67 protein-coding genes and 1 pseudogene (1 of these 68 running past the window's edge) are annotated in these 54,192 nt (G+C 70.1%); 25 read left to right on the top strand and 43 right to left on the bottom strand.

All coding sequences use genetic code 11. The features are described from left to right. Positions 1–26: 26 nt before the first annotated feature. Together EIY87_RS28375 and EIY87_RS28370 are read left to right on the top strand one after the other, a co-directional pair. Positions 27–386 (top strand): hypothetical protein, encoded by a 360-nt coding sequence (locus tag EIY87_RS28375; RefSeq protein ID WP_125312904.1) that lies wholly within the window; start codon positions 27–29, stop codon positions 384–386. Between the two features lie 209 nt (positions 387–595). After that, positions 596–841, top strand: a complete 246-nt coding sequence (locus EIY87_RS28370; RefSeq protein ID WP_125312903.1) for a sigma-70 RNA polymerase sigma factor region 4 domain-containing protein — start codon at positions 596–598, stop codon at positions 839–841. Between the two features lie 22 nt (positions 842–863). On the opposite strand, the gene EIY87_RS28365 is transcribed toward EIY87_RS28370, so the two are convergent. The 3 genes from EIY87_RS28365 to sigK form a co-directional block, all read right to left on the bottom strand. Continuing rightward, positions 864–1,235, bottom strand: coding sequence for an STAS domain-containing protein (locus EIY87_RS28365; protein ID WP_225440078.1), 372 nt, complete (start codon positions 1,233–1,235; stop codon positions 864–866). Positions 1,236–1,328: 93 nt separating this feature from the next. Further along, positions 1,329–2,048 (bottom strand): anti-sigma factor, encoded by a 720-nt coding sequence (locus EIY87_RS28360; protein WP_125312901.1) that lies wholly within the window; start codon positions 2,046–2,048, stop codon positions 1,329–1,331. Beyond that, positions 2,045–2,638: an ECF RNA polymerase sigma factor SigK gene (gene sigK, locus EIY87_RS28355; RefSeq protein WP_125312900.1), complete on the bottom strand. Its 594-nt coding sequence runs from the start codon at positions 2,636–2,638 to the stop codon at positions 2,045–2,047. The genes EIY87_RS28360 and sigK overlap by 4 nt, the downstream gene beginning before the upstream one ends. A gap of 160 nt (positions 2,639–2,798) precedes the next feature. Here sigK and EIY87_RS28350 point away from each other — a divergent pair, with 160 nt between their 5' ends. The 3 genes from EIY87_RS28350 (at position 2,799) to EIY87_RS28340 (ending at position 6,197) form a co-directional block, all read left to right on the top strand. After that, positions 2,799–3,779 (top strand): beta-ketoacyl-ACP synthase 3, encoded by a 981-nt coding sequence (locus tag EIY87_RS28350; protein ID WP_125312899.1) that lies wholly within the window; start codon positions 2,799–2,801, stop codon positions 3,777–3,779. A 49-nt stretch (positions 3,780–3,828) separates the two neighbouring features. Beyond that, positions 3,829–5,412 (top strand): molybdopterin-dependent oxidoreductase, encoded by a 1,584-nt coding sequence (locus EIY87_RS28345; RefSeq protein ID WP_225440077.1) that lies wholly within the window; start codon positions 3,829–3,831, stop codon positions 5,410–5,412. Positions 5,413–5,525: 113 nt separating this feature from the next. Next, a complete protein-coding gene (locus EIY87_RS28340; RefSeq protein ID WP_125312898.1) occupies positions 5,526–6,197 on the top strand; it encodes a fasciclin domain-containing protein in 672 nt (223 codons plus the stop codon). Between the two features lie 216 nt (positions 6,198–6,413). On the opposite strand, the gene EIY87_RS28335 is transcribed toward EIY87_RS28340, so the two are convergent. The 3 genes from EIY87_RS28335 to EIY87_RS28325 all read right to left on the bottom strand — a co-directional run bounded on the left by EIY87_RS28335 (position 6,414) and on the right by EIY87_RS28325 (position 7,805). Further along, complete coding sequence (locus EIY87_RS28335) at positions 6,414–6,725, bottom strand: hypothetical protein (protein ID WP_125312897.1); 312 nt, start codon at positions 6,723–6,725, stop codon at positions 6,414–6,416. Between the two features lie 128 nt (positions 6,726–6,853). Continuing rightward, the gene (locus EIY87_RS28330) at positions 6,854–7,378 is read right to left on the bottom strand and encodes an ATP-binding protein (RefSeq protein ID WP_225440076.1); all 525 of its coding nucleotides are present in this window, start codon (positions 7,376–7,378) and stop codon (positions 6,854–6,856) included. A gap of 154 nt (positions 7,379–7,532) precedes the next feature. Beyond that, positions 7,533–7,805: a hypothetical protein gene (locus tag EIY87_RS28325; protein WP_125312896.1), complete on the bottom strand. Its 273-nt coding sequence runs from the start codon at positions 7,803–7,805 to the stop codon at positions 7,533–7,535. 360 nt (positions 7,806–8,165) lie between these two features. On the opposite strand from EIY87_RS28325, the pseudogene EIY87_RS28320 reads away from it, so the two are divergent. Beyond that, positions 8,166–8,827 (top strand): annotated as a pseudogene (locus EIY87_RS28320) (fasciclin domain-containing protein). Between the two features lie 93 nt (positions 8,828–8,920). Here EIY87_RS28320 and EIY87_RS28315 read toward each other — a convergent pair. The 7 genes from EIY87_RS28315 to EIY87_RS28285 form a co-directional block, all read right to left on the bottom strand. After that, the gene (locus EIY87_RS28315) at positions 8,921–9,181 is read right to left on the bottom strand and encodes a hypothetical protein (protein ID WP_125312895.1); all 261 of its coding nucleotides are present in this window, start codon (positions 9,179–9,181) and stop codon (positions 8,921–8,923) included. 72 nt (positions 9,182–9,253) lie between these two features. Further along, positions 9,254–9,736, bottom strand: coding sequence for a DoxX family protein (locus EIY87_RS28310; protein WP_191984293.1), 483 nt, complete (start codon positions 9,734–9,736; stop codon positions 9,254–9,256). A 396-nt stretch (positions 9,737–10,132) separates the two neighbouring features. After that, the gene (locus EIY87_RS28305; RefSeq protein ID WP_125312894.1) at positions 10,133–11,365 is read right to left on the bottom strand and encodes a hypothetical protein; all 1,233 of its coding nucleotides are present in this window, start codon (positions 11,363–11,365) and stop codon (positions 10,133–10,135) included. Then, positions 11,283–11,816 (bottom strand): RNA polymerase sigma factor, encoded by a 534-nt coding sequence (locus EIY87_RS49290; RefSeq protein WP_404800112.1) that lies wholly within the window; start codon positions 11,814–11,816, stop codon positions 11,283–11,285. Before EIY87_RS49290 ends, EIY87_RS28305 begins: the two co-directional genes overlap by 83 nt. Positions 11,817–11,964: 148 nt before the next feature. Continuing rightward, on the bottom strand, positions 11,965–12,261 hold the full coding sequence (locus EIY87_RS28295; RefSeq protein WP_125312892.1) for a putative quinol monooxygenase: 297 nt from the start codon (positions 12,259–12,261) through the stop codon (positions 11,965–11,967). A 21-nt stretch (positions 12,262–12,282) separates the two neighbouring features. Then, a complete protein-coding gene (locus EIY87_RS28290) occupies positions 12,283–12,606 on the bottom strand; it encodes a Sec-independent protein translocase family protein (protein ID WP_125312891.1) in 324 nt (107 codons plus the stop codon). A 63-nt stretch (positions 12,607–12,669) separates the two neighbouring features. Beyond that, complete coding sequence (locus tag EIY87_RS28285) at positions 12,670–13,671, bottom strand: ferritin-like domain-containing protein (protein WP_125312890.1); 1,002 nt, start codon at positions 13,669–13,671, stop codon at positions 12,670–12,672. Positions 13,672–14,045: 374 nt separating this feature from the next. Between EIY87_RS28285 and EIY87_RS28280 the strand changes: the two genes are divergently transcribed. Both EIY87_RS28280 and EIY87_RS47765 read left to right on the top strand, forming a co-directional pair. Then, complete coding sequence (locus EIY87_RS28280) at positions 14,046–14,942, top strand: hypothetical protein (RefSeq protein ID WP_125312889.1); 897 nt, start codon at positions 14,046–14,048, stop codon at positions 14,940–14,942. A gap of 55 nt (positions 14,943–14,997) precedes the next feature. Continuing rightward, positions 14,998–16,734 (top strand): autotransporter outer membrane beta-barrel domain-containing protein, encoded by a 1,737-nt coding sequence (locus EIY87_RS47765; RefSeq protein WP_158641372.1) that lies wholly within the window; start codon positions 14,998–15,000, stop codon positions 16,732–16,734. A gap of 58 nt (positions 16,735–16,792) precedes the next feature. On the opposite strand, the gene EIY87_RS28265 is transcribed toward EIY87_RS47765, so the two are convergent. Both EIY87_RS28265 and EIY87_RS28260 read right to left on the bottom strand, forming a co-directional pair. Further along, positions 16,793–16,996 (bottom strand): PP2C family serine/threonine-protein phosphatase, encoded by a 204-nt coding sequence (locus EIY87_RS28265; RefSeq protein WP_158641371.1) that lies wholly within the window; start codon positions 16,994–16,996, stop codon positions 16,793–16,795. 190 nt (positions 16,997–17,186) lie between these two features. Next, a complete protein-coding gene (locus EIY87_RS28260; RefSeq protein WP_125312887.1) occupies positions 17,187–17,687 on the bottom strand; it encodes a DUF6292 family protein in 501 nt (166 codons plus the stop codon). 515 nt (positions 17,688–18,202) lie between these two features. Here EIY87_RS28260 and EIY87_RS28255 point away from each other — a divergent pair. Both EIY87_RS28255 and EIY87_RS28250 read left to right on the top strand, forming a co-directional pair. Beyond that, the gene (locus EIY87_RS28255; protein WP_225440075.1) at positions 18,203–19,054 is read left to right on the top strand and encodes a formate/nitrite transporter family protein; all 852 of its coding nucleotides are present in this window, start codon (positions 18,203–18,205) and stop codon (positions 19,052–19,054) included. A gap of 206 nt (positions 19,055–19,260) precedes the next feature. Continuing rightward, positions 19,261–20,127, top strand: coding sequence for an SAM-dependent methyltransferase (locus EIY87_RS28250; RefSeq protein ID WP_125312886.1), 867 nt, complete (start codon positions 19,261–19,263; stop codon positions 20,125–20,127). A gap of 151 nt (positions 20,128–20,278) precedes the next feature. On the opposite strand, the gene EIY87_RS28245 is transcribed toward EIY87_RS28250, so the two are convergent. From EIY87_RS28245 to EIY87_RS28220, 7 genes are all read right to left on the bottom strand, one after another. Next, positions 20,279–20,608, bottom strand: a complete 330-nt coding sequence (locus EIY87_RS28245; protein ID WP_158641370.1) for an ATP-binding protein — start codon at positions 20,606–20,608, stop codon at positions 20,279–20,281. Between the two features lie 116 nt (positions 20,609–20,724). Then, complete coding sequence (locus EIY87_RS47760; RefSeq protein WP_158641369.1) at positions 20,725–21,117, bottom strand: STAS domain-containing protein; 393 nt, start codon at positions 21,115–21,117, stop codon at positions 20,725–20,727. Beyond that, complete coding sequence (locus EIY87_RS28240; protein ID WP_125312884.1) at positions 21,114–23,225, bottom strand: transglycosylase domain-containing protein; 2,112 nt, start codon at positions 23,223–23,225, stop codon at positions 21,114–21,116. Before EIY87_RS28240 ends, EIY87_RS47760 begins: the two co-directional genes overlap by 4 nt. A gap of 7 nt (positions 23,226–23,232) precedes the next feature. Further along, positions 23,233–23,691 (bottom strand): hypothetical protein, encoded by a 459-nt coding sequence (locus EIY87_RS28235; RefSeq protein WP_125312883.1) that lies wholly within the window; start codon positions 23,689–23,691, stop codon positions 23,233–23,235. Positions 23,692–23,766: 75 nt separating this feature from the next. Beyond that, positions 23,767–24,225, bottom strand: a complete 459-nt coding sequence (locus tag EIY87_RS28230) for a nitroreductase family deazaflavin-dependent oxidoreductase (RefSeq protein WP_225440074.1) — start codon at positions 24,223–24,225, stop codon at positions 23,767–23,769. After that, positions 24,222–25,412, bottom strand: a complete 1,191-nt coding sequence (locus tag EIY87_RS28225) for an FAD-dependent monooxygenase (RefSeq protein ID WP_125312882.1) — start codon at positions 25,410–25,412, stop codon at positions 24,222–24,224. The genes EIY87_RS28230 and EIY87_RS28225 overlap by 4 nt, the downstream gene beginning before the upstream one ends. A gap of 18 nt (positions 25,413–25,430) precedes the next feature. Then, on the bottom strand, positions 25,431–25,988 hold the full coding sequence (locus tag EIY87_RS28220; RefSeq protein ID WP_125312881.1) for a TetR/AcrR family transcriptional regulator: 558 nt from the start codon (positions 25,986–25,988) through the stop codon (positions 25,431–25,433). A 110-nt stretch (positions 25,989–26,098) separates the two neighbouring features. Between EIY87_RS28220 and EIY87_RS28215 the strand changes: the two genes are divergently transcribed. The 6 genes from EIY87_RS28215 (at position 26,099) to EIY87_RS28190 (ending at position 29,953) form a co-directional block, all read left to right on the top strand. Beyond that, positions 26,099–26,779: a response regulator transcription factor gene (locus EIY87_RS28215; protein ID WP_191984292.1), complete on the top strand. Its 681-nt coding sequence runs from the start codon at positions 26,099–26,101 to the stop codon at positions 26,777–26,779. Further along, positions 26,776–28,137, top strand: a complete 1,362-nt coding sequence (locus EIY87_RS28210; protein ID WP_125312879.1) for a sensor histidine kinase — start codon at positions 26,776–26,778, stop codon at positions 28,135–28,137. Before EIY87_RS28215 ends, EIY87_RS28210 begins: the two co-directional genes overlap by 4 nt. Further along, entirely contained in the window at positions 28,134–28,334 is a 201-nt protein-coding gene (locus EIY87_RS28205; protein ID WP_125312878.1) for a hypothetical protein, read from the top strand. Before EIY87_RS28210 ends, EIY87_RS28205 begins: the two co-directional genes overlap by 4 nt. Positions 28,335–28,338: 4 nt before the next feature. Then, entirely contained in the window at positions 28,339–28,554 is a 216-nt protein-coding gene (locus tag EIY87_RS28200) for a hypothetical protein (RefSeq protein WP_125312877.1), read from the top strand. After that, positions 28,551–29,249 (top strand): winged helix-turn-helix transcriptional regulator, encoded by a 699-nt coding sequence (locus tag EIY87_RS28195; protein WP_125312876.1) that lies wholly within the window; start codon positions 28,551–28,553, stop codon positions 29,247–29,249. Before EIY87_RS28200 ends, EIY87_RS28195 begins: the two co-directional genes overlap by 4 nt. Before the next feature lie 62 nt (positions 29,250–29,311). Beyond that, complete coding sequence (locus EIY87_RS28190; RefSeq protein ID WP_125312875.1) at positions 29,312–29,953, top strand: DUF4142 domain-containing protein; 642 nt, start codon at positions 29,312–29,314, stop codon at positions 29,951–29,953. A gap of 10 nt (positions 29,954–29,963) precedes the next feature. Here EIY87_RS28190 and EIY87_RS28185 read toward each other — a convergent pair whose 3' ends face one another. Continuing rightward, a complete protein-coding gene (locus EIY87_RS28185) occupies positions 29,964–30,296 on the bottom strand; it encodes a hypothetical protein (protein WP_125312874.1) in 333 nt (110 codons plus the stop codon). A gap of 172 nt (positions 30,297–30,468) precedes the next feature. Here EIY87_RS28185 and EIY87_RS28180 point away from each other — a divergent pair, with 172 nt between their 5' ends. Next, a complete protein-coding gene (locus tag EIY87_RS28180; protein ID WP_125312873.1) occupies positions 30,469–30,963 on the top strand; it encodes a MarR family winged helix-turn-helix transcriptional regulator in 495 nt (164 codons plus the stop codon). Positions 30,964–30,973: 10 nt separating this feature from the next. On the opposite strand, the gene EIY87_RS28175 is transcribed toward EIY87_RS28180, so the two are convergent. After that, on the bottom strand, positions 30,974–31,396 hold the full coding sequence (locus EIY87_RS28175; RefSeq protein WP_125312872.1) for a DUF6292 family protein: 423 nt from the start codon (positions 31,394–31,396) through the stop codon (positions 30,974–30,976). Continuing rightward, positions 31,396–32,304: a cytochrome c oxidase assembly protein gene (locus EIY87_RS28170; RefSeq protein ID WP_125312871.1), complete on the bottom strand. Its 909-nt coding sequence runs from the start codon at positions 32,302–32,304 to the stop codon at positions 31,396–31,398. Before EIY87_RS28170 ends, EIY87_RS28175 begins: the two co-directional genes overlap by 1 nt. A 63-nt stretch (positions 32,305–32,367) precedes the next feature. On the opposite strand from EIY87_RS28170, the gene EIY87_RS28165 reads away from it, so the two are divergent. Continuing rightward, positions 32,368–34,641, top strand: a complete 2,274-nt coding sequence (locus EIY87_RS28165; protein WP_225440073.1) for a heavy metal translocating P-type ATPase — start codon at positions 32,368–32,370, stop codon at positions 34,639–34,641. On the opposite strand, the gene EIY87_RS28160 is transcribed toward EIY87_RS28165, so the two are convergent. The 8 genes from EIY87_RS28160 to EIY87_RS28125 form a co-directional block, all read right to left on the bottom strand. Beyond that, positions 34,620–35,192 (bottom strand): vitamin K epoxide reductase family protein, encoded by a 573-nt coding sequence (locus EIY87_RS28160; RefSeq protein ID WP_125312870.1) that lies wholly within the window; start codon positions 35,190–35,192, stop codon positions 34,620–34,622. The two genes, EIY87_RS28165 and EIY87_RS28160, sit on opposite strands and share 22 nt — an antisense overlap. After that, the gene (locus EIY87_RS28155; protein ID WP_125312869.1) at positions 35,189–35,929 is read right to left on the bottom strand and encodes a DsbA family protein; all 741 of its coding nucleotides are present in this window, start codon (positions 35,927–35,929) and stop codon (positions 35,189–35,191) included. The genes EIY87_RS28160 and EIY87_RS28155 overlap by 4 nt, the downstream gene beginning before the upstream one ends. A gap of 28 nt (positions 35,930–35,957) precedes the next feature. Continuing rightward, positions 35,958–37,697: a chloride channel protein gene (locus EIY87_RS28150; RefSeq protein WP_125313568.1), complete on the bottom strand. Its 1,740-nt coding sequence runs from the start codon at positions 37,695–37,697 to the stop codon at positions 35,958–35,960. A 45-nt stretch (positions 37,698–37,742) separates the two neighbouring features. Further along, positions 37,743–38,174: an SPW repeat domain-containing protein gene (locus tag EIY87_RS28145; RefSeq protein WP_125312868.1), complete on the bottom strand. Its 432-nt coding sequence runs from the start codon at positions 38,172–38,174 to the stop codon at positions 37,743–37,745. Positions 38,175–38,447: 273 nt separating this feature from the next. Continuing rightward, positions 38,448–39,740: an ArsB/NhaD family transporter gene (locus EIY87_RS28140; protein ID WP_125312867.1), complete on the bottom strand. Its 1,293-nt coding sequence runs from the start codon at positions 39,738–39,740 to the stop codon at positions 38,448–38,450. Between the two features lie 16 nt (positions 39,741–39,756). Further along, a complete protein-coding gene (locus EIY87_RS28135; protein ID WP_125312866.1) occupies positions 39,757–40,203 on the bottom strand; it encodes a CBS domain-containing protein in 447 nt (148 codons plus the stop codon). Between the two features lie 39 nt (positions 40,204–40,242). Further along, positions 40,243–41,448, bottom strand: coding sequence for a cation:proton antiporter (locus EIY87_RS28130; protein WP_125312865.1), 1,206 nt, complete (start codon positions 41,446–41,448; stop codon positions 40,243–40,245). Between the two features lie 118 nt (positions 41,449–41,566). Further along, positions 41,567–42,601, bottom strand: a complete 1,035-nt coding sequence (locus EIY87_RS28125) for an ion channel (protein WP_125312864.1) — start codon at positions 42,599–42,601, stop codon at positions 41,567–41,569. Between the two features lie 126 nt (positions 42,602–42,727). On the opposite strand from EIY87_RS28125, the gene EIY87_RS28120 reads away from it, so the two are divergent. From EIY87_RS28120 to EIY87_RS28110, 3 genes are read left to right on the top strand one after another with little or no spacing between them, the layout of a single operon-like run. Next, positions 42,728–43,972, top strand: a complete 1,245-nt coding sequence (locus EIY87_RS28120; RefSeq protein ID WP_191984331.1) for a quaternary amine ABC transporter ATP-binding protein — start codon at positions 42,728–42,730, stop codon at positions 43,970–43,972. Further along, the gene (locus EIY87_RS28115) at positions 43,965–44,813 is read left to right on the top strand and encodes an ABC transporter permease (protein ID WP_125312863.1); all 849 of its coding nucleotides are present in this window, start codon (positions 43,965–43,967) and stop codon (positions 44,811–44,813) included. The genes EIY87_RS28120 and EIY87_RS28115 overlap by 8 nt, the downstream gene beginning before the upstream one ends. A gap of 14 nt (positions 44,814–44,827) precedes the next feature. Further along, on the top strand, positions 44,828–45,733 hold the full coding sequence (locus EIY87_RS28110; RefSeq protein WP_125312862.1) for a glycine betaine ABC transporter substrate-binding protein: 906 nt from the start codon (positions 44,828–44,830) through the stop codon (positions 45,731–45,733). Between the two features lie 222 nt (positions 45,734–45,955). Here the strand turns inward: EIY87_RS28110 and EIY87_RS28105 are convergent, their stop codons facing one another. From EIY87_RS28105 to ehuB, 10 genes are all read right to left on the bottom strand, one after another. Beyond that, positions 45,956–46,210, bottom strand: coding sequence for a hypothetical protein (locus tag EIY87_RS28105; RefSeq protein WP_125312861.1), 255 nt, complete (start codon positions 46,208–46,210; stop codon positions 45,956–45,958). A 28-nt stretch (positions 46,211–46,238) separates the two neighbouring features. Further along, positions 46,239–46,463 (bottom strand): hypothetical protein, encoded by a 225-nt coding sequence (locus EIY87_RS28100; protein ID WP_125312860.1) that lies wholly within the window; start codon positions 46,461–46,463, stop codon positions 46,239–46,241. Continuing rightward, positions 46,460–46,816, bottom strand: a complete 357-nt coding sequence (locus EIY87_RS48970) for a hypothetical protein (RefSeq protein WP_125312859.1) — start codon at positions 46,814–46,816, stop codon at positions 46,460–46,462. Before EIY87_RS48970 ends, EIY87_RS28100 begins: the two co-directional genes overlap by 4 nt. After that, positions 46,803–47,222 carry a hypothetical protein gene (locus EIY87_RS28090; RefSeq protein WP_125312858.1) on the bottom strand — a complete coding sequence of 140 codons (420 nt, stop codon included), beginning with the start codon at positions 47,220–47,222 and terminating at the stop codon, positions 46,803–46,805. Before EIY87_RS28090 ends, EIY87_RS48970 begins: the two co-directional genes overlap by 14 nt. Positions 47,223–47,224: 2 nt before the next feature. After that, complete coding sequence (locus tag EIY87_RS28085) at positions 47,225–48,088, bottom strand: universal stress protein (protein ID WP_158641368.1); 864 nt, start codon at positions 48,086–48,088, stop codon at positions 47,225–47,227. Then, positions 48,085–48,504 (bottom strand): SPW repeat domain-containing protein, encoded by a 420-nt coding sequence (locus EIY87_RS47755; RefSeq protein WP_158641367.1) that lies wholly within the window; start codon positions 48,502–48,504, stop codon positions 48,085–48,087. The genes EIY87_RS28085 and EIY87_RS47755 overlap by 4 nt, the downstream gene beginning before the upstream one ends. Before the next feature lie 87 nt (positions 48,505–48,591). After that, positions 48,592–49,356: an ectoine/hydroxyectoine ABC transporter ATP-binding protein EhuA gene (gene ehuA, locus EIY87_RS28080; RefSeq protein ID WP_125313566.1), complete on the bottom strand. Its 765-nt coding sequence runs from the start codon at positions 49,354–49,356 to the stop codon at positions 48,592–48,594. 1 nt (position 49,357) lies between these two features. Continuing rightward, the gene (gene ehuD, locus EIY87_RS28075; RefSeq protein ID WP_125312856.1) at positions 49,358–50,014 is read right to left on the bottom strand and encodes an ectoine/hydroxyectoine ABC transporter permease subunit EhuD; all 657 of its coding nucleotides are present in this window, start codon (positions 50,012–50,014) and stop codon (positions 49,358–49,360) included. Between the two features lies 1 nt (position 50,015). After that, positions 50,016–50,690: an ectoine/hydroxyectoine ABC transporter permease subunit EhuC gene (ehuC, locus tag EIY87_RS28070; protein WP_125312855.1), complete on the bottom strand. Its 675-nt coding sequence runs from the start codon at positions 50,688–50,690 to the stop codon at positions 50,016–50,018. 12 nt (positions 50,691–50,702) lie between these two features. Further along, positions 50,703–51,608 carry an ectoine/hydroxyectoine ABC transporter substrate-binding protein EhuB gene (gene ehuB, locus EIY87_RS28065; RefSeq protein WP_125312854.1) on the bottom strand — a complete coding sequence of 302 codons (906 nt, stop codon included), beginning with the start codon at positions 51,606–51,608 and terminating at the stop codon, positions 50,703–50,705. Positions 51,609–51,906: 298 nt separating this feature from the next. Between ehuB and EIY87_RS28060 the strand changes: the two genes are divergently transcribed. The 4 genes in view from EIY87_RS28060 to EIY87_RS28045 are tightly spaced (at most 60 nt apart) and all read left to right on the top strand, a layout consistent with a single transcriptional unit that may run on beyond the window. Then, a complete protein-coding gene (locus EIY87_RS28060; protein WP_225440071.1) occupies positions 51,907–52,515 on the top strand; it encodes a DUF4232 domain-containing protein in 609 nt (202 codons plus the stop codon). Positions 52,516–52,548: 33 nt separating this feature from the next. Beyond that, on the top strand, positions 52,549–52,764 hold the full coding sequence (locus tag EIY87_RS28055) for a YrhK family protein (RefSeq protein WP_125312852.1): 216 nt from the start codon (positions 52,549–52,551) through the stop codon (positions 52,762–52,764). Between the two features lie 60 nt (positions 52,765–52,824). Next, positions 52,825–53,727 (top strand): ABC transporter ATP-binding protein, encoded by a 903-nt coding sequence (locus tag EIY87_RS28050; RefSeq protein ID WP_125312851.1) that lies wholly within the window; start codon positions 52,825–52,827, stop codon positions 53,725–53,727. Continuing rightward, positions 53,724–54,192 carry the 5' portion of an ABC transporter permease gene (locus tag EIY87_RS28045; RefSeq protein WP_125312850.1) on the top strand. The gene runs 311 nt beyond the window's last position, so 469 of the gene's 780 nt are visible here — the first part of the coding sequence; the start codon lies at positions 53,724–53,726; its stop codon lies off the right edge, out of view. Before EIY87_RS28050 ends, EIY87_RS28045 begins: the two co-directional genes overlap by 4 nt.

Genomic DNA, 54,192 nt, shown 5'->3' with positions numbered 1-54,192 from the left:
ACGGGTGAAGCGAACGGGGCGGGTCGATGACGGCAGTGCAAGTCCACGAGCCGCTACGCCGGCTTTCGCCGTTGGTTTGCCACGTCCAGGTCGCCGACGGCGCGATTTGCCTCCGCATCACCGGCTCCGTGAGCTCAGGCGACGACGCCACATCCGTGGTCGACGAGCTCACCGAAGCCTGCGGACTGTGCTGCGGGATGGTCCTCCTCGACGTCACTCGGTGCGACATCGACAGCGAACTCCTCATCGCGATGATCCGCGACGCCGCCCTGCGGGCGACGAGCTCCCGTTGCCAGGTCCGGGTGCTCGTCGATGAACCCGACGTCGTGACCGCGCTGAGCCAAGCCGGAATCGCGCGCGCGGAACTTCCGGCCGGCACGCGGTGACCGCCACAGGTTCACCTGAATGGGTACGACCGGTCCACGTGCCAGTCGGTGACCGCCTGCTGGCTACGACTTACCTCGTGCTCCGTCGCTCGGGGCTGCGAGCGCGAACCTGCCGCCGGACCTGCCGGAAGGTGCTCCGCCAATCGGCTGCCGAAGACCGCTCTGTAGACCGTCGGATCCGGCGGGAGGACTTCGCGGCCCTCCGCCTCGTGCTGGGGCGCAAGCGACGGCCAGTCGACTTCGACGTGGCGGTCGGCGAAGCGCTGCTGCTCGACGCGATGCTGTCGCTGCCTCCCCGGCAGCGGTTCGCTGTCCGTTCGGCGGTGACCCGCCGCTGGTCGGTCTCCGACATCGCCGTGCACACCAGCTGGACTCGCGGTCAGGTGCACAACCTGCTGCGCGCCGGCCTGAAAACCGTTTCGGCACACGCCGGTTCCGCCGCTGCTCCTTCCTAGCCCGTCCGGCATCAGTGACAGATCACCGGGAAAGCGCAGCGGGGACGGTGGGGGCGACGGCCAGCACTTCGAGCAGGCCCGTCAGCTGCAACGTGCGGGCCACGACGCTTCCTTCAGGCGCGACTACGCGAACCTTCGCCGAAGGCGCGGCAGATCGCTGAGCCTTGAGCAAGACCGTCATGCCCAGGGAGGCCATGAAGGACACGCCGGTCAGGTCGATTACGAGCAGGTCCGGCTTGTCGGCGAATGCCGTGGCGAATGCGCCCTCGAGCTGCGGCGCGGTGAGCAGATCGAGCTCGCCGGTGACTTCCAGGACGAGCGCGGGAGCGCCGTCGGGACGGTGCGCCGTGATGCGCAGCAGATCTTGCGGGAACACCTGACCATCGGCGACCACGGACACATCCCTTCGCCCGACTGACTATTCGCCATCTCCCCCCACGGCGCAACGTTCAAACGCAAGAACCTATGTTCCCCGTAACACCTGGGCTCAGCCGACCGCGAGGTCCGCAACCGACGGTGTGGTCGGCTGCAGCGAACCGGTAGCAGGTTCGACGGTCACCGAAACACCGTCGGTCTCGGCAGGCAGAACGGCCTGGATGGTACCTCCTCCGGGCCCAACCAGTCCCGCCGACCGCGGCGCGCCCGGTCCCGTCAGCCACACCTCGTAGGCGTGGCCGACGTCCAGCGCCGGCAGGGAATGGGCGGCAATGAGAACCTTGCCCAGCTGCCGGGAGACCGTGGCCGAAACCGAGCCGCCGCCGGCGACGGTAGCGCGCACGGTGGTCGCGTCGGGCGCGGACGTCACCGCGCCGGCGGCCACCGGCACCGGGCTGCCGGGGACCGACTGGTCCACCCCGATGCTGATCCCGCCGACGAGGACCGCCGCCACGGCCGCGACGGCCACGATCCCGATCCACGCCCGCTTGTGCCACGGGCTCCGTCGCGCAGGGACCGCGGCCTCGGCCGGGACGAGGGGCGGCAACTGCCGAGTCTGGGAGATCTCGACGAGGACCCGCCGGCGGAAGTCGTCGTCCGGGCTGGCAGCGGCCGCGGTGCCCAGCAGGGCAGCGGTCTCCCGGAACCCGGCAACCTCGTCCGCGCACGCGGAGCATTCGCTCAGGTGCCGGACGAAGGCGGCGCGTTCGAGGTCGTCGACCGCTTCGAGGGCATACGCACCGGCGAGGATGTGGACGTCGGCGGTGGTCATCGGTGCACTCCCAGAGCGTCGCGCAGGCGGACGAGCCCGTCCCGCATGCGGGTCTTGACGGTGCCGACCGCGACACCGAGTTTCTCGGAAACCTCCCGGCAGGTGTAACCCTGAAAGTAGGCGAGCAGGATCGACTCCCGCTGGAGATCGGTCAGAACCGCCAAAGCGGCGCGAACCTGCGCCCGGTCGAAGCGGTCCAGCGTGGTCTCGGTGACGTCGTCGTACGGGCGGCGCAGGTCCAGCCGCTCGGCTCGTTCCTCCCGGTTGACGCCCGCCTGCTCGGAGCGGACGCGGTCGATCGCGCGCCGGTGGGCGATGGTCAGCGCCCAGGTCTGGACACGCCCGCGGCCGGCGTCGAACGTCGCCGCCTTGCGCCAGATCTCGAGCAGGACCTCCTGCGTGACCTCTTCCGCGTGCGGTCGGGATCGCAGCACCTGGAGGACGGTGCCGAAAATCGGCGCGGCCAGCCGGTCGTAGAGCGCGGCGAAGGCCTGCTCGTCACCGAGGGCGGCGCGGGCGAGCAGCTGTTCCGGCTCTGGTTCGGACTCCGCGCCGGGGACGGTGCGGAGCGCGACGGCGCGGGCGGTCATGACAGGAGTTCGTCTCGGTGGGCCCGCGCGGATTGGTGGTGTGACGAGAAACCAAGCTGGTCACCCACCTGGAGGAGTGTCCGGTGCTGTCCACAGTGGATCAGCCAAGCCGCGGTGCCGGTCGGTCCGAACAGCAGGTGGACTCGACGAGGAGAATGTGATGACCGGCTCGACAGCGATCTCGTTCGGGCACTACCAGCCGAACCGGACGGTCACGAACGAGCAACTCGCGGAGCGGCTCGGCACGTCCGACACGTGGATCCGCGAGCGCGTGGGCGTGCGCCGCCGCCGGCTCGCGGCCCCCGGCGAGTCGGTCGCCGACATGGCGGCGGCCGCCGCGGACGCCGCGTTGCGGCGGTCCGGTCACCGCGCCGCGGACGTCGACTTGGTGATCGTCGCGACGTGCACCGCGTTCGACCGGATGCCCAGCGTCGCCTGCCGGGTCGCCGAGCGGCTCGGGATCACCGCGCCCGGTGCGTTCGACCTCAACGCGGCGTGCTCGGGCTTCTCCTACGCGCTCGCCGCGGCCGACCATGCCATCCGGGCGGACGCTGCCTCCCGGGCGATCGTGGTCGGCGTCGACAAGATGAGCGACTTCCTCGACTGGACGGACCGCTCGACCTGCGTGATCTTCGGCGACGCCGCGGCGGCCGCCGTCGTCGAGCGCGCCGCGGGCGGGATCGGGCCGGTGGTGTGGGGCTCGGACCCGGCGAAGGGCCGCTGCATCACCCTCGAGACCGCCGGGCCCGGCGCCCTGCCCGCGGTGTTCCGGCAGGAAGGTCAGGCGGTGTTCCGCTGGGCCACCACCGCGCTGGCGCCGATCGCGCGGGAGGCGTGCCTTCGCGCCAGCGTCGACCCGGCCGACCTCGGCGGTGTCGTGACCCACCAAGCCAACATCCGCATCATCGAGACGCTCGCCCGCAAGATCGGGGCGACCGGCGCGGTGATCGCGACGGACGTGGCCGAGTCCGGCAACACCTCGGCCGCCAGTATCCCGCTGGCGTTGTCGAAGCTGATCGAGCGCCGTGAGATCGCGCCCGGCGCTCCCGTGCTGCTGTTCGGTTTCGGCGCCGGGCTGACCTACGGCGGCCAGGTCATCAGCTGCCCGGGAATTCCGGCTTTGTCGCCCGATCCGGTGTGACGGAGACAGCGCGACCAATACCGCGACCGGACCGTCTCGAACTCCTGGTATGACCGCCACCGAACTCGACACTCCGGAAGCTCCGTCAGCACCGCCGCGCGCCCGGCCGCGATTCTTCGCCGCCGCGTTCACCGGAGTCCTGGCGTTGGCCGCCGCGCTGGCGGCCGGGCACCTGGTGGCCGGGTTCATCAGCATCAACGCCTCGCCCTACCTCGCGGTGGGCAACGGCGCGATCGACCTGACGCCGGTGGAACTGAAGGACTTCGCCGTCCGCACCTTCGGCACCTACGACAAGCTCGTGCTTCTCGGCAGCATGGCCGTGGTGATGGTGCTGGCCGCGGCGCTCGCCGGCGTGCTGTCACGGCGCTCACCGATCCCCGGGACGATCGTCATCGTCCTGTTCGGACTGATCGGTGGCTTTGCCGTGTCCCAGCGCCCCGACCTGACGGTCGTCGCGCTGCTCGCGCCGATCGCGAGCCTCGTCGTCGGCGTAGCCGTCTTCCTCCTCCTGCACCGGATCGCGCCCCGCGTGTGGCGGGAACCGGAGTCGGACGAGAAGACCGGGACCTCGCGACGGTCCTTCCTGCTCGGCGGCGCCGGGGTGGCCGTCGGCGCGGGAGCTCTGGGGCTCGGCGGGCAGCTGATCAGCACAACACGGGACGCGACGGCGTCGCGGGAGGCGGTCGGCAAGCTGGTCCCGGCCCGGACCGCGCCGATGATCCCCGCCGACGCGGACTTCGCCAAGCTGGGGACGCCGCCGTTCCTGACACCGAACGACAAGTTCTACCGCGTCGACACCGCTCTGTCGGTGCCGCAGGTGCGCACCGAGGACTGGAGCCTGCGGCTGCACGGCATGGTCGACCGCGAAGTCCGCTACAGCTACAACGACATCCGCAACCGGCCCCTGGTCGAACGCACCGTCACGATGACCTGCGTGTCCAACGAGGTCGGCGGCGACTACGTCTCGACATCGAACTTCATCGGCGTCGACCTCGCCGACCTGCTCGCCGAAGCCGGCGTGAAACCCGGCGCCGAGCAGCTGTTCTGCACCAGCGTCGACGGCTGGACCTCCGGCACACCGGTCGCCGCGGCCCAGGACCGCGGCCGGGGCGCGATGCTCGCCATCGGAATGAACGGCGAGCCGCTGCCGCTGGAACACGGGTTCCCGGCCCGGCTGGTCACCCCCGGGTTGTACGGGTACGTGTCGGCGACGAAGTGGGTCGTCGACATCGAGGTCACGACCTGGGCGGCGCGGCAAGCGTACTGGCTCAAGCGCAGCTGGAGCCAGGAGGCACCGATCAAGACCGAATCCCGGATCGACACCCACCGCGGGTTCGCCAACGTCCAAAAAGGAAAGGTCCGCGTCGCCGGGGTCGCGTGGGCCCAGCACACCGGGATCGAGAAGGTCGAAGTCCGCATCGACCAGGGGCCGTGGCAGCAAACCACGCTGTCGAAGGAGGTCAACCTGAACACGTGGCGGATGTGGTGGACCGAGATCGATCTTCCGGCGGGGGTGCACCAGGTGTTTTGCCGGGCCACCGACAAGTCCGGCTACACCCAGACCGACCAGCGAGCGGGAACCGTCCCGAACGGCGCTACAGGGTGGCACAACGTCACGTTCACCGCAGCCTGAGAATTTCTTCCCGATCGACCAATCCGGCTCCGGTCGGGCGCCGAATCATCAGCAACAAGAGGTTCTCGCCGACTCGGCGGCCTCAGCCGCGTAATCAATTGGAGTGAATTCCCGTGCGTAATCTTCGTATTGCCGGTATTGGTCTGACCGCGGCCGCCGCGCTCACGCTCACCGCGTGCAGCGGCAGCGACTCCGCTTCCTCCTCGTCCAGCAGTGCACCCGCGCCCTCCTCGTCCGCGGCCGCCCCTTCCTCCAGCGCCGACGCGGGTGCTTCGGACGGCATGACCACCAACGCCGACGTCTTCGGCCCCGCCTGCTCCCAGCTGCCGCAGGGCTCCGCTCCCGGCTCGCTCGACTCGATGGGCCCGCAGCCGGTCGCCTCCGCCGCCTCGACGAACCCGCTGCTGACCAAGCTCGTCGCGGCCGTGAAGGCCACCAACCTGGTCGACACGCTCAACAGCGCGCCGGCCATCACGGTGTTCGCGCCGGCCGACCCGGCGTTCGAGGCCCTCGGTGACGCGAAGTTCAAGGAGCTGGCGGGCAAGCCGGACCAGCTGGCCCCGATCCTGCAGTACCACGTCGTCGGCAAGCGCTACAACGCCAAGGGCCTCGAAGGCGCCGGCACGCTGGACTCGCTGAACACCGCCGGCGGCCCGCTGAAGATCGAGGGCTCGGGCGAGAACATGACCGTCAACGGCGCGAAGATCCTGTGCGGCAACATCCCCACCAAGAACGCCACCGTCTTCGTGATCGACAAGGTGCTGACCCCCGGCAGCAACAAGTAACACGACGTCCGGTCGCCGAAGGGTGACCCGACCCTGTACGGCCGTCTCGGCTCCACTACCTCCTGGAGCCGGGGCGGCCGTCCTTCTGGTCTGGTAGCGGAGTGCAGGTGGCTCCGCTACCGGGGGACGCCGAAGCGGCGGCGTCCCGCCGGTCGTCGTCACCGCTGGTTCACTCCAGGGCGCTGACGGCGGCCGGCCCAACCCCGGCTTCTGCGCTCAGCGCAGCTGAATGCCACCAGCGGCAACGTTTCCCCGGCCGCTGCAGTCGGCCACCGAGCCGATGTACTTGCTGTCCGCCACGGTCGTCCAGATCCCGTAGCTGATCGCGCCGTTCCCGCACTGCGCGTACGCGCGGTACTGGCCGTACCCGGCGGGAAGCCGGGAGCACTTCACGTGGAAGTTCACCCCGCTTGCGCTGGTGTTGTACGTGCAATCGGACGTGGTACCGGCCGCGGCAACCCCCGCGGTGACCGCCAGCCCTCCGCCGATCATGACGGCCACGGCCACCAGAGATGTACGCACGCTCATCGAAATCCCCTCCCCTGTCTGCCCTCCACCGGCTGCCCAGCGGACAAATCCGGCTGTCGCTCTTCACGACGCGGCAGACACGGCTGACCCGGCGGGCAGGTTGATCTCCACCAACCTGATTCACCCGATCAGGGAACAGCGGGAAAGACCTTGAGCGGTATCAGGGCCCACACCACCTTGCCCACGCTGTCGGCGCGCACACCCCAGTCCACGGTCAGCTGGCCCACGAGCCGCAGCCCGAATCGCCCAGACCCAGGCCCGCAGGCGTGCACCGGCGTGATGTCCGGGTCCGCGTCGCTCACTTCGACCAGCAGGTTCTCGGCGGTGCGGGTGACCCGCAGCTCGTGGACCGCGGTGGTGTGCTGGTAGGCGTTGCCGACCAGCTCGTCGATCACGAGCAGGACCCCGCCGTACCGATCGTCCGGGCACGCCCCGAAGGTGAGAGCTTCGGCAACCACGGACCGGACCTGGCGGAGATCCGGCCGATCGCTCAACGCGACCGTCGTTTCGGCCGCCGCGGCGAGCCGATCGGTGAGTCGCGCCAACTCCTGATCGAAATCCATTGCTGCAACCTGGCTTTCCCTCGGCGCTTTCCCCAGGTTCGGCATTCGGGCCGGCTTGCCGTCCGGATTGGTGCCGGGAACCGGGTTCACCGGATCAGCCGAACGTGCAGCAGCGGATCTGAACGTCGCCGACCGACTCACACTCATGATCGTGCCCGGCGACGGCGGGTGAAGTCTCGGACGTGGCGAAGCGGGACACCGGGTACGTCCGGTGCCCCGCTTTCCCGGCAACCTAAGGGTGCGGTCAGCCGAGGTCGAGCAGGCCGCCGCCGAGGAGGCCGTCATAGCAGTCGCCCTCGTCGTCGTGGTGGTAACTGCCGGTGATGTGCAGCCCGAGCAGGATGCTCAGGTGTAGGCCGTGGGAGTGGTGGTGGCCGGGTTCGTGGTCGGCGACCGACGCGCTCGGCTGCGGAGCCGCGGTGGAGGCCGAAGCCGCGGCGGGGGCGGCCAGCAGGAAGCCGAGTGCCGCGGCGGGCAGCGCGGCGGTCGCCAGAATGCGACGGCGGAGTGTGCTCACGGTGGATCTCCTTCTCCTCGAACGAACATCGGACCCGATCCCGGCGGGATCACGGACCATTCGAGGCGACCGGCCACAGCGGACAGGGCCACGGGGTACGGACCAGCCCTGTGGGTGACGACCCGGCGGTTCAGGCATGGCCGGAGTGCCGGCGACCGGTTCGGTGCTGCCTCGAGTCGGCCGTACTCACTCGATCGGGCCAACCGAGAACGTGCGGCCATCCGTACCCGCGGCGGCAGCGAAAGCATCCGTGAAGTCCCCGAGCCCGGTTCGGCGTCGACGCCGAACGACCAACACCAGGCGGCGACGTCGTGAGTCCACGGTGGACCGCCCTGGTCACTTGATTCGGAGTGATCTGTCGTGAACAAGCTTCGTGCTGCCGGAATCGGCCTGACCGCCGCCGCCGCGCTGACCCTGACCGCATGCGGCAGCGGCGGCTCTGCCTCGAACTCCAGCAGTTCGACGACCCCGTCAACTTCGATGTCGGCGAGCGCAGCAGGCATGACCGGATCCCCGGACGGCGTCACCACGCCGACGTGTTCGGCCCCGCGTGCAGCCAGCTGCCGCAGGGGTCCGCGCCGGGTTCGCTCGACTCCATGGGTCCGCAGCCGATCGCCTCGGCGGCGTCGACGAACCCGCTGCTGACCAAACTCGTCGCCGCGGTGAAGGCCACCAACCTGGTCGACACGCTCAACAGCGCCCCGGCCATCACCGTGTTCGCGCCGGCCGACCCGGCGTTCGCGGCGCTGGGCGACGCGAAGTTCACCGAGCTGGCGGGCAAGCCGGCCGAACTGGCGCCGATCCTGCAATACCACGTCGTCGGCGAACGCTACGACGCCAAGGGCCTCGCCACGGCCGGCTCGGCCAGCACACTGAACACGGCAGGCGGCCCGATCAAGATCGAGGGCTCGGGCGAGAACATGACCGTCAACGGCGCGAAGATCCTCTGCGGCAACATCCCCACGAAGAACGCCACGGTCTTCGTGATCGACAAGGTGCTGACTCCCGGCACCACCAAGTAGCACGAGCTCCGGGCCGCTGACCGTTCCCTTGCGGGTGGCCCGGTATCGAGTGGCCGCCGCGGCTTTCTGTTGACCGGGCCGCGGCGGCCCCCTTCACGCGAACATCATCCAGGCGCCCACGATCGCGAGATGCATCATCATGGTGCTGCTGAGGTCGAACACGACTTTCGCGCCGCCGGCCACGATCAGGGCGAAGACGACCGTGATTCCGGCCACCGCCATGCCCACGCCGAGCACCAGCCCGCCGACGACGTCGGCGACCAGCGTGAATGGCAGCCAGCTCCGGGCGAGCAGGAAACGTCCGCTGTGGGTGGCCTCGAAGGTCGTGTGAAAGCACAGCTGCGCTCGTTGCACACAGCCGATCGCCGCCCCGGCGGTTCCGCCGGTGACGATCGCGATCGTGCTCCCGGAAATGACGCTCCTCCTCTACCGTTCCCGGGTGGTTCGGAACCCGGCCGCCACCGGAGCGGTCGCCCGTCCGGGCGCCGCAGCTGCCCGATGGTCTCGTTGCGCGGGGACGGCGGGAACGGTGCAGCTGTCCGCTGTGGACGCTCGTGCGGCGAGCACGATCGCCGCAGCGAGCAACACGATGTCCTTGAGCACGTATTGGCCCTCGAGGGTCGGTGCGTGCCCGGGACCGCTGAACAACCGGCCGGGAAGCAGCACGAGCGGGGAGAGGATCCCGGCCAGCTCCAGCGCCAGCAGGTACCGGACCCGGTGGAACCACCAGCCGGACACCAGCGACAGCCCGATCACGCATTCGAGCGCCGCCGTCCCGGCCAGCGCGACGGCAAAGGGGACCAACGCCGGCACCGCTCCCCCGGTCAGCTCGTGGATCGTGGCCTCGACCAGGTTCTCGGCGGGACTGACGCCGGGAAAGAACTTGAGCACGCCGAATCCCAGGAACACCAGGCCCATGCTGATTCGCAGCAGTGTCAACCCGTGCCGTGCCGCCAAACCGGCCAGGAGGTCGTGGGCGACCATGGTTGTGGCGCGAAACGTGTGCACTGCGACCTCCACTGCTCGTCGGCGCTGTCATGAGACGTTCGCGTCCACGAGATCGGAAGATCGGCGCCGCCATGCTGGTGAGTGACGGCGTCCACTCGTTCGGCCGCACCTCGCCCGGGGTAGCTGGGCCCGGCCCCGAAGAACCGGCGTCCCGTGGGGATTTCGCGTCGTCAGAGGAGCTTCGACAGGGCCACGGGGCGCTCGCCGCCGAAGTGGTGGCCGATTCGGCCAGGCCAGCAGCGACGGGCCTCAGCGGGTGAGGACTCCCCACCGGGTCACGAGGTCCCCACGTCCCGTTCACGGGTGCCGGATCAGGGTGGCCTGAGTGGGAGTCACCGGGAACCACAGGTCCCGCCGCAGGATCCAGGTACCGTCCGGGGTCAAGTGGACGGTGCCGAGGTTGATGACAGCCGCGGTGCCGGGGAATCCGCCGGCGACGATCCGGTCGCCCTCGCGCAGCACGCCGGGGCCGGCGGTGACCGTCGTCTGCTTGCCGGGGCCGGTGGTGAGACTGACCGGACGACCGGCGGTCGCCGTCCTGGCGCTCAGTCCTGATGTCCGCAGCATCGTCAGGTCGGTGCCGGCGGAGGCGCTGGTGCCGCCGCTGGTGACGACGCCGATCAGTCCATCGTGGAGCGTCAGCAGGTCGCCCGGTTGCGCGTCCGCTGCACCGGTGACCGTGAAGGTGCCGTCGAGACGCGGAGTCGCGGTGACGGCGCGAGTAGCCGGATCGTCGGCGGCCGCGGCCAAGGAAGCGATACCGCGTTCCCCGCGGTCGCCGAACGCGAGCTCGGTGTTCCACGCCGCTGCCTGAGGCGGCAGGTCCACGGTGAGCAACCCGTCGCGGGACGAGGCAGCGGTGCCGGCGATCTCGTGCTCCACGGCGCTGGTGCCGAACCGGGCGGTCGGCATGCCCGGCGCGACCAGGGCGACCGCCCAGCTGCCAGGGGCTTGGTCCCCGGGCGCCGGCCTGGAGACGACGAAGCCGTAAGCCGCCGGGGCGGGTGCGCTCGTGGAGACGGTCACCTGGGCCCGCACCCTCAGCGTCGTGGTGTCCGGCGTGCCGGTGGTCGACGGCGTGGTCATGAAGCCCAGCGACGTCCTTCCGGCGGCGTCGTCGCGGCGCAGGACGACCAGCGTCGCGTTCTGCCCGCCGAGCGGACCGGCGTAGAGCACGGCGGCTTCCGATCCGGGCGCTGCGGCGGGGCTGGCGTTCGCCCAAGCCAGCTTCGCGCGGCCGACGAGCGCGGTGTCCCCGGTCAGCGGGCCACGCGCCGGCCACTGGGTCACGGCCACGGGCTGGGCCGGGGCTTCGCCACCGCTTGGGGCCGTCGCGAGCGCGGCGGCACCGCCGGCCAGGACGACCGCGGTGACCGCGACTCCCGTCAGAGTCCGCCGCCGTCGTCGTGCCCGCGTCCGCAGCACCCGGTGCGCGACCGCGGCGGCCTCACCGGCCGCGGGGCGGGGTGGGGAGACGGCCGCGAGCTCGGTCCGCAAGAGTGTGGCGAAGTCCGGTGGGTGCTGGTTCATCGTCGTCCCTTCGACGTCGGCGTCGCCGGGGTCTGCGGGGACCGTGATTCGGCTTCCCACAGCTCGCGTAGCCGCTGCAGGCCACGCGAGGTGGTCGACTTGACCGTGCCGGTGCCGCAGCCGAGCAACCGCGCGGTGTCCGCTTCACCGAGATCGAGGTAGAACCGGGCGCCAGCACGGCCCGCGTCCGCGGCGGCAGCCGCAAGAGCAACGTCAGCATGTCGCTGCGCCCGGCCCACGCCTCCGTGGCGTCGGCGCCGGCCCGGGGGATCTCGGGTACCGGTGGTTCCCGGCGGGTGCGGTCGCGGTGGCGCAGGAAGACCCGGAACAGCGTCCGGCGGGCGTAGGCGCCGAGGTGCTCGATATCGCCGCGTCCGACGTGCCGGACCAGCTTCAGCAGGGTGTCGTGCACGACGTCACCGGCCTCATCTCGGTTGCCGGTCAGCACCATCGCGTAGCGCAGCAGTTCGCCGTAGTGCTGCTCGACGAACACCTCGAACCGCTTGTCCGACCTCGGCAACATCCGGCCCCTCTCGACCTTGACACCCACTACAGAGCCGGTGGACGTGCCGAAAGGTTGCTTCGCCGAGGAGCGACGGTCACGTCAGCGCGATGACGTCCACGGGGCGGATGTCCGGGTCGGCCGCAAGCAGGTCTTCGGCGACCTGTCCGAGCGCGACCGGGATCTGCCCACCGAGGTGGGCTTGGCGGGCTTGCTCGGTCTCGAAGGTGTCGAAGATGCCATAGGTGGTGTCGTCGATCTTGAACGCGTACCAGGTGACGGTCCCGGTCTCGGCGGCGGCGAGCGCGCGGCCCTGCTCGAGGAACGCGGCGAGCTCATCGCCCTTGCCGGGCTTGGCTTTGAGGGTCGCGAGAAGTCCACGGTCGACAGTCATGGGCAGGTCCTTTCGGTTGTGTCAGGTGGCTTCCATGTCCACACCGGCCGCTCTCCTGCTCGGCGACAGCTCCGGAGTGGACGGCGGGTCGAGCACGAACCGCGTCAAGGCGGTGCGGGGATCGAGATTGCGGAGCTGGTTGAGCTCGCCGAGCGGCTTGCGCAGCTGCTCGAACTCGGGGCCGATTTCGCTGCTGATCTGCTCGTGGGCGTTCGCGAGGGCGTCCTTGGCCTTCTGCGCGGTCCTGCGGACGGTCGCGATGGCGCCGGGCAGGCGTTCCGGGCCGAGGATGAACAAGGCGGCGACCAGCAGGACGAGCAGGTGTTCCGGGCTGAGTCCGAGCATGGTGCCTCTCCGGCGACGGGGGTGCGGGACCGCCCCGACGGCGGTCCCGCACCCCCTGGCGGATCAGTTGGCGGCGCTGGTGTTCACGTCGCCGTTGACGCCCTTGGGGAAGAACCCGCCGGACTTGGCGGCCTTGTTCGTCAGGTACACGATGTTCAGCACCTGGCCGGGTGAGCGACTGTAGGCGATGCCGTTCGCGTCCGTCGGGACGATGTTGGCGTTGCCGTGGCTGTCGATGACGCCCTGGTCGTCGTCGGCCGGGCCGTCGAGGCTGTCACGGGCGTTGGACAGCTTGACACTGGCCTCCCGCAGGTCACGGCCCAGCAGACCGAGCCCCAGGATGCCGTCGGTGTGCTGGTAGAGCGCGCTGCGGATGTTGCCCGCGTGGTACGCCTCCACGGCCAGGATCCCGGCCGCGGCTTCGAGGTAGGTCTTGTTGCTGATCAGCGGCGCCGCGCCCTTGTAGGCCGTCACGCCGACGTCCTCGAACAGGAACGCCGCGAGCAGGAAGTTCTCCTCGCACGCGAACGCGTCGAAGCTACGCCCCGGCTTCACCAGACCGGCAGCCTGCGCGGCGGCGGTGAAGCTGGACTGCAGGTCGATCGCCGGCCGGCTGACCGCGGCCGAGCCCAGCGCCGAACGCAGGAACTGCACGTGCGCCTTCTCGTCACCCGCGATCTCCTGGGCGTACTGGCGCGCCGCCTTCGTCTTGAACTTCACCGCGCGGCCGCCGGTGACGCCCCCGCGGGTGCCGGTCCCGGTGGTCATCGAGTCGGCGAGGCCCTTGCCGGTGACGGCGTGCAGGTAGAACTCGGCTTCGAGGTACTCGAGGTTGAGGGCGAAGTTGAGGACGGCGCCGTCGCTGACCTCGGCGGACGCGGCAGCTGCCGCCGCCGTGGGCCGGGCCGTAGCGGCGGACGCGGTCCCGGTGGCGAGCCCGCCGAGCGCTCCCGCGCCGACGACGCCGAGCCCGGTCATCCCGGCCGCCTTGAGGAACCGGCGCCGGTCCTGGTCGTTTTCCGCGCTCCGATTGATCATCGACGCGGCATAGCGCTTGCCAAACACGGACGAACTCCTCCCCGCCCGCGCGCGAAGGCGGCGGGCGACACCCACCACCGGCTCCCGGCGCTGGGGGATGGATCCTTCGTGGACAGTTCACGTTCGGGGCCGATCACGGCGCGGATGGGTCGATTCCCCAACCGGGTGGCCGACGGCGAACAGGGCCCGGCGACCAAGAGTGGCCAACCGGGTGACTGCAGTCACCGCAGGAGTGATTTCCGCTTTCGCGGCAAGAAAATCGGCGAGTTTACCCGCTACTCAGTGGTAGCAAACCTTATTGGAGTGAAAGAAAAAACTTCGATCTACCCCCAATCCGGTGATGGCCGACGGCCCGAACTACGACTGACAGTGAAGTCCACACTCGAAGGGGGGTGAGATAGATGGATACTTCCCTGACGGACGACACACCGGCCCGGCACCCGCTGCTTCTTCGGGTGCTGGTCGTGGCCGGTGCGTTGTTCGGGTTCACCCTGCTGGCCTTGGCCGTGTCGGAGGCCGCGGACGCGTCCGAGGGTCCGCCCCCGGATCGGCCCGGGCTGCTTGATCACGTCGCGAGCACGGCTCACGGCGTGCTCAAGCCGGTCGAACCGGTGCTCAAGCCGGTCACCAAGCCCGTGCAAGAGGTGACGTCGCAGGTGGCACGGGTTGTGAAGCCGGTGACGAACGGGCTCGAGCCCGTTCTCGCGCCGGTCACGCGACCGGTGCTGCGCGCGGCGGAGCCGGTATTGTCGGCCTTGCGGCCGGTCACCGAGCCCGTGCTGCACGCGGTGTCCCCGGTGACCTCGCCGGTGCTCCGGGCCACGGCACCCCTGACCGAGCCGGTGGTGCGGGCGGTCGGAGCCGAGCACGCGGTCTCGGCGGTGACCGGGCACCCGGAGAGCCAACAGCCGGCGAAGCCCGCGCCGCGTGAAGACATCGCGTCTTCGCCGAGCGTGACCGCGCCTGCCGGGGGCGGTACTCCGGTGACGGTCACCTCGACCGATTCGCAGCGTTCGCGTGTCGTGCACGCTGCTGTCCGGTCGGCTGCCGGCCATTCCGGTTCGTGGATCGGTGTCGCCGATCCACTGTCCGGATCCGGTGGCGGCGGGCTGCCTGCTGACGTCTCCGGCGTGAGCGGGGCGATGTCGGCGGGAGCCGGTGCGCAGCACGGCGGTGAGTTCGCCGTGACCGCTGCCGGTTCGGGCATACCGGGTACGGATCGCACGTGGCGGGCACCGCCCGCCGGCGCGTGGTCGTTGCACTGGCTGGAGTACTACGGCAACGACCATCCGAGCTGACCAACCCCTTCCACCTCAAAATCCACATTGGACAGAGAGCTAGGAAAGGGAAGTCATGCACAAGTACGTGCGACGCGGCCTGACCGCCGCGTTCATCTCCGGCGGGTTCGTCCTGCTGGGTTCAGCGGTGGCCAGTGCGGACACCGGGAACTCGGGCCCGCTGGGCGGGCTCGGGAACACCCTGCACTCGGTCGTCTCCGGAACCGCCTCCGGCGGTAACGGCGGCGACTCGGGCTCCGGCGGGAACGCGAGCAGCAGCAACAACGCTGTCAGCGGGAACTCCGGCAACTCGGGCAACTCCGGATCCACCGGGCACAACAGCGCTTACGGCGTCTGCGTGCTCGCGAAGTGCAGCACCTCGGTGTCCTCGGGCAACTCCGGGAACACGGGCGCGACCGGCTCGACCGGCGACGCCTCGAACACCAGCACCACCACGGGTGGCAACTCGGGTAACGCCGGCAACGGCGGGTCCGGGACCGCGGCGTCCTCCGGCAAGAACACCGCCGGTGGGCACTCCTCGCGTGGCGGGATCCTCGGTGTCGTGGGTGCCGTGACCGGTACGGCCAAGGGCGGTAACGGCGGCAACTCCGGCGACGCCGGGAACGCCACCAACTCCAACACCGCGACGTCGGGGAACTCGGGCAACTCCGGGAACTCCGGCTCCACCGGCGGCAACAGCGCCTACGGCCTCTGTCTGCTGGCCCAGTGCTCCACCACGGTGACCTCGGGCAACTCGGGTGACACCGGCGCCACCGGCTCGACCGGCGACGCCTGGAACACCAGCACCACCACCGGCGGCAACTCCGGCAACGCGGGCCACGGCGGCGACGCCACCACGGTCGCGTCCGGCCAGAACTCCGCCATGAACAACGGTGGGCACAGCTGGGGCTGGAACCGGCACGAGCAGGGCGGCCGCACCGGCGTCCTGGGTGTCGTGACCGGCACCGCCAAGGGCGGCAACGGTGGCAACTCCGGCGACGCCGGGAACGCCACCAGCCGCAACAACGCGGTGACCGGGAACTCCGGCAACTCGGGCAACTCGGGCTCCACCGGCGGCAACTCCGCCATCGTGTGGACGCTCGGCGGCCAGGACAAGGGCCGCGGCCACGGCGGGCACCAGTACTGCGGTGGCAACCACGGCAGCACCTGGAACCACCACGGCAGCTGGAACCACGAGGGCACGAAGTCGCACGCCACGGTGACCTCGGGCAACTCGGGTGACACCGGCGCCACCGGCTCGACCGGCGACGCCTGGAACACCAGCACCACCACCGGCGGCAACTCCGGCTCGGCGGGCAACGGCGGCGACGCCACCGTGGTCGGCACCGGCCAGAACTCCGCCATGAACAACGGTGGGCACAGCTGGAAGCGGCACGAGCAGGGCGGCCGCACCAGCGTCCTGGGTGTCGTGACCGGCACCGCCAAGGGCGGCAACGGTGGCAACTCCGGCGACGCCGGGAACGCCACCAGCAAGAACAACGCCGTGAGCGGCAAGTCCGGCAACTCGGGCAGCTCGGGCTCGGCCGGCGGCAACACCGCCGTCACGTCGACCCGCGGGCACGAGCAGCAGGGCCGCCACCACGGTGGCTGGAACCACGAGAACGGCACGAAGTCGCACACCGCGGTGACCTCGGGCAACTCGGGTGACACCGGCGCCACCGGCTCGACCGGTGACGCCTGGAACGACAGCACCACCACCGGCGGGAACTCCGGCTGGGCGGGCAACGGCGGCGACGCCGGCGTCATCGCCACCGGCTGGAACACCGCCGCGCACAGCCCGCACACCGTCTGACGGACGCGGGCAGAACACCGGGCGGGGCACTGGGAAACCAGTGCCCCGCCCGCTCTCGTTACGCGCCCTCGGCGGGAATCCGGATCGCAAGGAGGGCAACGTCCTCGTCCGGATCCGGGCAGGCCAACCGGTCGGCAAGCTCGGCCGGCAGCTCCGGCAGCGGCCGGGCTCCGTGCACCGCCAGCAACCGGGGTCGCCCGACGACCCGAGCATCGGCGCCCTGGCCGGACTGCTCGACGAGACCGTCGGTGTAGATCAGCAACACCGCGGGCCAAGCCGAGCTGGTTCCTCCGCTGCCGTGCCGGACCTCTTCGCATTCGCCCTCTTCGGTGACCGGACTCGCAGCCCGGAGCCTTCTTCCTCTACATCGGCATCAATCCAGGAACAGCTCGCAGAGGACCCTTCCGGCAGGAGCACGGGGGTGAAGGCGACGCAGCCTCGGGCTCTGCGCCTCAGCCAGGGCTGGGGCCGCACACGCGAACGCTGCCGGGCGGCAGCGCGATGACCGCGTAAGGGCGAAGCAAATCATCGAGACCGGCCGAAGCCCCGCGCGCGGGGCTCCCACCCGCGCGCTCGCCGGTCACGACCTCGTCGACGAACTGCGCCACCGATGCCGGGGCTGGGACCAACGGGTCGCCGAACCGTGCCAGGGACTCGGCCGATCGCTGTTCGCTGTGTTCGAGCAGAACTTCCCAGCCATCCGCGGCCGACCAGACCAGCAGCAGGTCCCGTCCGGGATGACGCGGGGATTTGCGGCGCAGCGCCAGGTAGGCAGCCGGGGGGTCGAAGTCCCGGGCGGTGCCGCCCGGAAGCACGCCCACCGCCTCGGAGACCGCGCGGAGGTACCCGGCCAAGCCGACCTCCCACGACTGAAGTCCGCGCTGGAGCACCTGCTTCCCTTCCGGTTCCAGGCCGTGGTTCCGCGAACCGAACAGCGGACGGATGTGCCGCATCCGGCCACCGCGTCACAGTTTGCCGGACGACCGGCCGGACGAACCTGACGAAAACCTTGCGATTCGGATCGCGGCGCGCCGGCCGCACAGCCGCTACCGAAGGAGAGCGCTGATGTTCGATTTCACCGAAAGGATCAGCATCGCGGCACCACACGCAGCGGTCCCGGTCGGCGCCGCTGCGCGACGCCAGGGGCGCGGTCGCGAGCGCGGTCCGCTTCGACACCCGGCGGCTCAGCCCGAACAGGGCCTCCCGAGAGCTCGCTGGCCGCGGCACGCGCCTACGCCGACGCGATCGGCGCTGCCATGGTCGGACCGACCCTGTCGGCACTCAAGAACGGACGCGACCCGCTTTGCCCGTTTCGAGGCGATTAGGTGATCTCACCGTGATCGGATGCCGACGTGCGGTTCCGCTCATCCAGCCGTGATGGCGAGGTCATCGGCACGCATCAGGCAACAGTTCGACTGGTCAAGTGATCACGTGATCGCCACAGTCGATGCCGCCACGAGGAGCAAACGTGCCCGTTCCGATCTCGGAAGCCCTCACCGCCCAAGCCGACTCCGCCCGGAGCAAGATCGCCGAGCTGCGACGGCCCGGACGGTACTTGCTGAGCTCGGCACTGGCTGGCGCCTACATCGGCATCGCCGTGGTACTGCTGCTCGCCGTGACGGGTCCGTTGAACGCGGCGCAGTCGCCGTGGACGAAGCTCGTGCAGGGGCTGGTGTTCGGGATCGCGTTGACGGCGGTGGTGTTCGCGGGCGCCGAGTTGTCGACGGGCAACATGATGACCATGGTCCAGGGTGCGCTCGCCCGCCGACGGGGTGCCGGAGCCGGGCTCGCCGTGATCGCGGGGTCGTTCGTGGGGAACCTGGCCGGTTCGGTGGTGTTCGCCTGGCTGGTCCACGAAAGCGGGATCTTGCAGGCCGGTGCGACGCCCGGGCACGCGGCTCCCGCGGCCGCGCTGCTGGCCGCGACGGTGAAGGCGAAGGCCGCGGAATCGGCCGGGATGCTGTTCTTCCGTGGTGTGCTGTGCAACTTCCTCGTCTGCCTCGCCGTCTGGATGGCGGCCAGGACGAAGTCGGACGGCGCGAAGCTGGCGCTGATCTTCTGGTGCTTGCTGGCCTTCATCGGCTCCGGGTTCGAGCACGTCGTGGCCAACATGACGGTGTTCTCTCTGGGCATGTTCGAGGACGTCCCGGGCGCCGCCGCCGGGGCCTTCGCGCTCAACCTGGCACTGGTCGGCCTGGGCAACCTGGTCGGTGGCGGCCTGCTCGTCGGCGCGGGCTACGGCTTCCTCGGCCGGAGCGCCCCGCCCGCCGCGGACGTGCCGCGCGCGGCCGACAAGCCGCTCGAAGCAGCTGCCGTGTAGTTCAGGCGCGGATACGGTGCCAGGGGCGTACGGTTGGACCACCAGGACCACCCTGCTCGAGGAGGACGGCGTGCCCGGTCTGGTCGACGCGATCGGTCTCATCGTGGTATTCCTCGTGCTCGCAGGGGCACTCCGGCTCGCGCACCGCCGGCTCGGCGGTAAATGAATCCCCGGCGCCACTCTGTCGTCGACACCGGGAGCAGACCATGCCGCAGGGCCCGGAGGGAACCGCGCTCGGACCGATGGTCATCGTCGCCGCGGACCAGCACGAGACTTCGCCGCTGATCACCGACGACCTCGCCCGCAGGATTCTCCCCGCGGCCGGCCGGGTCACCGTCGCGCTGACCGCGTGGCGGCCGATCCGGAGGCTCCTCTTCTCGGCGACGGAAACGAAGATGCCGGGCCTGTGGGCGAGCATGTTGTGCCGTAAGCGGTTCATCGACGACAAACTGTCGGCGGCCACCGAAGCGGGCATCAAAGCGGTGGTCATCCTCGGCGCGGGCTTCGACACCCGCGCGTACCGGCTTCCTGCACTCCCCGGCGTCCCCGTGTACGAGGTGGACCTGCCCGCGAACATCTCCCGCAAAAAGGCCGCCCTGCGGAAAGCCTTCGGCCGGGCACCCGAGGCCGTCACGCTGGTTCCCGTCGACTTCGAAAACCAGGATCTGGCCGAAGAGCTCGGCAAGCATGGGTGTCGGCGGGATCAGCGGACCTTCTACGTCTGGGAGGCCGTGACCCAGTACCTGACCGAGGCCGCCGTGCGCCACACCCTCGAGACGCTGTCCGCCGCCCCGGTCGGCAGCAAGCTGGCGTTCACCTACATCCGCCGGGATTTCCTCGACGGAACCGAGACGTTCGGCGCCCAAGCCGCTTACGACGAGTTCGTGGTGAAGCGCCGGCTGTGGCATTTCGGGCTGAACCCCGGCGAGGTCGGCGCCTTCCTGGCCGAGTACGGCTGGCAGGTGGTCGAGCACTGCGGCCCGGCCGAGTTCACCGACCGCTACCTCCGGCCGAACGGACGCACGCTCCCCGTGTCGGAGGTCGAACGGTCCGTCTTCGCCGAACGCCGCTGACGCGGCTCGGACTGCGCCGAGCTGGGCAGTGACCGGGACTACTGCTCGTCCGGCGGCGAGGCGGCGATGTCGGCCACCGGTCTGCTGGTGAACCGGATCCGCGTTCCCTCGGCGGAGCGTTCGACCACGAAGTAGAGCCCGGCCGCGCGCATCAGGTCAAGCCCGAACCCGCGGGGAACCGGCCCCCGCCCCGGTTCCCGCCAGGTTCCCGCCAGGTTCCCGCGTCCCGGACCGTCAGCTCGATGTGGCGCGCCCCGACAGCCGATTGCTTCACAGAGGCGGTGACTTCGATCTGTCCGGGGTGGGGCAGCAGCGCCGAGTCCACGGGGACGCCGTAACCGTGTTCGATGCTGTTGCTCACCGCTTCACTGACAGCGAGCACGAGGTCGTCCACCTCGTCCTCCGGCCAGCGGTGCGCCCCGAGCCAGTCCCGGAACCGGCTCCGGGCGACGGATGGGGAAATCCAGTCGGCGGCGAGCACGAGTCGGAGAGCCGGGCCGGCGCGGAACGGTCGCGCCGGCCGCCGGTTGACCGCGTCGTCTTCCTGCCCGGATGTCGATGGCACCGGTTCGTCACCTTTCCTTCGACCAGCACGTGTCACCCGGCGAGCGCATCGCTCACCGCGTGGTACAGCGCGAGCACCTTGTCGAGCCCGGTGATCTCGAGCGGGCCCGGCACCGGCCGGTTCCGGTCGACCACGACGCGCAGGGTCCGGTAGCCGGGCACCATCGCGGCCAGTGCCGCAGTGTCGAACAGCAGGCGCAGGCCGGGCGCGCCCAGGAAGCCGACCGCGGTCAGGTCGACGACCAGCACGCGGCCGCCCAGCTCGGCGAGCGCCCAGGTTACGGCGCCGCGCAGCCGGGCCGCGGTCAGGCCGTCGACCTCGCCCGTGAGGGTGAGCACGACGGCGTCATCGTGCTCGTCGACCGCCAGAGTCAGCAGTTGCTCCTGCGCGGGCCCGGGTGGCGGGCTCACGCCGTCGCCGGTCATCGCGCCCTCAGGTAACGGGGGTCGGCCGGGGGAACGGGCTGGTCCGGTTCTCCCGCGAGCAGCCGCTCCATCGCGTGGAAGTACGGCGGCGCAGCGACCGTCCCGCCGAAGGCCCCGTGCCCACACCGGCCGAGATGCACCGGCGGCCCCGGGCACACCGTCCGTGGTGTCGGGCCATCGGCGAACACCAGCGAGGAGACGGCGAAGTCGTTCACGCCGCCGACGAAGGCGACCGACCTGCTGTCCTGCGTCGTGCCGGTCTTGCCGAAGTCCGGGCGGTCCCACCCGGCGGCCCGGGCCGCGCGCGCCGACGTGCCGGAGACGGTGTCTTCGCTCAGCCCTTGGCGCAGCGTGTCGGCGAGATCCTTGGGGACGACGCGTTCGCACGGTTCCCCCTCGAGCGGGACCGGAGCGCCGTCGCGTCCGGTCACCGCCAGGATCGGGTCCGGCGGACACCAGACGCCGCCACTCATCAGCGTCGCCGACACGTTCGCCAGCTCCAGCGGGCTCACCGGGCTGGTGCCGAGGGTGAACGACAGCAGTCCGCGGAAGTACTCCGCTTGTGGCTGGTTGTAACGGGGATCCTTCGAACGCACGTCTCCGGGATCGGTGATCGGCGCGCCGCCCGCGGCGTTGGTCGTGAGGGTGCGGCGGAGACCGAGCCGGCGGGCCATGTCGAGCACTACCGGGACGCCGACGCGCTGCTCGAGCCCGACGAACGCTACGTTGGGTGACGTGGCGAGGGCGTCGGCGAGCGTGATCGGATCGGGGTAAGTACCGAGGTTGGTGACCGGGTAGCAGCTCGTGTGCCGGTCTGCCCCGGGTGGCGTGAAGCAGCCGCTGTGCGGATTGGGCAGCGGTGTGCGGAGTCCGGCCTCGCCGGCTTCGAGGGCCGCGGCGGCGGTGAAGATCTTGAAGACCGAGCCGGCGCCGAAGGGATCGCTGACCCCGCCGACGACGTCCGTGGATCGCTCGCCTTCGTCGGCGTCGACGCCGTAGTCGCGGTTCGCGACCATAGCCAGGACCTCGTGCCGCTGCTCCCCCGGGCGGATGACCGCCATGGTGCCGGCAACCCCCGGTTCGCGGGTGTGCACGTTCTTCGACACGGCCTGTTTGGTCACCTCGGCGACCTTCGGGTCCAGGGTGGTGCGGACGGTCAGTCCCGCGGTGGCGAGCCGGTCCGGCGTGAAGCCATGTCTTTCGAGGTAGTCCACCGCGTACGCGCAGAAAAACCCGGCCTCGGGCTTGGCGCTCAGGCAGTTCGGGGCCGGCGTCCGAGGGCCGCCGGGAAGTACACCCAGTGCGGCGGCTTTCGCCTCGCGTGCGGCGGAAACGGGAAGCGAGCCCGCATCGGCCATCGCGTCCAGGACGACGTCGCGCCGGGCCTTGGCCGCGTCCGGATGGGCATAAGGGTCGAAGCGGGACGGGCTGTTCACCATACCGGCGAGCAAGGCCGCCTGCGGGACCGTGAGCTTCGCGGCGCTCGTCCCGAAGTAGGCCTCGGCCGCGGCGGCGACCCCGTAGACCGCCCGGCTGAACTGGACGACGTTCAGGTACGCGGCCAGGATCTGGTCCTTGGTCATCGCGCGATCGACCTGAACGGCCAGCTTCGCTTCCCGGAGCTTGCGGGCCACCGAGTTCTCGCGGTCGCGCTGCTGCGCGGCGGGGTCGCCGCGGTGCACGACATTGATGAGGAAGTTCTTCACGTACTGCTGCGTGATCGTCGAGGCGCCCTGGGTGTCACCTCCGGCGGCGTTGTTGACCACAGCCCGGAGCACGCCCCGCGGATCGACCGCTCCTTCGTCGTAGAACCGCCGGTCCTCGATGGCGATGATCGCCGCCTTCATCGCGGGCGAAATCCCGTCGGCGGTGACCGGGAGCCGGTACTGGTCGTACAGCACGGCGATCGGGTGGCCGTCGCGATCGGTCACGGTGGTCGTCAACGGCGGTTTCTCGGCCGCGAGATCGGCTTCGATCGCCGCGACCGAGTCACCGACCTGATTGGACAGCAGCCCGGCACCGAGGGCCGGCGGCGCCAGTACGCCGGCCAGCAGGACACCGGCAACCGCGTACAACCCGGCCAGCCGTGCGGCTCGGAATCGACGCATCCGCGGTTCAGGCGCTGCGCTTCATCGGCGCCAAGGCGCGCTGGTCGGCCTCTGCGGCGGCGGTCTCGTGCCTGTGCGCCGCGGCTTCGTCTCCGGCTGCCCGGGCTGACTGCGCGGCGGCTCGTTCGTGGTGGGCTTCCGCGCGGCGGATCGCCGCGAAGGACTCCTCCACCAACCGTGCCCACTGTGGAGTGTGGCGCGGGTACCGCCGCGCTTCACCACGAGCCTCGGCGGCCGCGGCCAGCTCCTGGTACGCCATCGCGTGGCAGTCGGCGACATCCGCGAGCCAACGCTGCTGCTTGCCCCGGTAGAGGCCGTCGGAGTCGGCTCCCGTCTCCAGCTCGACCGCCAAGCTGCGGTGTGTTTCCGCGGCTTCCCAGACCCGTTCCGCGTCCAAGCGCAGCCGGCGGACCTCCGGAAGCTCCCAGGTTCCGGAGGTCTCCTTCACCGCTACGTCGGTCGTCATGTCGTAATCACCTTCTTCTTCCTCGCTCGGGTTCCACCCTGACACGGGAAGAAGAGGTTTCAACTGACGACTGCCTTACGATCGCGGCCGCAGCCCGACCAACGGTAGTTGCCGCGCCATCCGGCGACGGGCGAGGTCGCTGCCGTCGTAGCGCCACTTCAGCAGCTTCCCCAGCGCGAACCGCACGACCGGCCCGGCGAACCGGTTGCGGTGCTCGTAGCCGGCGATGACCGCGACGGCCTCCTCTTCGCCGAGGACGCGATGTGCGGCAGGGAACCGGCGCCGTCCGACGACCACCTCGACCGGCGGCCGGACCTCGATGTTGCGGAACCAGTCGGCTCCGGCACCCAACCCGGCTACCACGACGTATTCGTCGCCGCTCCCGCCGACGACTTCCAGCACAGTGCGGTACATCCGCCCGGAGCGCCGCCCGAGGTGGGTCAGGCAAAGGAACCGGTGACCGAGCAGCCAGCCGAAACCGTTGTCGTACAAGCGGACCGGCGCGCGGAAGACGAACCTGGCGACCCGGTTCACCGCGCAGCTCCGGCGGCGGAACGACGGAGGTTCGTGACCACCGCGGTGGATTTACCCGCGAGCACCGCGGCGACGTAGCGGTCGACCACCGGCAACCGGGACAGCCTCAGCGCCGCGCGACGGATCCCCAGCTGGAGCGGGCTTTCCGGCAGGAACCAGCGGGCACTCCGCCGCGCCACTGCCTGCTTCTCCTCGGCCACCGGCCGCATCAGCCGCTCGTATTCGGTGAACGCTTCGGTGATCGAACGGTTCTGCAGTTGTTCGCCGAGGACGAAGGCGCCGGCGACGCCGAGGGACGCGCCCTGCCCGGCGATCAGAGAGACAGCGGAGCACGCGTCGCCGGCCAGTATGACCCGCCCGCGGCTCCAGCGGGGCATGACGATCTGGGCAACCTGGTCGTAGTACACGGCCTCGCTCGGCGGGCACCGCCGCAGCGCGCGGGGAACGAGCCAGCCCAGCGAACCGTATTCCTCGCGCAACGCCGTCCGGGTGTCTTCGGGGAGCCGGGGGTCGTCGGTGCGGTGGACGGCGAAGGCGGCGACCCGGCCGTCGCGCAGGCCGTAGAACCCCATCTGACGGCCGATGGTGTCGGTGAGGCAGAACCGGTCACCGATCGCGTGGTGGATCTCGGGATCGGTGAACACGAACGCCGCGGTGTGGAACCCGAGGTACCGCTGGAAATCGCCGTCCTCGCCGAACACCAGCCGACGCACGGCGGAGTGGATCCCGTCGGCGCCGACGAGCACGTCCGCCTCGATCACCTGGTCACCGGCGGTCACCCGCACCCGGTCGCCCAGGTCCTCGACCGCCGTCACCCCCGCGCCGAATCGCAAGTCCACTGTGGGCGGTAGATGCTCGCGCAGCGCCTGTTCGAGGTCGGGGCGCATGATGCCGCAGAGCCGGTCCCGCATAGCGCGGGCGAAGGTCGTGTACCGCGCTGACGCGCGGCGGCGGCCTTGTTCGTCGAGCAAGCTCGCCTCGTCCACCCGGTAGGCCAGCTCCCGGATCCGCGGCAGCACTCCCAGCTCCTCGGCGGCGTCGAACCCGGCACCGAAGAAATCGATCATGTACCCCTGCTCACGGGGCGCCGGGGCCCGCTCCAGCACGACCACCTCGGCACCGTCACCCGCGAGCTTGTTCGCCACCGCCAAGCCGGTGATCCCGGCCCCGCACACCGCGACTTTCACTGCTTTGCCTCCTTCGTTTCAGACCAGCCGTCGCAGGACGGCGGCCGCTCCGGCCGGGGCGTCGTCCGGCGCCACCGCGCGGTGCATGACCAACCCGTCGATCGCGGCGCCGAGCACCGCGGCCGTTCCCTCGGGGTCGGCGACCCCGCACTGCCGGAAACGAGCGCCGATCACGCTCTTGAGGTCGGCCAGGACCGCCGCGATTCCCGCGCGCAACGTGTCGTCCCGCGTCGCGGCCAGATAGCCCTCGACGAACAGCAGCGACATCGGGTCGGTGCCGGTGTACTGCTCCACCGCCGTCACCATGGCGTCGACCACCTCGTCCGCAGTGGCCGCCGCGCCGAGCGCGGGACCCAGCTCACCCGCCACCGCGCGCATCGCCCCCAGCACCGCTTCCACCAGCACGGCTTGCACGGACGAGAAGTGGTAGTGCACCACGCTCGGGGTGACACCGGCCCGCTCGGCCAGCACCCGGGTGCTCACCGCCGTCCACCCGCGTTCCGGGATCAGCTCGGCAGCGGCGGCAAGCAGTCGCTGCCGGACCGCTTCACCGCGAGCAGCGGACGGAGACCGCATCGCAACCTCCATCAGGGCGATCGCCCTGAACAGTCGTCCTACCCTTACCAGAGAAGGCTAGCACAACTATTCGTCTATGCAACAATTTGACTGCTGATAAGGTCTTGAAGATGCCGACGCGGGTACTGCTCGTCGAAGACGACGCCATGATCAGCGAAGCCTTGAGCCTCGCGCTGGAAGACGAAGACTTCGCGGTGACCACCGCGGCCACCGGCGAGGACGGCCTGGAGCTGCTGGAGTCCACGACAATCGACGTCGTGCTGCTCGACCTCATGCTCCCGGGCATCGACGGGCTCACCGTCTGCCGGTCGGTACGCGAACGCGGCGACCTGCCGATCATCGTGATCACCGCCCGCACCGACACCCAGGACGTCATCGCCGGCCTCGAAGCCGGTGCCGACGACTACGTCACCAAACCCCTGGTCGCGGGCGAGCTCGCGGCCCGCATCCGCGCGCTGCTGCGCCGGGCGTCCCCGGAGCGGCCGGCCCGGGTCAGTCTCGGCGGGCTCGAGATCCGTCCGGACGAAGAGGCCGTCCACCGCGACGGCGTCCCCGTGCACCTGACCCGCACCGAATTCCGGCTGCTGGCCGAACTCGTCGCGGCCGAGGGCAAAGTCGTCACCCGCGAACAGCTCCTGCAGCGCGTCTGGGGCCACGACTACTTCGGTGACACCCGCCTGCTCGACGTCCACATCAGAAGACTGCGGCGCAAGGTCGAACCCGATCCCGACGCACCCAGCCTGGTGCTGACCGTGCGCGGCAGCGGCTACCGCATCGCCCCCGAACTGTGATCCGCCGCCTCTCGCTGCGCTGGCGGGTCGCGGCGGCCTTCGGCATCGGTCTCGCGCTGGTGATGACCATCCTCGCGGTCGCGACCTGGAACCTCACCACCGGCTACATGCTCGACCAGCGCGAGCAGAGCGTCACCCGCCAGTCCGAGGTCAACGTCCGCCTCGTCACCACCGCGCTGGCCGAACACGCCGACGACCTCGACGAACTCCTCACCGGTCTGGCCACCGGCCCCGACTCGTCCATCCTGCTGTCGCGCCCGGCCGGCTGGCTCACCAGCGGCCGGCAAGTCGATCCGGCCATCGTGCCCGGCGGCCTGCTGGAGCAGGCCCGGCACGGCGTGTCCGCCCGGCAGCGGTTCTCCGCCGACGGGATTCCCGTGCTGGGCGTGGCGACCCCGGTCGGCTCCGACGCCGTCTACGTCGAGCTCTATCCGCTGCTGGAGCTGGACCGCACCTTCCGCTACCTCAGCACCCTCCTCATCGCCGGCACCGTCGTCGCCGCGCTCTTCGGCGTGGGCCTCGGCGCCTGGACCGCCCGCCGGGCGTTGCGCCCGTTGACCGCCTTGACCGCGGCCGCGTCCCGCGTCGCGCGCGGAGACCTGACGGCGCGGCTTCCCGACCAGTCCGACCCCGATCTCGCCCCCCTGGCCACCAGCTTCAACACCACTGCCGGCAACCTGGAACAGCGCGTGCGCCGCGACGCCCGGTTCGCCTCCGACGTCAGCCACGAACTGCGCTCACCCCTGACCACCATGGTCAACGTCACCGAGGTGCTCGAACGCCGGCAGGAAGCCATGCCCGCGACGGCCCAGCGAGCCCTGCGGCTGCTGCGCGCGGAACTGCGACGGTTCCAGCGGATGGTCGTCGACCTCCTCGAGATCTCGCGCGCCGACCAGGACGAAGCCGACAGCACCGTCGAACTGGTCGACCTCGGCGAGCTGGTCCGCAACATCGTCGACAGCCGGCCTGGCTGCGACGTACGCATCGAGACCGAGCCTGACACTCCGCTGGTCTCCGCCGATCGCCGCCGCATCGACCGCGTGGTCGCCAACCTGCTCGATAACGCCGACCACTACGGCGGCGGGGCCGTCGCGGTCACCGTTCGCCGCCACGACGACCACGCCCGCATCGAGGTCGACGACGCCGGCAGCGGAGTGCCGCCCGCGTTGCGCGAACGCATCTTCGAACGGTTCGCCCGCGGCCTGCACGCCGCCCGCCGCGACCAGGACACCGGCAGCGGCCTCGGCCTGGCGATCGTCGCCGACCACGTCCACCGCCACGAAGGCCGGGTTTGGGTCGAAGACCGTCCCGGCGGCGGCGCCCGCTTCGTCGTCGAACTCCCGGAGGCCACGACATGAAGATCGCTCTCGCCCTGCTGGCCGTGCTCTGCCTGGCCGCCTGCGGCGTGACCACCGAAGACGAGCCGGAACCGATCACCACGCCGGTTCCGACCGCGACCCCGACGGTCACCAGCAGGCCCGCGACACCGACGCCCTGCCCGCCCGAATCGTCAGCCAGTCGTCAGGTGCAGCCGCCGCCGTCGCCCACAGAATGAGGGCATGAGCGTCGAAACCCACCCGGCCGACTCCATCACCGACGAGGTCAGCACCTGGCTGACCGGCGAATTCGCCTCAATGCTGCCGGCGTCCGACATCACCGCGATCGTCCGGTCGGCCCGAACCGACCTCGAAGGCCAGATCGTGCCCGAAGCGATGGGCGAGATGCTGCACCGGCTGGCCCGGTTCCGCGTCCTGCGCACGCTCGAGCGCTCGTGACGGCCTACCGCCAGCACTGCCCGGTCGCGAGCGCGACCGAAGTGCTCGGACACACGTGGACCTTGCTGGTCGTCCGCGAACTGCTGCACGGCAACAGCCGCGTCAGCGAGATCGCCCGTGGGGTGCCGGGGATGTCGTCGGCGCTGCTGGCCCGGCGGCTCAAACAGCTCGCCGAAGCCGGCGTCGTGACGCGGCTCTCGTCCACCGGTGAAGGACGCTTCGCACTGACTCCCGCGGGCCGTGATCTCGCGCCGGTGGTCGAGCAGCTGGGCCGCTGGGGTCGTCGGTGGCTGCCGCCACCGCGCAGCGGCGACCTGAAGCCGAACCTGCTGCTGCTCGACATCTGCCGCGGGATGGACCCGGCCCGGCTGCCCCGAGAGAAAGTCTCGCTGCATCTGAGATTCGCCGAAACACCGCCACCGCGGTGGTGGTGGCTCGTCCTCTCCCCCGAAGGCGCGTCGGCCACCGAAACCGATCCCCGCCTGCCCACGGCGGCCCGGATCGACTGCACCGTTTCCGCACTGGCCGGCGTCTGGCTCGGCCACCGGACCTGGCGGGAAGCACTGGACGACCGGGCGATCCGGTTCGAGGGAACTCGCGAAGCGGTCCGGAACACGATCGGCTGGCTCGGTCGCAACCGGTTCACCTTGTCGGTTTCCGCATCAAACAGATCGATGGCACAACAGTTTGACTGAACCAGCCGCTCCCGGGAGCCGTGTTTTCGAGAGAAGACACCGAACTCCCCTGGAGGCCGACGATGAAGTCCCGGAAACCGTGGCTCGCGCTCTGCGGCGCGCTCGCTCTCGCCGTGACGGCCTGCGCGCCACCCAACGCCCAGGTCGTGACGGCTCCCCAGGCGCCCGCAGTGCCCGGCCAAGCGGCCGCGGCCCCGCCTGCGACGCTCACCGAAGCGAACCTCACCGAGACACCGTTCGGGCCGATCAGCCCCACCGGACGGAAGCTGCTGACCATCGTGGAGCAGACCAGCCTGCGCGAAATCACCACCTCGAACTGGGCCATCGAACGCTCGGCCAACCCCGCCGTCCAGGAGGCCGCCCGGGTGATCATCAACCAGCACAAGGACCTCGAATCCCGCGACACGGACATCAGCACCCGGATGCACCTGACCGTGCCGACCCAGCCGGCCCCGGACATGCAGGTCGGTATCGACCGCATGCGCGGGGAGTTCGGGGAGGAGTTCGACCGGGATTACGTCAACACCTTGCGCAAGGCGCACGCCGAGGCACTGATCCTCGTCTCGACCGTTCGCGCCGACACGCGCAACTCCTTGGTCCGGCCGTTCGCGGACCTCGCGGGCGACTACATCAAGACCCACATCAACCTGCTGGAGAAGACCGGCGACGTCGACTACGCGCAGCTGCCGGTGCCGAGCTTGTGAAGCCGCGGGGTCAGCGGCGGTACGGCGCTCCAGGCGCCGGCTGCCACACCCCCGGCCGCGGCCGGTACCCGGTGGGCCTCGCTGCGGGCGGTCGCGGCCGGCGTACCACCACGGGCCTCGGCTGCGGCCGCGGGTGCCGGACCGGCGCCACCGGGCCGGGCCGGTTCGCCCACGAGTCGAACACGACGATCAGCCCGGCGAACACCGCGACGACGAGTCCCACCGGCACGCTGACCAATGCGGCCACCATGCCGGCGACGAGCAGCATCGGCAGCACCGCGAGCAGGCAGTACGGGTCGATCGGCCCGAACATCCGCCGTGGCGCACCCTTACGCCGGCTCATGGGCGTTCCGCCGGAATATGTTTCCTCCACTCATTGTTGCAGTATGCAATACTTTGCGGCCTCGTGCCAGTGAGGTCGATCACCCGGACCTTCCGGATGAATCAGACACCTCGCCGCGACACTCGCCTGGTTGATCGGCGCGCCCAAGCCCCCATCGGGCACACTGGTGGACATGCCTCGCAGCTCCCCTGCCCTCGACGCGACGGACGTCGACGCTGTCACCGACGCCGTGCTGACCGCCTCCCGTCTGCTGGTCGCCGTGTCGGCGCGGTCCATCGCCGCCGCCGGTGACGCGATCACGCTGCCGCAGTTCCGGCTGCTGGTGGTCCTGCAGACCCGAGGCCCGCTCAAGCACGCCGACCTCGCCGAGTACCTGCAGGTCACACCGTCGACCGCGAGCCGGATGGTCGACCGCCTGGTCACCGTCGGCATGGTCGATCGCCAGCACAGCACCGTCTCCCGGCGGGAGATCGTGCTGGCATTGACCCGTGAGGGCACGAAGGTGGTCCGCCAGGTGACCGCGCGGCGCCGCAAGGAGATCGCGAAGATCGTCGCCCGGATGCCCGATGAAGTCCGCCACGGCCTCGTCGACAGCCTCACCGCCTTCGCCGAGGCCGGCGGCGAACCTCCCGCCTCGACCGTCGCCCCCGAAGCCGTCTGGACCTGATCGCGACCGGCTACAGCCGCGGCGCTTCTCGCCCGACGGCGTAGCCGGACAGGAGCTCGGTGAGCCCCGGCCCTTCCTTGGGCAAGGACGGCGCCGAACGACCACCCTTGCGACGTCCGGCGAGCACCTCGCCGACGAAGCTCTCGACCTCGGCCGGCGCCGGAACGACCTGCGTTCCCAGCCGGGCGACCACCGCCGGCGGGTCGTGGAGGGTGCTTTCCATGCAGAGCTTCCACCCGCGCCGGGACGACCAGATGAGGATCAGGTCCCGGCCGGGGTGGTCGACGCACCGAGCGGGTAACGCGAGGTAGGCGGCCGGATGGTCGCCCACCTCCCAGGCCGCGTCGGACCAGGGCACCGCCACAGCCGCCGCGACCGCTCGCACGTAGCCGGCCAAGCCGAACGCCTCGCGCGATGCGTCGTGATCGAGCATCATCGTCCCCCTTCGCGGGCGGCGAGCCTGGCCAGCATGGCGTTGTAGGATCGCAGTGCTTCCTCGTCATCGTCGACCGCGGTGCCTTCGCCGAGGTCGAGGGCCGACCGGCGAGCCGACTCCAGCCACGTTCCCAGGTCGTCGCCGCGGTCCATGGCCGACATCCAGCGGCCGATGACGAACACCGCCAGCGCCGCCATCAGCGCGTCGCCGCCCACCCACATCGCCGCGCCGCCCCAGTGCAGGTCCTCCACCAGTCCAGGCCCCCAATCGCGGACGACGGCCGCGTAGGCCGGGAACGGCTCGCTCGGCGTCATCATCAGCACGACGCCGACCACGGCGTCGACGACCATCGCGCCGAACAACACGACCAGCCGGGCGAGATGGGACAGCGGCGGACGCCCTGGCCGAACTCCGACCAAGGGCAGCAGCAGGAGCAGCCCGGACCCGAGGTAGAGCAGCTCTTCGATGCCGTGCACGAGCGGCGAGATGAGCGCGTGCTGCAGGAACGGGGTCAGGTGGGTTCCGACGACGACCGCGGTGTAGCCCGCGAAGCCCACCGCCGGGTGCGTGACCACCCCCAGCGTTCGCCCGGCTCGGCGCAGCCGGCCCTGGACCAGGTCGAACGGACGACCCAGCAGCAGCAACGCCGGTACCACCATGATCAGCAGCAGATGCTGGGCCATGTGCATCGAAAACAGGACGTCGCTGTAGGCGTTCACGGCGCCGCCGATTGCGAACACCGCCAGCCCGATGCCGGCCAGGAACGTGCCGGTCCGGCCCCACGGCCACCCGGGTCGCCGGACCGCGGCGACGAGGTAGCCGGCCGCGATGGCACCGAGCAAGATCACCGCCGGTACCGGCAAGTCCCATTCGGTGAGCAGCGCCGACCAGGTCAGCGGGGGCATCGCACCCCACTTCCTCGGCGCTCGCACCGCGAGAGCACAATTGCCATAAGCAACATTTGCACCATGCTACTCGACGGAGGCGATCCGACGATGACGACGGCCTCCCCGGCCGTGCGACGAGCCGAGCTCGTCGTCGGCGGCATGACCTGCGCGGCTTGTGCGACGCGGGTCGAACGGAAGCTGAACAAGCTCGAGGGCGTCACCGCGAGCGTCAACTACGCCACCGAACGAGCGGTCGTGCACACCGCTGTCCCGGACGAGATGCTGGTGGCCGAGGTGACGCGCGCCGGCTACCGCGCCGAAGTTCTCGGCCGCGATCGGCCGACCGACGGGCCTGCCGCCGATGTTCGCCGGATCTGGCAGCGGCTGGTGATCGCGTTGCTGCTGGGCGTCCCGGCCGCGGACCTCTCGTTCACCCTCGCGCTGGTGCCCTCACTGCGCTTTCCTGGCTGGCAGTTGGTCGTCCTGGCTCTGGGACTGCCGGTGGTGACCTGGTGTGCCTGGCCGTTCCACGCGAAAGCCGCGGCCGCGCTGAAGCAGCGGACGACTTCCATGGACACCCTCGTGTCGACCGGGATCATCGCCGCCACCCTCTGGTCCGGGTACGCGATGACCCGGCCCGCGCCGTCCGCCGTCCTGGACGGCGGCTGGGGCCTGCTGCTGCGGCCGTCCGGCTCGCTCTACCTCGATGTCGCCGTCGGGGTGACCATCTTCGTGCTCGCCGGGCGGCTCTACGAGGCGAAGGTCAAGCACGCCTCGGGTGATGCGCTACGTGCGCTGGGGGAACTGGGCGTCAAGGACGTCACCATCGTCGGCGCCGACGGCCGGGAAAAGCTCATCCCCGCCGGAGACCTGCGGCCGGGTGACCACTTCGTCGTGCGGCCCGGCGAGACGGTGGCCACCGACGGAGTCGTCGTGTCCGGCTCGTGCGCCGTCGACGGCAGCGCGATGACCGGCGAATCGGTTCCCCGCGAGGCGACGGCGGGCGACCCGGTGCTCGGCGCCACGGTCGCGATCGGCGGGCGGATCGTCGTCCGCGCCACGTCGGTGGGCGAGGACACCCGGCTGGGCCGGCTCACCCGGCTCGTCGAGAACGCGCTGTTCGAGAAGGCGCGGGTGCAGCGGGTCGCCGACCGGATCTCCGCGGTGTTCGTGCCGGTCGTCCTCGCCCTGGCAGCCGGTACTTTTGTGGTCTGGTACGCCGTCGGCGGCGCGGCCGAACCCGCCTTCGGTGCCGGGCTGGCGGTGCTGATCATCGCCTGCCCGTGCGCGCTCGGGCTGGCCACGCCGACCGCGATGCTCGTCGCGTCCGGCCGCGGGGCACAGCTCGGCGTGTTTCTGAAAGGCCACCAGGCGATCGAAGCGGCCCGGGCGGTCGACACCGTGGTACTGGACAAGACCGGCACCGTGACGACCGGCCGGATCGCGGTGACCGGTATCCATCCGCACGGAGTCGAGGCCGACGAGGTGCTGCGCCTCACGGCCGCCGTCGAGCAGGCGTCCGAACACCTCATCGCCACCGCGATCGTCACCGAGGCCGACCGGACGATCGGCGCCGTCCCGATGGTGACCGGCTTCCACGCGCTGGCCGGGCTGGGCGCGCGAGGCGAAGTCGAGGGCCACGACGTCGTGGTCGGCTCGCTGCGGCTGCTCGCCGATTCCGGCGTCACAGTGCCGCCGGAAGTGCGCACCGAGGCAGCCCGCTCCGAGGGAGAGGGATCGGGGGTCGTCGCGGTGGCCCGCGACGGCGTCGCGATCGGCGTCCTGGCCATCGCCGACACCCTCCGGCGCGGCTCGGCCGAGGCAGTGGCCGAACTGCACGCCCTGGGACTGCGCACGATCCTGCTGACCGGGGACCGCGAGCCGACCGCCCGCGCGATCGCCGCCGAGCTCGGGATCGACGAGGTGATCGCCGAGGTCCTGCCGGACGAGAAGGCCGCTGTGATCCAGCGCCTGCGCCGGGAAGGCCGGACGGTCGCCATGGTCGGGGACGGGATCAACGACGCGCCCGCGCTGGCCGGCGCCGATCTCGGGTTCGCCCTCGTCACCGGAACCGACGTCGCGGCGAACGCCGCCGACGTCGTGCTCGTCGGCACCGACCTGCGCGTTCTCGCCCGGGCCGTCCGGTTGGCCCGGGCGACGCTGCGCACGATTCGCGGGAACCTGTGGTGGGCGTTCGGGTACAACGTCGCCGCCATCCCGGTCGCGGCCGCCGGGCTGCTGAACCCGTTGATCTCGGCCGCCGCGATGGCGGCGTCGTCGTTGTTCGTCGTCTCGAACAGCCTCCGCCTGCGCTCCTTCGACGCGGCGCGGGCTCAGACCACCGACACCCAGTAGTCCCAGAACGCCTGCGCGATCAGCCCGGCGATGACCACGTACCACAGCGCCAGCAGGCCGGTGTGGACGCGGCGCAGACCGGTGCCGACCCGGGTGCCGTCGAGGTTGTGCAGCGTGGTGTACCAGAAGATCGCGATGGTCACGATCCACACGATCATGCAGTACGGGCACAGGGCGTGGATACGGTACAGGCTCTGGAACACCAGCCAGTGCACGAACACCACGCCGAACGTGACCCCGAGCTGCAGCCCCGACCACACCCAGCGCGGCGGCCGGTACCCGGTCAGCAGGGCGACGCCCGCCGTCACGACGACGGCGAACGCCGCGATGCCGATGAGCGGGTTCGGGAATCCGAAGGCGGCAGCCTGCGGGCTGTCCATCACCGAGCCGCAGGACACGACCGGGTTGAGCGAGCAGCTCGGGACGTAGTCCGGATTGCGGAGTTTCTCGATCTTCTCGATGGTCAGGGTGATCGCGGCGAACAGGCCGAGTGCGCCACCGATGATGTAGAGCCAGGCCAGGCCACGGGGCGAGCGGACTGCGGCGGTCACAGGTCGAGGTCCTTGTCGAGCAGGGTGCGCAGCTCCTGGCTGATCATCGGGTAGGTGTTGCCGGTCGGCCGGAACTGGGTCCCGTTGACGAACAGGGTCGGGGTGCCGGTGACCCCGGCCTGCTGCCCGTCGGCCTTGCCCTGGTCGATCCGTTGCTGGACCGCCGGTGAGGCCTGGTCGCGGTGGAAGCGGTCGAGGTCGAGGCCGAGTTCCTTCGCGTACGCGTCGAAGCGGTCCTGTGCGCGCTTCTCGTCGCTGCTGACGTTCTGACCGTCCGGCTGGAGAGCCCACGTGCGGTAGTCGCCGTAGAGCTTGTCGTACATCTCCCGGTACTTCCCCTGCAGCGCGGCGGCTTCGGCCGCACGCGCCGCGGGCACGGCGAGCGGGTGCATCGGCAGCGGGAAGTTCCGGGTCACCAGCGTGATCCGGCCAGAGTAGTCGTTCGCGAGCTTGCCGGTGACGTTCTGGTAGTAGGCCTCGCACACCGGGCATTGGTAGTCGATGAACTCGACCACGGTGACCTTTCCGTTCTTCGCCTCGGTCACCGTGTGACTGTCCGGGTGCCGCAGCACGTCCGCGGCGACCGTGTCCTCACCCGTCGCAGGTGAATCCTTGTACTGGAACACCAGCACGCCCCCGATCACCAGCACAGCGACCACCAGCACGGCGATCGTGGTCCACGCGTTCGCGGACAGTCCTTTCTTCACCGTCAACGGGTTTCGCTTGCGCTTCGCCATCGCTCCTCAAGTTCCTTCCGTGGTTCGGTCACTGCCGGGCGAGCGCGGAGAGCACCGCTTGGTGGGTGAGCCATCCGGTCAGCTGGTGGTCGCCATCAAGGACGGGCAAACCGGTGCCGGGCGCGTTCGTCAAGGCGGTCAGGGCGTCGGCGAGCGACGTCTCGCAGGTCACCAGGGGCGGCAGCTCGGCCAGGTCTCCAACGGTGCCGTCGTGGTCGTCACCGAGGGCCTCGGCCACCGCCTGCGCCGTGACGCAACCCTGGTAGCGCCCTTGTTCGTCGGTCACGGGCAAGATGCCGTGCCCGGACACCGCCAAGGCGTGCGCGGCCCGCTCGAGCGGCGTGCCGGCAGGAAGCGGTTCGGGCAGGGGCTCGGCGACGCTTTCGATCATGGTGGCAGCCAGCCGGCGTTCCTGCGGATGCCGGTCGAGGTCGACCCCGCGACGGCGCAGCTTGAGCGTGTAGATCGTGTCCCGCGACAACGTCCGGCTCGTCGCGGTCGCGATCACGATCGCGGTCAGCATCGGCAGGATGATCGTGTACTGGCCGGTCAGCTCGAACAGCACGATCACCGCCGTGATCGGCGCCCGCGCCGCGCCCGCGAAGGCCGCGCCCATCCCGATCAGCCCGTACACCCCCGGCGACGCCGTCAGCGACGGCAGCCACGCGTGCACCACGATCCCGAACGCCGTCCCGCCCATCGCCCCGATGAACAACGACGGCGCGAACACCCCACCCGAACCGCCGATCCCGATCGTCAAGCTCGTCGCGACGATCTTGCCGACCAGCAACAGCAGCAGGAACCCGATGACGTACTTGCCTTCGACGGCGTTCTGCAGCACCGGGTACCCGACCCCGTACATCTGCGGCAACAGCAGCAACAGCCCGCCGAGGAACAGCCCGCCGACGGCCGGGCGCAGCCATTCCGGCCCGCGCCATACCCAATCGCAGAAGTCCTCGATCCGGTACAGCACCCGGGTGAACAAAACCCCGCACGCACCCACCACGACCCCGAGCACCACGAACAGGAGGTACTCCACCGGGTTGCGCAAGGTGAACGGCGGCAGGTCCAGGAACGGCGTGTTCCCGAACGCTGCCCGGCCGACGACGCTCGCGGTCACGCTCGCCAGCACGACCGCGCCGAACGACTCCGCGGCGAAGTCGCGCAGGATCAGCTCCATCGCGAAGAACGGACCGGCCAGCGGCGCGTTGAACGTCGCCGCGATGCCGCCCGCCGCCCCGCAGGCGACCAGCACCCGCAGACGGGACTCAGGCAGCTTCGTGATTCGTCCGAGTGTCGACCCCAGGGCGGAGCCGATCTGCACGATCGGGCCCTCCCGCCCGACCGACCCGCCGGAGCCGATGGTCAGCGCCGAGGCCAGTGCCTTCACCGCGCTCACCTGGGCCGGAATGCGGCCACCCCGCTCGGCGACCGCGTACATCACCTCGGGCACACCGTGCCCGCGGGCCTCTGGCGCGAACTTGTACACCAGCGGCCCGTAGATCAGCCCGGCCACGACCGGCGCGAGCAGCAGGAACCACGGCCCTAGCTCGGGGAACCAGGGGTGCGCGGCCCGCCCTGCGTCCGCGTAGTCGGCCTGCCCGGAGAATAGGTGGGTGAAGGTCGTGATCAGCCAGCGGAAGACGATCGCGCCGAGCCCGGCGCCGGCGCCGATGAGCACGGCCAAGCCGACCAGGCCGCTCCGGCTCTCCCGCAGCCACCTCCCGATCGGCTGCCGGACCGGGACCGGAACGCGCCTGACCGAAATGCTATTACTCGAAGACACTATTGCATTATGCAACACTTGGTTGTGTCACGCGGCAGCGGCGTCCCGCGCCTGCGCTTTCGCGCGCTGCCGATAGGTCAGCAACGCGCTGAGCCCGCCCAGCCCCAGGAGCAGAACCCCCACGACAAGGTCGGTGACGATCACGCGGGCAAGGTCGTACCCCAGCACGAAGGGCGCGACGATCAGCCACAGGCCAAGTACGGCGTTGACCACACTGAACGCCGGATAGTCCCGGGGCACGACCGTCCGGACCAGCGCCAGAGCGGCGACCACCAGCGCCACCAGTACGTCGATGCCGTCAGCGAGGCCGCCCCGCACCTGACTGAAGTGCAGCACGTAGGGCGCGAACCCGAGCCACAGCGCCGCCACGAAGGCCAGCGAGCTGGGCAGGCTGGGCGTCAGCGCGCCTTCGGTGCCCGGACCGATCCAGAAGTGCTGTTCGCCACCACGAGTGACCATGATCCCTCCGGCATTCCTCGTCGTTACCGTTGCACAAGACAACAGTTTACTCCTCTGACGAAGAACTGGCGCGGCGACGGAGCACGACTCTGTACTCCGCCACCGCGTCACGACGCCGCTTCCGCCCAGGCCGAAGCCGTTCAGCACCCTGAAGTCCGCGCCCCCAAACCCATGACGCGTTCCTCGGTCACGACGGCCGCCCCGGCCTGCCGGCGCCGGACTCCACTGTCCCGCACGCGGCGGCCGGCAGACCTGACGATTGCCTTGCAATCCTCAGCCGAGCACGAAATAGCGCAGCCAGAGGTAGGGCGCCGCGATCAGCACCGTCAGCAGCGTGACCTGGGCGCCCTTGCGGGTGAACTCCCAGAACGAGATCGGGCTCCCCGACCGCGCCGCGATCCCCAGCATTACAACATTCGCGCTGGCGCCGATGGCCGTCATGTTGCCGCCGAAGTCCGCACCGAGAGCCAGTGACCACCAAAGCGCCTCCGAGTGCCCCGGGTCCGGAATGTCCTGCGTGAGGGCCAGCACGAGCGGGCTCATCGTGGCCACGTACGGAATGTTGTCGATCACCCCCGACAGCAGGGTGGACACGACGAGGATCAGCATCACGGCAAACAGCGCGTTTCCGCCGGTGGCGTCGGCGGCGAGCTTCGCCAGGTTCCCGATGACACCCGTCTTGACCAGCGCGCCGATCATCACGAACAGCCCGGCGAAGAACAGCAGCGTCTCCCACTCGACCCCGGCGAGGAAGTCCTTCGGCTCGGCCCGCGAAATCAGCACCAGCACCCCGGCACCGAGGAGGGCCACCACCGACGGCTCGATGTGGAACACCGAATGCCCCACAAAGCCGGCGAAGACGGCCAGCAGCACGACGCCGCACTTGACCAGCAACCCGCGGTCCCGGATCGCCTCCCGCTCGTTCAGCCGCATCACGTCGGCCACCCGTGCCGGATCGACGGCGAACGAGCCGCGGAAGAACCAACGCAGCGCCAGCACGAACGCCACCAGCTCGATCACGACGATCGGGGCCATGTTGACCAGGAAGTCGTTGAACGACAGCCCCGCCCGGCTGCCGATGATGATGTTCGGCGGATCTCCGATCAGCGTCGCCGCGCCCCCGATGTTCGACGCCAGCACCTCGGCGATGAGGAACGGCGTCGGCTTGATGTCGAGCCGGTCGCAGACCAGCAGCGTCACCGGCGCGATCAGCAACACCGTCGTGACGTTGTCCAGGAACGCCGACGCGACCGCCGTGATCAGCACCAGCAGCACCATGATCCGCAGCGGCGAGCCCTGGGCGCGCTTGGCCGCCCAGATCGCCAGGAACTCGAACACCCCGGTGCGCCGCAGCACCCCGACGATGATCATCATCCCGAGCAGCAGGAAGATGACATCCCAGTCGATGCCGGTGTCGTGGGAGTAGAACGCGTCCTCGGCGCCGGTCACCCCGAACGCCAGCACCACCCCCGCGCCGGCCAGCGCGGCGACCATCTTCGGGATCTTCTCGGTGGCGATGAAGACGTACGCGACGACGAAGACCGCGACGGCGAGCACGGTGCTCATCACACCGCCCCCGGGATCAGCGCGGCGTGAGCGCCAGCTCGAGCAGCCGCGACGCCGAGATCACGCCGAGCAGGTGCTTGTCCTCCATCACCGCGACCAGCGGGCAGCGCAGGCGGGCCATGATCGCCGCGACCTCCACGATCGTGTCGTCGCCCTGCACCCGCGGCAGCTCCGAGGGTTTTTCGGGCAGCAGCGACCGGACGGTCTTGCCACCGAGCTTGTCCGCGGCCCGGTCGGCCATCGACTCGTCCAGCACCCCGGCCAGCGACGGATCGTCCCGCACGTATCCCGGCACCAGGAACTGCACCACCTGCGACGCCGGCAGGATCGAACACGGGCACCCGGAGGCATCGGTCACGACGATGCCGGGCAGCCGCCGCTCGGCCAGCAGCTTCGCCGCGGCGAGCGCGTCGGAATCGACGTCCACGACCGGGTACTCCTCGGCCATCTCCACAGCGTGCATCAGCCCAGCGTACGACCCTTCGGGCTGGTTCGTGGCGCACTATCCGGTCCTCCTGTCGATTTCTTGACGGCCGGTCGGCAGGTTGTCCGGCGGCTCGAAGCTCAGTGCCTTCGCCACCGGGACGTCGGTCGAGGAATGCAGCACGATCGACAGCGCGATCGTGACGGTGACCAGGTCGAACACCAGCTCGGCGTCCGGGATGCCGGACTGCAGGGCCAGCAGCCCGTATACCACCGACGCGAACCCCTTCGGCCCGAACCACGCGGCCGCGGCGCGTTCGCGGCCGGACATCTTCGTCCGCAGCAGCGACAGCAGCATCGCGGCCGGGCGGACCAGGATGATCGCGAGCACGGCCAGTACCCAGCCACCCACGCTCAGGTGGCCGAGCCGCTCGGGGGTGACCAGCGCACCGAAGACCAGCAGCGCGGCGAACTTCGTGATCTCCGAGAGCAGGCCGCCGAGCGGTTCGAAGTGCTCGGCGGCCATCTTGTCCATCGTGGCCAGCGTCGACCCGGCAGCGAAGGCGGCCAGGTAGGGGTTGGCGTGGGTCAGGTGGCAGGCGGCGTAGAGCATCACCGCGATCGCGAGCGGACCGAGCGCCTGCAGCCGCGGCTCGGCGGTCAGCACCTTCAACCGCCACGCCAAGGTGACCAGGGCCGGGATCGCGATACCCAGGACCAGGCCGAGCACCAGCTCGATGCCGACCGTGCCCAGGTCGGAGTCGGCGTGCGCAGCGGTGGCCAGGAAGATCAGCACGAACGGCAGCGCGAGCCCGTCGTTGAGGCCGGACTCGACGTTGAGCAGCCGCCGCAATCGCAGCGGGACGTCGTCGCGACCGACGATCGCGGCCGCGAACACCGGGTCGGTCGGCGAGAGGATCGCCCCGAGCAGCAACGCCGTCGGCCAGTCCAGACCGACCAGGAAGTGCGCCGGTACCGCGATGCCGACCATCGTCAGCGGCATCCCCAGCCCGAGGGCCCGGCCGGACAGCCGCCAGCCTTCCTTCAAAGCGCGCACGTTCGCGCGCTGCCCGTCGGTGAACAACACCGTGAAGAGCGCGATATCGGCCAACGCGGTGACCAGCGGGTCGTGCGGCGCGATCTTCGCCAGACCGAAGCCGCCCTGACCGATCAGGGCGCCGGCGAGCAGGAAGAGCAAGGCCGTCGACAGCACCGTTCTCGCGGCAACGCCGGAGAGGGACACACTGATGAGCAGGACGACGCCGAACGCCAGTACGAGCGCCATGAAAATTCCGTCCTCGAGTCGCCACCTCCGCCCGCACCGGACGAAGGGCCGACCAGACTTCCCGGCACTCCACGCGTAAAGATGCCGCAAAGACCCGCGTGGGGCAAACCGGGATCCCTCAGCGTGACGCGCGCAACTCCGCTGTGACCTCGGCTTCGGTGAGCCGCCGCGGGCCGACGTAGTACAGCACCGCACCGGCAGGCACCTCGCCGTCCCAGCCGGGATTGACCACGAGCCCGTCGGCCGCGCGAGCGGCCAGGATCGTAGCGCCGAACGCCCGGCCGAGCGCGACCCGGCACCGCTCGGTCCGCAGGGCGCCGAGCGACTCCGGCAGCGCCACGGAGTACGTGCTCGCGCCACCGGCGGTCATCAGCTCGGCGTAGACGTCCGCAATCCCGGGTGAAGTCAGCTCTTCGGTGACCATCCGCGGGGTGTGCCACTGCACGCACTTGATCTTCGGGTCGACGTACCGGACCAGTTCGGCACGTTCCATGTCCCGCAACGCCACCACGACGTGCGCCGAGGGGTTCGCGTGGTCGACGGTGACCGCGACGGCCAGTGCTTCGTTGTCGTCGGCCATGTCCACCAGCACGGTCGCCGCCCGGTGCACGGCCGCCCGCGCCAGCACGTCGGCCGCCGTCGGGTCGCCCCGGACGAAGTCCACCGGTTCCCCGGGCATCGGGTGCACCGGCACCTCCTCGCCCGTGCAGAGGACGAGCCCGGTCACGTCGTCGGCCAGGAGCTGGGCCACGATCCGCTCGGTCCGGCCGGCCGTGTAGCCGATCAGCACCGTGTGCCCGGTCGCGCGCACCGGTTCCGTCCCCTGCATCCGACGTCCTTTCGCTTGCTCCAGCGCGGTGGCGAGCCGGGTGAACACCGTCGTGAGGGTCGCGATCCCACCGATGATGACGTAGCCGCCGACGAAGTGCCCCGCGGTTGTCACAGGCGAGTAGTCGCCGTAGCCGACAGTGGCGGCCGTCACGACGAAGTACCACCAGTAGTTGCCCGGACTCACCAAGTCGCTGCCCGCCGGTTCGGCGAGCGCCATCAGCGGCCAGCTCGTCGCGAACACGACCACGACAACAGTCACCGGCAACAGCCAGCCTCGCGTGAACACCCAGCGAGCGAGCAGCCGAGACAGGAAGAACGTCATCCATCCCCTTCACCGGCACGGTCGTGAATCTCGCCAGCCGAACACATCGACGACCCGGACACAACGGACTTTACCGGACTGTAATCGCTTCAACCTGAGATTGAGTAAATATTGCCATGTGCAATGATGCCGCTGGTCAACGTTGCCCCGTGTTCCGTTCCCTCAAGGAAAGTCGGGAGTCCATTGCCGACAGTCAGAGCCGAGAAGCTGTACAAGGTGTTCGGCAGGCGCGCCCAAGAAGCCGTCCGCCGCCTCGAGAGCGGCACGCCACGCGATGAGCTGGACGGCGCCACCGCCGCCGTCGTTGACGCCTCGTTCGAGGTCCGCGACGGCGAGATCTTCGTCGTGATGGGCCTGTCCGGCTCGGGGAAATCGACGCTGCTGCGGATGCTCAACGGCCTGTTGCCGGCCACCGCGGGACGCGTGCTCGTGGACGGCCAGGACCTCACCGCACTGTCCAAGAGCGACGTCCGGCAGCTGCGCAGCAAGCGGATGAGCATGGTGTTCCAGCACTTCGCTCTCTTCCCGCACCGAACGGTGCTCGAGAACACCGCCTACGGACTGCGTGTGCAAGGCGTGGCTCGCGACGAACGCACCCAGCGCGCCGAAGAGGCGTTGCGGCTCGTGGGCTTGGACGGCTGGGGCGACCGCCTGCCGAAGCAGCTTTCCGGCGGTATGCGCCAGCGCGTCGGCCTTGCCCGCGCACTGGCCGCCGACACCGACATCCTGCTGATGGACGAGGCGTTCAGCGCGCTGGACCCGTTGATCCGCAAGGAAATGCAGGACCAGCTCCTGCAGCTGCAGGCCACGCTCGGCAAGACGATCGTGTTCATCACCCACGACCTGAACGAAGCCATGCGCCTCGGCGACCGGATCGCGATAATGCGCGACGGCCGCATCGTCCAGCTCGGCACGGCCGACGAGATCCTCACCACGCCCGCCGACGAGCACATCGCCCGGTTCGTGCGGGACGTCGACCGGTCCCGCGTGCTCACCGCAGGTTCAGTGATGCGCCCGCCGGGCAAGACGCTGGCGACGTCGTCCGGCCCTCGTGCCTCGATCCACACCATGCGCAAGCTCGAGGTCACCGAGATGTTCGCCGTCGACCCCGACGGCGGCCTCGTCGGTATCGTCACCATGGCCGACGCCGTCGCCGCCGCTGCCCGCGGCGCGAACACCGTCACGACCGCGGTGAGCAACGGCTTTCCCGAAGTCCCGCCCGGCACACCGATCTCCGAACTCTTCTCGGATGCAGCCGCGGGGCGCCCGATCGCGGTGGTCGACGAACGTCGCCGGCTACTCGGCGCCGTGACGGGCAGCTCGGTACTGGAAGCGCTGGCCGGCAAGCCGGAGGTGAGCTCAGGTGCGTGAAACCGCCTGGCAAGTGCCGCGAATTCCGGTCGGCGACGGGTTCCAAGCCGTCGTCGACTGGCTCCAGAACAACATCGGTCCGTTCTTCGACGCGATCGACACCATCATCAAGGGCGTCGTCGAAGGGCTCTCCGACGCCCTGCAAGCGCCACCGGCGCCAGTGCTGATCGTGCTGTTCGCCGCACTCGGCTGGTGGCAAAGAGGCTGGCGCTTCGGCGTGGGGTCGGCGGTCGGCTTCGCCCTCATCGACAGCCTGGACCGCTTCCCGTCCGCCATGGAGACGCTCGCCCAGGTGCTCGTCGCCGGCGTCGTGGCCGTGGCGATCGCCGTGCCGATCGGGATCCTGGCCGCGCGCAACGCGACCGTGAGCCGGGTCGTGCGGCCAGTGCTGGACTTCATGCAGACACTCCCGGCGTTCGTCTACCTGATCCCGGTAATCTTCTTCTTCTCGATCGGCCCGGTCCCCGGCGTCGTCGCGACCGTGGTGTTCGCGTTGCCGCCCGGAGTGCGGCTGACCGAACTGGGCATCCGCCAGGTGGACCCGGAGATGGTCGAGGCCGGCGAGGCGTTCGGTTCGCCACCGCGGAAGATCCTGACCGAGATCCAGCTTCCCTTGGCGCTGCCGACGATCCTGGCCGGGGTCAACCAGATCATCATGCTGTCGCTGTCGATGGTCGTGATCTCCGGCATGGTCGGCGCGCCAGGTCTCGGCGCCGAGGTCTACGCCGCGGTCACCAGCCTGAAACTCGGCTCCGGCTTCGAGGCCGGCCTCGGCGTGGTCGTCCTGGCGATCTACCTCGACCGGCTCAGCAGCGCGCCGCCGGAACGAAAAGACCGCTAGAGAAAGGAAGAAACGTGCGGAAAACTCCGAAGATCCGCCGGATCGCCGCCCTCGGGACCGCGGTGCTGTCGGCGCTGGCGCTCACCGCCTGCGGTGGCCGCGAAGCGCAGTCGGGTAACGACCAGGGCTCGAAGTCGGTCACCATCGGCTACATCAACTGGGACGAGGACGTCGCGCTGACGAACCTCTACCATGCCGTGCTGGAAAGCAAGGGCTACCAGGTCAAGACCCAGCTGCTGGACGTCGGCCCGATCTACGCCGGCCTGGCCAAGGGCGACGTCGACCTGTTCCTCGACGCCTGGCTCCCGGCCACGCACGAGCAGTACTGGAAGCAGTACTCCAGCCAGCTCGAAGACCTCGGCACCTGGTACGACAACGCGACCCTGAACCTCGCGGTGCCCGACTACGTCCAGGGCGTCGACAGCATCGCCGACCTCAAGGCGCACGCCGCCGACTTCGGCGGCAAGATCACCGGCATCGAGGCCAGCGCGGGCGAAACCGGGATCGTCGAGAAGACCACGATCCCCAAGTATGGCCTCGACGGCACGATCACGCTGCAGAACTCGTCGACGACGGCGATGCTCGCCGCGCTCGATTCGTCCATCAAGGACAAGAAGCCGATCGTGGTGACGCTGTGGCACCCGCATTGGGCGTACTCGCGCTACCCGCTCAAGGACCTGAAGGACCCCGAGGGCGCGATGGGCAAGGGCGAGCAGCTGCACGCCATCGGCCGCAAGAGCTTCGGGACCGACTTCCCGGCCCTGGCCAAGGTCGCCAAGGGGCTGAAGCTCACCGACGAGCAGCTCGGCTCGTTGGAGGACCTGATCCAGCAGGCGCCCAAGGGTCAGGAGAAGGCCGCCGCCCAGAAGTGGATCGACCGGAACAAGGCGTTCGTCGACCAGGCCTTCACCGGCCTCTGATACTCGTGCGGCCGCCGCCACGCGCCGGTGGCGGCCGCACGGCTCACCGGCGGGTCCGCTGGTGGAAGGTGAGCATCCAGCCGCCCGGCCGGCGCGCGCGTAGACGCTGCTCACCTGCGCCGAGTACGGCAGCGCCGAGCGCGCCGCCGCGATGCTGTAGCGGACCACTCCGGTGCCCTTGCTGAGCTGGACGCAACGCAGGCCGTGCAACCGGAACTCTTCTCAGACCGGACCGCACAACGCGTCGAGCGCCTCGTCGCGGGTCCGGATCGGCGGCAGGTCGGACAGCAGCACGACTTTCCGCTCATCGAAGACGTTCTCATAGAACTTCCGTGCAGCCGCAGGCGTCGCCATGAGCGCCTGCCAGCCTTGCTGTTCCAGGTCGATCAGCTCTTCGTGCGCCACCGGCCGTCGTCCACCACGGTCCGGCGGTCGCCGGTGCCACTGCCAGCGTTCCGCATCCGTGAACAGTTGCACCTGACGATTACCTTGCGATTCCGCCCGCTCAGCCGCCCTCGCCGGACCGCGTCCGCTGCTGCCGCACCAGCACGACGACCAGGCTGCCCACGGCGATGCCCAGACCGGTCAGATCGACCGGGTTCAGCCCGGCGTGCCCGTCGAGCCAGACGGCCGTCCAGCCGAGGACCGCGGCCAGACGCCAGTACCGGTGGCGTGCCGGGACGAGGACGAGCGCGACCATCGCCAGCGCCGCGGCGAACACGATGGTCACCGAGGCGGCTCGTCGTGTGCGGGCACGGCCGCGGCCCGGTGGTGGTGGGCCTCGGCCCGGCGAAGCGCCGCAACCGACCGCGTCATCGCCGCGTTCCACTCCGGCGACGTAACCGGCATGCCCGCCGCCGTATGCCGTGCTTCGGCGGCGTCCGCCAGCTCCTGGAAAGCCATCGCGTGCTCGGCCGCGACCTTCGCCAGTCCGCGTTCGACGCGGGCCTGGAATTCGCCGCCCGGCTCGGCGGCCGTCACCAGCCTCGCCGCCCGGGCCCGGTGCACGGACGCGGTGCGCCACATCAGCTCGACGACACCCTGCAGCCGCGACACCTCCGCCTCTTCGTCAGCGCGTTCCACGTTTCAGCCCCTCGCTCATCCGCTTCAGGTAGCGCAGCTGCGAACGTGTGTGCTCGCGGTCTCGGGCGACGCCGCCGAGCAAGCGGGCGAAGGCCAGCTCCATGAGCCGCGCGCGCAGCCCCGCTCGGAATTCCGCCCAGACGTGGGCGCGGACCACCGTGCTGTCGTACCCGTACCGCTCGACGCTCCACGTGACGCTCTCGGCGACGTCCACCGGCAGCCCCAGCCAGCGGTAGCGCGCGAACGAACTGCGGTTCAGGACCGGAGCCGGCCGCAAGCAGGAAGACTCGGCCCGCTCATCGGACAGCGCAGGCCGGCCGAGCCACTCTCCTTCGATGGTCCGTAGCGTCTCACGAACCGCCGGCACCGGAGCCGCGATGACAATGGCTTCCACGTAGTCGAACACGGCTACGTCCTGGCTCCGACGACGCTCACCGGGCACGGCGCGTAGTGCAGGACGGTCCGGCTCACCGAGCCGCACAGCACCCGCCGGAGCGGGTTGTGCCGGCTGTCGCCGACCACGAGCAGCGTGGCTTGGCTCGCGCGGTCGAGCAACGCCCGCTCGGGGAAGTCCCGGACCAGCTCGTGCTCGAAGGGAACCTCGGGGTAGGCGGACAGCCAGTCCGCCAGCTCGTTCACCATCGTCTCCGACGGACCGGCGTGCCTGCGGGGCCGGCCGGTCACGGCGTGGACGAGGCGCACCGGGACCGCGTGCCGCTGGGCGAAGTCCAGCGCGAAGGCCAGGGCGGCGGAATTGTCGGCTGCCGGGTCGAGACCGACGACCACGGGGAGGCCCGCGCTCCCTTCGACCGGATCCTTTCCTCTGACGACGACCAGCGGGCGCCCGGACGACCGCGCGAGCGCCGCCGTGGCCGACCCGAAGACCGACCGTCCCAGCGACCCAGGCCCCGGTGGGCCCACCACCACCATTACCGCTCCGGCCCGGGCGGCCACGCGAGCCAGCGCCTGCGTGGGTACGTCTTCGAGCAGGACCGTCCGCACCTCGAGGTCGGGATGAGAGTGGCCGATCTCCCGCACGGCCTCCCCTGTCTGCGCCTCAGCCTCCTCGCGCAGCCGGTCCGTTCCCCCGCTCGGCGGCAAAAGCGCCACCTCGGGGTAGCTCGCCCGCGGCCAGCTCCACCCGACGGCGCGAGCGAGGACGAGCGCGCCGTGCCGGCGATCGGCCTCCGCCGCGGCCCAGAACACCGCGCGCAGCGACTGGGGCGTGCCGTCGTATCCGGAAACGATGACCCCCGGCTCCGTCGTGGTCACCGCTCGCTCCGATCGCGCAGTGCCCGGCCCAGGACGGCCACGCCGATCGCCCAGAGCGTGAGGATCACGGCGCCGGCGGCGACATCGCTCGTGGTCGTCGCCGGCGCCGGAGTCCCGGCGTTGTAGCCGAGGGCGGTCGGTGCCACGATCAGCCAGGCCCCGGCGAGCGGGAGCACCGGCCGCCAGACGTGCGCGGCCGCCGGCGCCACCAGCTGTGCGGCGCCGCACAGCAGCACGATCGTGCCGACGAGCACATCGTTCCAGTAGCCGTTGAAGCCACCGCCGCTCAGCTGTTGGTCCAGCTGGAACGGGGACAGCGCCAGCCACAACCCGGTCAGGAAGGTCAGGGCGTTCACGGTGGCCAGCGCCAGGCTGTGCGCGGCCACGCTCGTCCGGGACAGGGTCCGGGTCCTCATGGGTCCTCGGCTCCTTTCGTCGCGCGTGCGGCTCCACCCTCTCGCGGGAGGACGTCGCTGCACCTGACGATCAGCTTGCGATCCGCCTCAGCCGCGTTCGAGCACCGCCTTCAGGAAGGTCCTCGTACGCTCCTGGGTGGGTGCGGTGAACAGCTTTTCCGGCGGGGCGTCTTCGAGGATCCGGCCGTGGTCGAACATGAGGACCCGGTCGGAGACGTGCCGGGCGAACTCCATCTCGTGCGTCACGCACAGGATCGTGATGTCGGTGCTCGCGGCGATCTCCTTGAGCACCGCCAGGACTTCGGCGACCAGCTCGGGGTCCAGCGCCGAGGTGACCTCGTCGAGCAGCAGCACCTGCGGCCGCATCGCGAGAGCGCGCGCGATCGCCACGCGCTGCTGCTGGCCGCCCGACAACCGCGCCGGGTGGGCGTCCATCTTGTCGGCGAGACCCACCAGCTGCAGCAGCTGCGCCGCGCGCGCGTCGGCCTCCTCTTTGGACAGACCTAGTACCCGCAGCGGCGCCTCGACGATGTTCTGCCGGACGTTCATGTTCGGGAAGAGGTTGAAGTGCTGGAAGACCATGCCGATGCGCTTGCGCGCCGCCCGGAGATGACGCTCGTCGGCTGGAACGAGGCCGCCGTCCTTCAGCCGATGGCTCAGGCACTGCCCGCCGACGTGGATGGTGCCGCCGTCCACGCGTTCCAGGGTCATCAGCAGCCGCAGGATGGTGGTCTTGCCCGATCCGCTCGGCCCGATCAGCGAGACGAACTCGCCGCGGCCGACGCGGAAGCTCAACTCGTCGAGCACGACGTGGTCGCCGAACCGCTTGACCACGTGGTCGAACCGGATCATCTCAGAGGTGTCCGACACGACGCTCCACCTTCCGCACGAGGATCGACGCGGGCAGGCTCACCAGGAGGAACAACACTCCGGCGAGCGTGTAGGGCTCGATGACGCGGAAGGTCTCGGCGCCGACTTCCTTGGCCCGGTTGAGCACGTCGAGCACGCCGATGGCGAGCAACAGCGGAACCTCCTTGAACATCGAGATCGTGTAGTTGCCCAGCGCGGGCAGGACCCGCGGGATCGCCTGCGGCAGCACCACGCCCGTCCAGACCCGCCGCCGAGGCAGGTTCAGCGCCACCGCCGCCTCCCACTGACCGGCCGGGACCGCTTCGATCCCGGCGCGGTAGACGTCGGCGGTGTAGCAGGCGTAGTGCACACCCAGGGCGATCACACCGGTCACGAACCCGGACAGCTTCAGCCCGATGGCCGGCTCGATCAGGTAGTAGAGCGCGAACACCTGGATGAGCAGCGGCGTGCTCCGGATGAACTCGACCACGCCCGCCACGACCGGGCTCAGCACCGGGACGCGAGCCCGGCGCAGCAGGGCGAACACGATGCCCAGCGCGTAGGCGAGCACCGAACCGAGCAAGGTCAATTCGACGGTGGTGAGCAAACCGTCCAGCAGCAGCGGCACCGACGCGGCCGCGCTGTCCCAGTCCCAGTCCACGTCACACCCCCGCGGTCCGGCGCCCGAGCCGACGCGCCCCGGCGCGCTCGAGCACCCGCATGCCGTACTTGATCAGCAACGCCAGCACGAGGTACAGCACCAGCTCGGTGCCGTAGATCCAGACGATGTCCTGCCCGAAGACCGGCCGGAGCAGCTCACCGTGTTCGGCGATGTCGCCGGCCGAGATGAACGACAGCAGCGCGGTGCTCTTCAGCAGCTGGATGAACAGGTTCGTGAACGGCGGCAGCATCTCGACCACGGCTTGCGGCAGCAGGACCCGCCACATCCGCTGTGACGGGGACAGGTTCAGCGCGATCGCCCCCTCGTACTGGGCCCGGGGGATGGAGTTCACGGCGCCGCGGACGATCTCCGCGCCGTAGGCGCCGTGGTTCAGGCCCAGCACGAGGATGCCGGCGAACAGCGGGACGAGTTTGAAGCCCACCAGGGCCGGCAGCACGAAGTAGAGCCAGAACAGCTGGACCACTTCGGAGGTGCCCCGGAAGACTTCGACGTAGACCCGGCTGACCGCCCGGACCACCCGCGAACGCGAGACCAGCGCCAGCCCCGCGGCGAACGCCAGCACGACCGTCAGGGCGATCCCGCCGGCCGCGGCGGACACCGTCGTCGTCAGGCCCTGCAGGATCGACGACAGGATCGTGCCGAAGGAGTCAGGCAAGGCGATCTCGCATCACGCGGTGCACAGCTTCTCGGTCGTGACGTCCGGCTTCGGCAGGTTGCTCTCGTCGAACCCGAACGGCGACGCGATCTTCACCCACTCGCCGCTGTCGTGCAGCTTCTTCAGCTCCGCGTCGAACGCCGTGCGCAGCGTGTCGTCCTCCTTCCGGAAGACGAAACCACCGGCCGAGATCACGGGCTTCCCGTCCGCCATCGGGACGAATCCGGGCGTCACCTCGACCGCGGCGGCCGGGTTCTGCTTGACCAGCCACTTGAGCGAGATGTCGGTGAGTGCGGCGGCGTAGACGCGGCCGTCGGCGACCGCGCGCAGCATGTTGTCCTGCGTGTCGAGCGTCTGGATCTGGTCCTCGGCCACGCCGGCGCCGGTGAGGTAGCCCTTCTCGACCGCGGCCGAGAGCACCGCCACCTTGACCTTCTTCGCGGCCACGTCTTCGAGCTTCAGCACGCCCTGCGGATTCCCCTTCGGCACCAGCAAGGCCGTGAGCGCCGAATAGTCGGGCGCCGAGAAGTCCGCGGCTTGGCAGCGCTTCCCGGTGATGTTCATGCCCGCGGCGACGACGTCGAACTGCTTCGCAGTGAGCGCGGGGATGAGCTGGTCGAACGGGACCACGCTGGCCTGGACGCCGTCGATGCCCAGCGCCTTGAACACCGCGCGGGCCACTTCCGGCGCTTCGCCGGTCGTCTTCCCCGAGCTGTCGGCGAATCCGTACGGCGCTTCGTTCGCGATGCCGATCCTGATCGTCTTGGCGTCCTTGGCCGCTTGCAAGGCATCCTTGCCATCGCCGGCACCACCGGTGCTCTCGCACGCCGACAGCGCCCCGGCCCCACCGAGCACGACCGCCGTGGTGAGCGCCGTCCGCCGCAGCATGTCGCGGCGAGTCCATCCTCCGTGCGTCATTCGCACCCCTTCACGATCCGAGTGGCCACGAACCTAGGCGCGAATTTCTTCTGCCACAAAGAAAACGGCGAATGCTGTTACTCGAACGTGACTAGTACTTGCCGAACAACCTTTCAGTGTCACCGAAATCCGCACCATCCCACCTGACGATCACCTTACGATTCGCGGCCCTGATCGTAAGAGGACCGTCAGGTCAAGCTGCGCATCCGGCGTCACGGACCGGGTACTCCTCCTTCGTAAGCCCCGAACGACCGACCTAGGGAGAGAACCCTTGCCTCGCCCGAATAGTTCACGCCTATTGCCCCTCGTCGCCACATCAGCCGGTATTCTGGGACTGGTCGGCTGCGGCAGCAGCGAGCCCGCCGCGACCGCTCCGAGCACATCCGCGCCGTCGTCGACCGCATCACCGACGTACACCGTCACCGCGAGTACGACGGAATCAACTTCGCCGCCACCATCGACGCCCGCGGTACCCAGCGGAAACAACCTTTGCGGCGCAGGCGACGTCGAGTTGGCTCTCGGCAAGGGGGACGCCGCGGCGGGATCGCTCTACCGTCCCCTGCTGATCACCAACGCGAAGGCGCAACCGTGCACCGTGCAGGGATTCCCCGGAGTGTCCTATGTGGCCGGTGACGACGGTCACCAGGTAGGTGAAGCCGCTTACCGCATCGGAACGAAGGGAGATCCGGTCCGGCTGAAGCCAGGACAGACCGCGGCTGCGGTCATCCAGTTCGTGAACGTCCACAACTACCCGGACGACATCTGCCGGCCGACACCGGTACGCGGCCTGCGCATCTACCTGCCACAGGAAACCGACTCGAACTTCGTGCCCATGCCGGGAACGGGCTGCGCGAACGACGATCTCCCCGGCAACCAGCTCTCCGTCAAGACCGTGCACCCGGCCTGACCGCCGTACTTCGAAAGGATTCGCTGAGTCACCATGATCAAGGCGTTCGTCCGCGAGTTCCCGACCGTGCACCTGGTGATCGGCGTGGCCGGCAACCTGGTCTTCTTCGTCGGCAGTGTCTTGTTCGTCTGGCACAGCACCGAGCTGCTCGCGATCTGGCTGTTCATCGTCGGCTCGTTCGGGATGCTGCTCGGCGCGGTCGGCCAAGCGCTGTATCTGCACGAGCGACACCGGCTCTCAACGGAGTAAGCTCACCGGTGGAGTGCCGGGAAGCCTGGTCGGCGTCGTCATCGAACGCGGAGGCTTCCCATGACGATCGACGCGATCGGCCTGACCAAGAACTACCGCGACGTGGTCGCGGTCGACGAGCTCGACCTGCACGTGGCACCCGGCGAAATCCACGCCCTGCTCGGTCTCAACGGCGCGGGCAAGACGACCACCATCCGGATGCTGCTCGGCATGGTCCGCCCCACCAGCGGCCGGGTGTCGGTGCTGGGTACGGCGGTCCGGCCCGGCGCGTACTCGGTCTGGTCCCGGGTCGGCCACCTCGTCGAAACTCCGTCCGCCTATCCCGACCTCACCGTCGAAGAGAACGTCCGGCTGGCCGCGCGCCTGCACGCCGTGCGCGACGAGACGGCCGTCGCCGAAGTCATCTCACGGCTGGGCCTCGACCACCACCGCCGGCACCGCGCACGGACGCTGTCGCTCGGCAACAAGCAGCGTCTCAGCCTCGCCAAAGCGCTGGTCCACCGGCCCGAACTGCTCGTACTCGACGAACCGGCGAACGGCCTCGACCCGGCCGGCGTCGTCGAGATCCGGCAGCTGCTGCACGACCTCGCCCACCGCGACGGCGTCACGGTGCTGCTGTCCAGCCACATCCTGACCGAAGTCGCCCGCCTCGCGACCCGGATCGGCGTACTCGACCGCGGCCGGCTCGTCTGGGCCGGCGCCGCCGCCGACCTGATCGCCCAGGCCCGCCCCCGGCTGCGCGTCGGCGTCCGCGACCACGACCGAGCCGCCGCGGTGCTCCGCGCGGCCGGGCACCCCACCGAGGAAGACGACCACGGACTCGCGCTCGCGGGCGACCGGGCGATCCGCCACCCGGACGAAGTCGCCACGCTGCTCGTCGAAGCGGGCTGCCCGCCCATCCGGCTCGCCGTCGACCAAGAAGACCTGGAAACGTGCTTCCTCCGCCTGGTCGGCGCGGCGTGAACGCCGCCATCTGGGCCGAAGTGCTCAAAGCCCGCCGGTCACGGCTGCAGTGGACGACCGGGATCGCATTCACGATCGCGGCCTGCTTCGGCGGCCTGGTCATGTTCATCCTCCAGGACGTCGGCCGCGCCCGAGCCCTCGGCCTGCTCGGCACCAAAGCCGCGCTCACCGGCGGCACCGCGGACTGGCCCGGCTACTTCGCCCTGCTGTCCCAGACCGTCGCGGTCGGCGGCACGCTGCTATTCGGGCTCGTAGTGGTGTGGGTATTCGGCCGGGAGTTCAGCCAGGACACGGCCAAGGACCTGCTGGCCCTGCCGACCCCGCGCGCCGCGATCGTCGCCGCCAAGTTCGAGGTCACCGCGGTCTGGTGCCTCCTGCTCTCGCTTTACACCTATGGCCTCGGGCTGGCGATCGGCGCGGCGATCGGCTTGCCCGGCTGGTCCCTGCCGGTTGCGGCCGGCGGTC

This window comes from Amycolatopsis eburnea (assembly GCF_003937945.1).
Taxonomy (GTDB): Bacteria; Actinomycetota; Actinomycetes; order Mycobacteriales; family Pseudonocardiaceae; genus Amycolatopsis; species Amycolatopsis eburnea.
The sequence above is the reverse complement of the archived record's forward strand: the minus strand, read 5'-3'. Positions and strand labels throughout refer to the sequence as shown.

Coding starts and splice junctions, on each gene's coding strand:
- EIY87_RS28190 (WP_125312875.1), top strand. CDS start 29,312: ATGAAGTCCCGGAAACCGTGGCTCGCGCTCTGCGGCGCGCTCGCTCTC.
- EIY87_RS28135 (WP_125312866.1), bottom strand. CDS start 40,203: ATGCACGCTGTGGAGATGGCCGAGGAGTACCCGGTCGTGGACGTCGAT.
- EIY87_RS28170 (WP_125312871.1), bottom strand. CDS start 32,304: ATGCCCCCGCTGACCTGGTCGGCGCTGCTCACCGAATGGGACTTGCCG.
- EIY87_RS28350 (WP_125312899.1), top strand. CDS start 2,799: ATGACCGGCTCGACAGCGATCTCGTTCGGGCACTACCAGCCGAACCGG.
- EIY87_RS28335 (WP_125312897.1), bottom strand. CDS start 6,725: ATGAGCGTGCGTACATCTCTGGTGGCCGTGGCCGTCATGATCGGCGGA.
- EIY87_RS28200 (WP_125312877.1), top strand. CDS start 28,339: ATGAGCGTCGAAACCCACCCGGCCGACTCCATCACCGACGAGGTCAGC.
- EIY87_RS28120 (WP_191984331.1), top strand. CDS start 42,728: ATGCCGCTGGTCAACGTTGCCCCGTGTTCCGTTCCCTCAAGGAAAGTC.
- EIY87_RS28305 (WP_125312894.1), bottom strand. CDS start 11,365: ATGAACCAGCACCCACCGGACTTCGCCACACTCTTGCGGACCGAGCTC.
- EIY87_RS28360 (WP_125312901.1), bottom strand. CDS start 2,048: ATGACCACCGCCGACGTCCACATCCTCGCCGGTGCGTATGCCCTCGAA.
- ehuB (WP_125312854.1), bottom strand. CDS start 51,608: ATGACGCACGGAGGATGGACTCGCCGCGACATGCTGCGGCGGACGGCG.
- EIY87_RS28155 (WP_125312869.1), bottom strand. CDS start 35,929: ATGGCGAAGCGCAAGCGAAACCCGTTGACGGTGAAGAAAGGACTGTCC.
- EIY87_RS28295 (WP_125312892.1), bottom strand. CDS start 12,261: ATGACTGTCGACCGTGGACTTCTCGCGACCCTCAAAGCCAAGCCCGGC.
- EIY87_RS28375 (WP_125312904.1), top strand. CDS start 27: ATGACGGCAGTGCAAGTCCACGAGCCGCTACGCCGGCTTTCGCCGTTG.
- EIY87_RS49290 (WP_404800112.1), bottom strand. CDS start 11,816: ATGGTGCTGACCGGCAACCGAGATGAGGCCGGTGACGTCGTGCACGAC.
- EIY87_RS28235 (WP_125312883.1), bottom strand. CDS start 23,691: ATGACGACCGACGTAGCGGTGAAGGAGACCTCCGGAACCTGGGAGCTT.
- EIY87_RS28140 (WP_125312867.1), bottom strand. CDS start 39,740: ATGAGCACCGTGCTCGCCGTCGCGGTCTTCGTCGTCGCGTACGTCTTC.
- EIY87_RS47760 (WP_158641369.1), bottom strand. CDS start 21,117: ATGACCGGCGACGGCGTGAGCCCGCCACCCGGGCCCGCGCAGGAGCAA.
- EIY87_RS28050 (WP_125312851.1), top strand. CDS start 52,825: ATGACGATCGACGCGATCGGCCTGACCAAGAACTACCGCGACGTGGTC.
- EIY87_RS28205 (WP_125312878.1), top strand. CDS start 28,134: ATGAAGATCGCTCTCGCCCTGCTGGCCGTGCTCTGCCTGGCCGCCTGC.
- EIY87_RS28185 (WP_125312874.1), bottom strand. CDS start 30,296: ATGAGCCGGCGTAAGGGTGCGCCACGGCGGATGTTCGGGCCGATCGAC.
- EIY87_RS28290 (WP_125312891.1), bottom strand. CDS start 12,606: ATGCTCGGACTCAGCCCGGAACACCTGCTCGTCCTGCTGGTCGCCGCC.
- EIY87_RS28345 (WP_225440077.1), top strand. CDS start 3,829: ATGACCGCCACCGAACTCGACACTCCGGAAGCTCCGTCAGCACCGCCG.
- ehuA (WP_125313566.1), bottom strand. CDS start 49,356: ATGATCCGGTTCGACCACGTGGTCAAGCGGTTCGGCGACCACGTCGTG.
- EIY87_RS28250 (WP_125312886.1), top strand. CDS start 19,261: ATGCCGCAGGGCCCGGAGGGAACCGCGCTCGGACCGATGGTCATCGTC.
- EIY87_RS28240 (WP_125312884.1), bottom strand. CDS start 23,225: ATGCGTCGATTCCGAGCCGCACGGCTGGCCGGGTTGTACGCGGTTGCC.
- EIY87_RS28260 (WP_125312887.1), bottom strand. CDS start 17,687: ATGCGGCACATCCGTCCGCTGTTCGGTTCGCGGAACCACGGCCTGGAA.
- EIY87_RS47755 (WP_158641367.1), bottom strand. CDS start 48,504: ATGAGGACCCGGACCCTGTCCCGGACGAGCGTGGCCGCGCACAGCCTG.
- EIY87_RS28165 (WP_225440073.1), top strand. CDS start 32,368: ATGCTACTCGACGGAGGCGATCCGACGATGACGACGGCCTCCCCGGCC.
- EIY87_RS28130 (WP_125312865.1), bottom strand. CDS start 41,448: ATGGCGCTCGTACTGGCGTTCGGCGTCGTCCTGCTCATCAGTGTGTCC.
- EIY87_RS28145 (WP_125312868.1), bottom strand. CDS start 38,174: ATGGTCACTCGTGGTGGCGAACAGCACTTCTGGATCGGTCCGGGCACC.
- EIY87_RS28180 (WP_125312873.1), top strand. CDS start 30,469: ATGCCTCGCAGCTCCCCTGCCCTCGACGCGACGGACGTCGACGCTGTC.
- EIY87_RS28125 (WP_125312864.1), bottom strand. CDS start 42,601: ATGACGTTCTTCCTGTCTCGGCTGCTCGCTCGCTGGGTGTTCACGCGA.
- EIY87_RS28280 (WP_125312889.1), top strand. CDS start 14,046: ATGGATACTTCCCTGACGGACGACACACCGGCCCGGCACCCGCTGCTT.
- EIY87_RS28055 (WP_125312852.1), top strand. CDS start 52,549: ATGATCAAGGCGTTCGTCCGCGAGTTCCCGACCGTGCACCTGGTGATC.
- EIY87_RS28175 (WP_125312872.1), bottom strand. CDS start 31,396: ATGCTCGATCACGACGCATCGCGCGAGGCGTTCGGCTTGGCCGGCTAC.
- sigK (WP_125312900.1), bottom strand. CDS start 2,638: ATGACCGCCCGCGCCGTCGCGCTCCGCACCGTCCCCGGCGCGGAGTCC.
- EIY87_RS47765 (WP_158641372.1), top strand. CDS start 14,998: ATGCACAAGTACGTGCGACGCGGCCTGACCGCCGCGTTCATCTCCGGC.
- EIY87_RS28215 (WP_191984292.1), top strand. CDS start 26,099: ATGCCGACGCGGGTACTGCTCGTCGAAGACGACGCCATGATCAGCGAA.
- EIY87_RS28220 (WP_125312881.1), bottom strand. CDS start 25,988: ATGCGGTCTCCGTCCGCTGCTCGCGGTGAAGCGGTCCGGCAGCGACTG.